Here is a 52525-nt window from a genome sequence, read left to right on the forward strand (position 1 = left end):
GACGCGCTGTTCCACGAGATCGACACGGCGTTCCGCGAGGACAAGGCCATCGTCGAAGCCCAGCAGGCCATGTTGATCGACCGCGGCGAACAGGGCCTGATCGACATCGTCTCGGACGCGGCCCGCATCCACATGCGGCGCGCGGTCAAGCGGATGATCGCGGCGGAAAACCAGGCCGAGGCCGGCCACACTCCAGGAGCATGACCATGCACGTATCGCGATCCCTCGTTCTGGCCGCGCTGTTCGCCTGTGGCGCCGCCGCAGCGGCACCGGTGAAGATCGGTTTCCTGTCGACCTTCTCGGGCCCGGGTGCGGCGCTGGGGGCCGACCAGTACGACGGTTTCATGCTGGCCGTGGACCGCGAGAACGGCCGGCTGGGCGGCGTCGAGGTCAAGATCCTGCGCGAGGACGACGAGATGAAGCCGGAAAAGGGCGTGCAGATCGCCCGCCAGTTGCTGGTGCGGGACCAGGTCCCCATCGTGACCGGCATCGTGTTCTCGAACGTCATGATGGCCGTGCACCGGCCCATCACATCGGGCAAGGTCTTCCTGATCGGGTCCAACGCAGGCCCGACGCCCATTACGGGGAAGGGCTGCTCGCCCTTCTTTTTCTCCACGTCGTGGAACAACGACCAGTTGCACGAAGCGGCTGGCGAACTGGTCAACCGGATGGGCTTCAAGCGAGTCTATCTGCTGGCGCCCAACTACCAGGCGGGCAAGGACGCCATGGAGGGCTTCAAGCGCACCTACAAGGGCGAGATCCTGGGCGAGGCGTTCAGCCGGGTGAACCAGCCGGACTATTCGGTGGAGATCTCCAACCTGGCCGCGGCCAGGCCGGATGCGATCTATACGTTCTACCCGGGCGGCATGGGAGTGAACTTCACCAAGCAGTACCAGCAGGCCGGCCTGATGACGAAGATCCCGATGATCTCGGTCTCGACCATCGATGGCTCCACGCTGCCGGCCCTGGGCGAGCTGGCGCTGGGCGCGGTCACGAGTTCGCCCTACGCGCCGGACCTGGACAATGCGGCGAATCGCGAGTTCGTGGATGCCTTTCGCAAGAAATACCGCCGCGAGCCGTCGCTGTATGCTGCCCAGTCCTACGATGCCGCGCGCCTGATCGCCTCGGCGCTGCGGCGCACGGGCGGCAATGTCGACGACAAGGCGGCGTTCCGCGCGGCGTTGAAGGCGGCGGACTTCCAGTCGGTGCGCGGGTACTTCGCGTTCAACACCAACCAGTTCCCGATCTCGCCGTTCTACCGGGTGGACGTGGTCAAGGGGGCGGATGGGAAGGCGGCGCTTTCCGGCAAGGGCGTCATCTTCGAACGCAGCCGCGACTCCTTCGCGCAGGAGTGCCGGATGGATTGAATCGCTCAGCCGGCTGACATTCGCATGTCGTTGACTATCGATCGAAACACTTGTTAACGTAGGCCCGCACGACCCTCGTGCGGCCTTCATCGCACCCCCGCTCTTTCCGCCTTGCCATTCCGCCCAGCCGGCCCACGGCCGTCGACGACGTCTGGAGGTACCGCGGTGAGTTACCTGATCGATCGCCTCAAGTATTTCAGCCGGGTCAAGCAATCGTTCTCCGGCGGCCACGGCGCCGTCGTCAAGGAGGACCGGTCCTGGGAGAACGCCTACCGGGACCGCTGGCAGCACGACAAGATCGTGCGCTCGACCCACGGAGTGAACTGCACCGGCTCCTGTTCGTGGAAGATCTACGTCAAGGGCGGCATCGTTACCTGGGAAACGCAGCAGACCGACTATCCGCGCACCCGGCCGGACATGCCCAACCATGAACCGCGCGGCTGTTCGCGCGGCGCGTCGTACTCCTGGTATCTGTACAGCGCCAACCGCCTGAAGTACCCCATGCTGCGCGGCCGCCTGGCCCGCATGTGGCGCGAGGCGCGCAAGACCATGGCGCCGATGCAGGCCTGGGAACACATCTGTACCACGCCTGAGCTGGCAGCGGAGTACAAGTCCATGCGCGGCATGGGCGGGTTCGTGCGCACGACCTGGGAAGAGGCCAACGAACTGGTGGCCGCCGCCAACGCGTATACCGTCAAGCGCTACGGCCCCGACCGGGTGGTCGGGTTCTCGCCCATCCCGGCGATGTCCATGGTGTCCTTCGCGGCCGGCAGCCGCTATCTTTCGCTGCTGGGCGGCACCATCCTGAGCTTCTACGACTGGTATTGCGACCTGCCGCCATCCAGTCCCCAGACCTGGGGCGAGCAGACCGACGTGGCCGAGTCCGCGGACTGGTTCAACTCCAGCTTCATCATGATGTGGGGCTCGAACGTACCGCAGACGCGCACGCCGGATGCCCACTTCATGGTCGAGGCACGCTACCGCGGCGCCAAGATCGTGTCCATCTTCCCGGACTACGCGGAAGGCTCGAAGTTCGGCGACATCTGGCTGCATCCCAAGCAGGGAACCGACGCCGCGCTGGCGCTGGCGATGGGGCACGTCATCCTCAAGGAATACCACCTGGGCGGCAAGAGCGAGTATTTCCGCGAGTACTGCCGCCGGTACTCCGATATGCCTTTCCTGGTCTGTCTGGAGCGCCACGGCGACCGCTACGTGGCCGGGCGCTTCCTGCGGGCGGCGGACCTGCCCGACGCGCTGGACCAAACCAATCATCCGGATTGGAAGACCGTCGCCATCGACGAACACTCGGGACGGCTGGTCGCGCCGCTGGGTTCGGTGGGCTTCCGCTGGGGCCAGCAAGAGGGCGGCGACCAGGGCAAGTGGAACCTGGAGTCCCGCGACGCCTCGGGCGGCGACGTCAGCCTGCGCCTGTCGCTGGTCGGCAGCCACGACGACGTGGTGCCGGTGGCCTTTCCCTATTTCGGCGGGGCCCGGCACGACTATTTCCAGGGCACCGACCACGACGAGGTCCTGGTGCGCAACATGGCGGCGCGGCGGGTGGCGACGCGCGAGGGCGAGACGCTGGTGGTCACGGTGTACGACCTGCTGATGGCCAACTACGGGCTGGACCGCGGCCTGGGCGGCGGCAACGTCGCGGCGTCCTACGATGACGACGTGCCCGGCACGCCGGCCTGGCAGGAGCGCGTCACCGGCGTGCGGCGCGACGACGTCGTCACGGTGGCGCGCCAGTTCGCCGACAATGCCGACAAGACGCAGGGCCGGTCCATGGTGATCCTGGGCGCGGGCCTGAATCACTGGTACCACATGGACATGGCCTATCGCGGCATCATCAACCTAGTGGTGATGTGCGGCTGCGTGGGCAAGTCGGGCGGGGGCTGGTGCCACTACGTCGGGCAGGAAAAGCTGCGGCCGCAGACGGGCTGGACCACCGTTGCGTTCGGGCTGGACTGGGCCCGCCCGCCGAGGCACATGAACGGCACCTCGTTCTTCTACGCGCACACCGACCAGTGGCGCTACGAGAAACTGAAGGTGCAGGATCTCCTGTCGCCGCTGGCCGACGCGGCGCAGTTCCAGGGCACCATGATCGACTTCAACGTGCGCGCCGAACGCATGGGCTGGCTGCCGTCCGCGCCGCAGTTGCAGACCAATCCGCTCGAGGTCGTCCGGGCCGCGCGCGCGGCCGGACAGGAGCCGGCGGCCTACGTGGTGCAGGCGCTGCGCGAGGGGCGCCTGAAGATGTCCTGCGAGGATCCAGACCATCCCGACAACTTCCCGCGCAACATGTTCGTCTGGCGTTCCAACCTGCTGGGGTCCTCGGGCAAGGGCCACGAGTATTTCCTCAAGCACCTGCTGGGCGCGCGCCACGGGGTGCAGGGCAAGGACCTGGGCGAGACCGGCCAGCAGAAGCCCGACGAAGTCGCCTGGCGCGACGAGGCGCCCCAGGGCAAGCTCGACCTGCTGGTCACGCTGGATTTCCGCATGTCCACCACCTGCATGTATTCCGACGTGGTGCTGCCCACCGCCACCTGGTACGAGAAGAACGATCTGAACACCTCCGACATGCACCCCTTCATCCACCCGCTGTCGGCGGCGGTGGATCCGGTCTGGGAGTCGCGCAGCGACTGGGAGATCTACAAGGGCATCGCCGCGGCCTTCTCGCGCATCGCGCGGGACGAGCTGCCGGCCGCGCAGGACCTGGTGCTGACGCCGCTGCAGCACGACACGCCGGGAGAACTGGGCGACCCCTATGGCGTGCGCGACTGGAAGCGCGGCGAGACCGAGCCCGTGCCGGGCAAGACCATGCCGTCGATGACCGTGGTCGAGCGCAACTATCCCGAGCTGTACCGCCAGTTCACCTCGCTCGGCCCGCTGACGCGCAAGCTGGGCGTGGGCGGCAAGGGCATCTCGTGGAACGCGGACAGCGAGTGCGACCTGCTCGCGCAACTGAACTACGAGGTGGACGAAAGCGGCCTCAGCCACGGGTTGCCGCGCCTCGACACGGACGTCGACGCGGCCGAGGCCATCCTGACCCTGGCCCCCGAAACCAATGGCCAGGTGGCGGTCAAGGCCTGGGAGGCGCTGTCCGCCGTCACGGGGCGCGATCACACCCACCTGGCGGCCCCGCGCGAGCACGAGAAGATCCGCTATCGCGACATTCAGGCGCAGCCGCGCAAGATCATCTCGTCGCCGACGTGGTCGGGTGTGGAGTCCGACCACGTGAGCTACAACGCCGGCTACACCAACGTGCACGAGCTGATTCCCTGGCGCACCCTGACAGGCCGGCAGCAGCTCTACCAGGACCATGCATGGATGCGCGCGTTCGGCGAAGCGATGTGCACCTACCGCCCGCCGGTGGACACCGGTTCCATCCGGCCCATGCTGGATGCCCCGCGCGACAACGGCAATCCGCAACTGGTGCTGAACTTCCTGACCCCGCACCAGAAGTGGGGCATCCATTCGACCTATACTGACAACCTGCTCATGCTGACGCTGTCGCGGGGCGGTCCCATCCTCTGGATGTCCGAGATCGACGCAGCCAAGGCCGGCATTGCCGACAACGACTGGATCGAGGCATACAACGTCAACGGCGCGCTGGTGGCGCGCGCGGTGGTCAGCCAGCGCGTGCCGCAGGGCATGACGATGATGTATCACGCCCAGGAGAAGATCGTGAACACGCCGGGGTCGGAAATCACCGGCACCCGCGGGGGCATCCACAACTCGGTGACGCGGATCGTGCTCAAGCCCACGCACATGATCGGCGGCTACGCCCACCTCTCGTACGGCCTGAACTACTACGGTACGGTGGGTTCGAACCGCGACGAGTTCGTGATCGTTCGCAAGATGGCCCAGGTCGATTGGCTCGACACGCCGGCCGCCGCCCAGGCAACTCGCTAGGCAACGGGAGACGACGATGAAGATCCGCGCGCAGATCGCGATGGTGCTGAACCTGGACAAGTGCATCGGCTGCCATACCTGTTCGGTCACCTGCAAGAACGTCTGGACCTCGCGCCAGGGGGTGGAATATGCCTGGTTCAACAATGTCGAGACCAAGCCCGGGGTCGGTTTTCCCAAGGACTGGGAGAACCAGAAGCGCTGGAACAGCGGCTGGCGCCGTCGCCCGGACGGCAGGATAGAGCCGCGCCAGGGCGGCAAGCTCAAGTTGCTGGCAAATATCTTCGCCAACCCCAATCTGCCCGAGATCGACGACTACTACGAGCCCTTCACCTTCGACTACGACCACCTGCAATCGGCGCCGGAACAGCAGGCCGCGCCCACCGCCCGGCCGCGCTCGCTCATCACCGGGCAGCGCATGGAGAAGATCGAGTGGGGGCCCAACTGGGAAGAGATCCTGGGCGGGGAGTTCTCCAAGCGATCCCAGGACTACAACTTCGAGGACGTCCAGAAAGAGATCTACGGACAGTTCGAGAATACCTTCATGATGTACCTGCCGCGCCTGTGCGAGCACTGCCTGAATCCCAGCTGCGTGGCGAGCTGCCCGTCGGGCTCGATCTACAAGCGCGAGGAGGACGGCGTGGTGCTGGTCGACCAGGACAAGTGCCGCGGCTGGCGCATGTGCGTGTCGGGCTGCCCCTACAAGAAGATCTACTACAACTGGCACAGCGGCAAGGCGGAGAAGTGCATCTTCTGCTATCCGCGCATCGAGGCGGGCCAGCCCACCGTCTGTTCGGAAACCTGCGTGGGGCGGATCCGCTATCTGGGGGTGCTGCTGTACGACGCCGACCGCATCGAGCAGGCGGCGGCGGTCGAGCACGAGAAGGACCTGTACCAGGCGCAGCTGGACGTGTTCCTGGATCCCCACGACCCGGCCGTCGCCGCCCAGGCGCTGGCCGACGGGGTCCCGCAGCCGTGGCTGGACGCGGCGCGCGTGTCCCCGACCTACAAGATGGCGGTGGAGTGGAAGATCGCGTTCCCGCTGCACCCGGAGTACCGCACGCTGCCCATGGTGTGGTACGTGCCGCCGTTGTCGCCCATCCAGTCCGCGGCGAACAGCGGGCAGATCGGCTCCTTCGGCGAGCTGCCTGACGTGAAATCGCTGCGCATCCCGTTGCGCTATCTGGCCAACATGCTGACGGCCGGCGACGAGGCGCCGGTGGCCCTGGCGCTGGAGCGCCTGCTGGCGATGCGGGCCTTCATGCGGGCGCGCACGGTGGACCGGCAGGAGCGGCGCGATATCCTGGACCAGGTCGGGCTGAGCCTGGCCCAGGTCGAGGACATGTACCGCTACCTCGCCATCGCCAACTACGAGGACCGCTTCGTCATTCCCACCGCTCATCGCGAGTACGCCGAGAACGCTTTCGACCTGAAGGGATCCTGCGGCTTTACCTTCGGCGACGGTTGTTCGAACGGCGTCTCGCAGACCTCGCTGTTCGGCGCGCCGCCGCGGGATCGCGCGGAGCAGCCGGTGACGTTCATGGAAGTGCAGCGCAGCCGATGACCTATCCCGTGCTTTCCGCCCTGCTGGCCTATCCCGATGCCGAGATGGTGGCGGCGCTGCCCGAGCTGTGGTCGGCGCTGGCGCCGGCCGATGCCGCCACGCTGGCGCCGCTGTTCGCGATGATGGAGGGCAAGCCCGACCTGATCGCGCTGCAGGAGGAGTACGTGGCGACCTTCGATCGGCGCCCGGCCCACTCGCTGCACCTGTTCGAGCATGTCCACGGCGAATCGCGCGACCGTGGACAGGCCATGGTGAACCTGCGCGAGGAATACCTGCGCCATGGCCTGGAGCCGCGGCCCGGGGAACTGCCGGACTACGTGCCGATGTTCCTGGAGTTCCTGGGCCAGTTGCCCGCGCCGCAGGCCGCGGCCCTGCTGGGCGATGCCATCCACGTGCTGGCCCGCATCGGCGAAAAGCTCGACGCGGCGGGCAGTCCGTATGCCCGTGTCTTCGACGTGCTGCGGCGCCTGACCGACGTCCAGCCCCAGGCTTTGCCCGAGCCGCCCGAGGGCGACCTGGAGGAGGGCATGGTCACGTTCGGGCCCGATGCCGGCCTGACCGAACCGGCCCTGCGCACGCGCGGCCAGCCGCAGCCGGTGCGCTTCCACGCATCCGATCCGCGGCGCGCGGCGAGCGGGCCCAGCAAGGGAGGAAACCATGGGTGACTACCTGCACCACTTCTTCTTCGCCATCTATCCCTACATCGCGCTGGCGATCTTCCTGCTGGGCAGCCTGGCCCGGTTCGAACGCGGGCAGTACACGTGGAAGAGCGATTCCAGCCAGTTGCTCAAGCGCGGTACGCTGCGCTGGGGCAGCAATCTTTTCCACATCGGCATCATCTCGCTCTTCTTCACGCACCTGGTCGGCCTGCTGACTCCGCCCGCCGTCTATCACGCGATGGGCGTTTCCACCGCGTTCAAGCAGACGATGGCGATCGTCGTGGGCGCCATCCTCGGGCTCGTCTGCCTGGCGGGGCTGCTGCTGCTGATCTGGCGGCGCTGGTCCGAGCCGCGCATCGCCGCGACCTCGCGTTTCTCGGACTGGCTGACTTTGGTCTGGATACTGATCGTCCTGGCGCTGGGGCTCCTGTCCATCCTGACCTCGATGCAGCACAAGGACGGCGCGGTCATGATCGCGCTGGGCGAGTGGGCGCAGCGCATCGTGACCTTCCGCGGCGGCGCCGCCGAGGCCATGGCGGGCACGCCCGTCATCTACCACGTGCACATGGTGCTGGGCATGACGCTGTTCGCGATCTTCCCGTTCACGCGGCTGGTGCACGTGTGGAGCGGATTCGGCTCGGTCGCTTACCTGGGGCGCGCCTGGCAGTTGGTGCGGCCGCGCGGATGAGGGGGGACGGCATGATATCGGTCAACGGCGTCGTCATCGACGAGGCGCGCCTGGCGTCGGAGGCCTGGCGTCACCAGGAGGCCGCCGATCCCATGGAAAGCGCCGCGCAGGAACTGGTGCTGCGGGAACTGTTGGTCCAACGGGCTCGCGCGCTGGGCGTCGGTACGGAAGGCGACGAGGCGGTACGGGCGGTACTGGCGGCGGAGGTGCGCACGCCCAGCGCCGACGAGGCCGCCTGCCGCCGTTACTACGACATGCACGGCGAGCGCTTCGTAGTCGACGCGTGGGTCGAGGTCGAACACATCCTGTTCCAGCTGACGCCCCGCATCCGCGCGCCCGCGCTGCGCCATCGGGCCGGCGAGATCCTGCAGGCCCTGGCGCAGGCAGGCCCGGCGGCCTTCGCCGACATGGCGCGGCAATATTCCAACTGCCCCTCGGCCACAGCTGGCGGCGGGCTGGGCACGATACGGCGCGGCGAAACGGTGCCGGAGTTCGAGGCCGAGGTGTTCGCCATGCCTGCGCATACGCTGCGCGAGCGGCTGGTCGAGACCCGGTACGGTTTCCACATCGTTCGTACCGGTGCCCGGGACCCGGGCCGCATGCTGGCTTTCGAGGACGCCCGCGCGCGCATCGCCGAATGGCTGCAGGCCGCCAGCGAGCGCCGCGCCACCCACCAGTACCTGCAATGGCTCGTGGGTCAGGCCGACATCAAGGGGTTGGACATGCAGGGGGCGGATTCGCCGCTGCTGCAATAGCGCGTGGTGCGAACGCAGGCGCCGGACGGGGCGGGCCGTCGATCGGGAGAATGCTCATGACGACTCCATTCAAGGCGTACTCGGTGCTGTATGCCAGCACCCAGGCCTTCATGGTGTGTTTCGTGGTGTGGATGATGTTCGGCGTGCTGGGCATACAGATACGCGAGGAGCTGGGCCTGGATGCCTTCCGTTTCGGCCTGCTCACCTCCACACCCGTGCTGACCGGCGCGGTGTTCCGCCTGCCGCTGGGAATATGGACCGACCGGTTCGGCGGGCGCGTCGTCATGACCGTGCTGCTGCTGGTCTGCGCGGTGCCGGTCTATCTCGTCAGCTATGCCCAGCAACTCTGGCAGTTCCTGGCGATTGGGCTGTTCCTGGGCCTCGTGGGCGCTTCGTTCGCGGTGGGCACGCCTTACGTCGCGCGCTTCTTTCCGCCCGAGCGGCGCGGCTTCGCGATGGGATTCTTCGGCGCCGGCACAGTGGGCGCCGCGGTGAACCTGTTCCTGACGCCGGTGCTGCTTGAGCTCTATGGCTGGCGCACGGTACCCCGGATCTATGCCGTCGCCCTGCTGGCAACCGCGGCAATCTTCTGGCTGGCCGCGGCGCCGGATCCGGGCGCGGGCAAGAAGGGCGCGGGTTTGCGCGAGTCGTTCGCCGTGCTTCGGAATCCCAAGGTCTGGAAGTACTGCCAGTATTACTCGATCACCTTCGGCGGCTTCACGGCCTTGTCGCTCTGGATCCCGCAGTACTTCAAGGCCGAGTACGGACTGTCGCTGGCCATGGCGGCAGGCCTGGCGGCCGGGTTCTCGTTGCCCGGCTCGGTGCTGCGCGCGGTGGGCGGCGTGCTGGCCGACCGCTTCGGCGCTCACAACACGACCTGGTGGTGTCTGTGGGTGGCCTGGATCTGCCTGTTCCTGCTGTCCTACCCTGACACCACGCTGGTGATCAAGACGATAGACGGTAGCGCGAATCTGCATATCTACCTGCCCATGTGGCTGTTCACCGCGTTGCTGTTCGTGCTGGGCATGGTGTTCGCCTTCGGCATGGCATCCACCTTCAAGTACGTGGCGGACGACTTCCCCGAGAACATGGGGCTGGTGTCCGGCGTCGTCGGGCTGGCGGGTGGATTGGGTGGCTTCCTGCTGCCGCTCATGTTCGGCTTCCTGGCCGACCTGGTGGGCGTGCGGTCGAGCTGCTTCATGCTGCTCTATGGCGTGGTCTGGGTATCACTGATCATCATGTACCTGTCCGAAGTCCGACGGGTGCAGATCTCGGGCGAGGTCGTGGGCGCGGCGCCGTCCCGGTAGGCGCCGCGCCTATCGCATCAGGAGGCGGCCGAACGCGGCTCGGGCGCCGTTTCGCGTTCCCGCTCCGCCATGCGCGCCAGCACCTGGCGGGTCAGCAGCGAGCCGGCGTCGAAGGGTACGCTGACGACACCATGGGCCACCGCGCCGTCCCGCAGGCGATCGTGCAGGGCTTGCTGCGCCTCCAGCGCGACCACGTCCTGGTCGGCCACTTCCCGTGCGCCGCGGTCCATGCGTTCGAGCGTGGCCGGATCCACGCCTTCCCATTCCAGGGACACCCACGACCAGTAGTGCGTGGCGCCGCAGCCGTCGGGCGTCATGAAATGGGTGGTCGAGAAGGGGTAGCGTCGCTCCGGGACCTTCGAGGCCCAGACAGCCTGGCGGATGCAGACGGCGGAAGGCGCGCGGAATTCGAAGCGCTGGTCATGGTCCATGGGCGCGCCCAGCGGCAGTCCCATCACGTCCGACCACAACGGCGGCGTGCTGGATTCGCGCATGATGCGCGTGCTGACCACCGTGTCGCCGTGTTCGCGCGCGCGGGGGATGACGCGGGCCAGTTCCGGATGCCCCTGCTGGTCGTGGTGGACGTAGGGCACGTGCGAGAAATCCAGCAGGTTCTCGATCAGCAGTTGATAGTGGGCGCGCAGGTGGGCGTAGTACGAGACCTTGGCCGAGCCGTCCAGCCACGGACAGTCGGGGATGCGAGAGGGATCGGCCAGCGCGGGTTCGCCCGGCCATATCCACAGCATGTCGTGGCGTTCGACCAGCGGGAAGCGCCGGACGTGCGCGTCGCGCGGGATGCGCGGCGACGAGGGGATGTGGATGCATTCGCCGCTGCTGGCGAACGTGAAGCCGTGGTAGCCGCAGCGGATGTCGTCGCCCACCAGCGCGCTGCGCGACAAGGGAAACTGCCGGTGCGCGCAGGCATCGAGCAGGGCGACGGGTTCGCCGGCCTCGGTCCGGTACAGCACGACGGGTGTTCCCAGCAGGTGGCGTCCCAGCAGGGTGCGGCCGACCTCGGCCGAGGTCGCGGCGGCATACCAGGCGTTGCGGATGAGAGGGGAAGTGGACGACGCGGACATGGCGGTGTTTCCGTGAACGGTGGAAAGCCATCACGCTACCGGCGCGCCGCCGCCGCGGCCAACGAATAGTGGAAATACCCCGGATTCCCGCTGCAAATGCCCGCGTTCAGGCCGGCGGCGCGCCGCCTTCCTGGAACAGTTCCGCGATGGTCCGGCGCAGCCAGGCGTGCCCCAGGTCGCGGTGGAAGCGTTCATGCCACTGCTGGGTGATGTCCACCAGCGGCGCCTCGAACGGCAGCGGCAGGAAGCGCACGCCGGGGCTGCCCGCGCAGGCCTGCGCCAGGCTGGCGGGAACGGCTACCAGCATGTCGGTGCCGGCGATGATCTCCGGCAGGCCCAGGCCATGGGTCACGCGCAGCACGACCTGGCGGCGCAGGTTGTGTTCGGAGAACAGCTTGTCGATGACGTCCTCGAAGAACGCGTGGCTACCCACGGCCGGGCGGTACACCACGTGCGGCGCATGCATGTACTGGGCCAGCGTCATCGGGCCCTGGATGGCGGGATGGTCGGCCGCCGCCATGCAGACATAGTGGTCGCTGAACAGCTTCTGCCGGTAGAAACCCGCCTGGAAATGCAGGAAGAAGCCCAGCGCGAGATCGATCTCGCCCGCTGCCATGAGCCGCGGCGCATCGCGTGGCGAGGCCTGCAGGGTAACGAGCTGTACGCCCGGGGCCTCGCGCCGCAGCCGCCCGAGCAGCCGGGGCAGGAAGACGCGCTGGCCGGTGTCGCTGGCGTACAGGACGTACTGGCGCTGCGACGCGGCGGGCACGAAGTCCTCTCGGTCCTCGATGGCCTGCCGGATCCTGTCCAGGCCTTCCTGCAGGGACGGCGCCAGGCGTTCGGCCATGGGCGTCGGGCTCATGCCCTGCGGCGTCTTGATGAACAAGGGGTCGTCGAAGGCGGCGCGCAGCCGGCGCAGCCCGTTGCTGACCGCCGACTGCGTCAGGCCCAGTTCTTCGCCGGCCAGGGTGGTGCTGCCGGTGCGCAGCACCGCGTCGAAGACGAGCAGCAGATTCAGGTCCAGGGTGTTCAGGTTCATGGCCCGGCGGCTGCCTTCAGGGCATGCCCGCCGTCAGCGCATGGTACATCCATCGTGGTAGGCGTCCTGGACTCCCTTCATCGGGGTTTCCACGGTCTTGAGGGCGACCTGGTTCTCGCCGTCGCGCACGACCTGGAACACATGCAGGTCCTGGATGGGGAAATGGTTGTTGCCGAACTTGAAGTTGCCGCGCACCGAGTCGAAGCGGGCCGCCTTGAGCGCCGCCATGAAAGCGGGCTTGTCCGCGACGTTGCCCTTGACCGCGCCGATCGCCGTGTCCAGCAGCCGCGCCGCGTCGTAGCTGGTGGCGGCATATTCCGACGGGGTGCGGCCATAGGCGGCCTCGAAGGCGGACACGAAGCGGCGGTTCGCCTCGGCCGGCAGGTCGGGGCCCCAGGTGCTGCCTAGCAGGACGCCCAGCGCCGCTTCGCGCAGCGCGGGCAGCGACACGCCGTCGACCACCGCGACGGACATCAGCGGGGTGCGCTCGGCCAGCCCCAGCTGGCGGTACTGGCGGACAAAGTTCACGCCGGGGCTGCCCGGGTAGAACGCGAAGACCGCGTCGGGCTTGTGGGCCGCGACGCGCGACAGCTCGGCCGAGAAATCGAACTGGTCGAGCGGCGTGTGGATCTCTTCCACGACCTCGTTCTTGAAATAGCGCCGGAATCCGGCCAGCACGTCCTTGCCCGCCTGGTAGTTGGGCGCCATCATGACCACGCGCCTGTAGCCGCGCTGCGTCGCGTACTTGCCCAGCACCTCTGCCTGCTGGTCGCCCTGGCGCGACACGATGAACTGGTAGGGCGAGCACTTGTCGCCGGCGATCGGCGAAGGCCCGGCGTTCGTGCCGATGACGAAGACCTCCCGCCGCGTGGCCAGCGGCTGCACCGACATCATGATGTTCGAGAATGTGATGCCGGCGATGATGGGCACCTTATCCTTCTCGATCAGCTTGCGCGCGACCTGGACCGCCACGTCGGGCTTGAGCTGCGTGTCTTCCCGCAGCACTTCCACGGGGACGCCGCCCAGCTTGCCGCCGGCCTGCCGGATGCCCAGCATGAAGCCGTCGTACATGTCCTGGCCGAGGCCGGCCTGGGGGCCGGAAAATTCGCCCAGGAAGCCGATCTTCACCGGGGCCTGGGCGAAGGCGGGCAGGGTACAGGCGACGGCCAGCAGCGCGGCGGCCGGAAGGGCTTTCAAGGGCATCATCGTCTCCATCATTCTGGGCGGCTCGCGGCCGTTCTTCCAGCGCCCGAGCGGGGGGCACCGGCCAGGAGACGGTATCACCGGCGTCCGGGCGGAATCTAACGAATAGCGTAAATACCCGGCATTTACCGGGGAAATGCGCGCGGCGCCGGCGAGCCTATCCGCGGGCCAGCAACGCCGCCAGTTGCTCGTGCAACTGCTGCAGCTTCGCCCGTTCGACCAGCAGGAGCCCGCGGGTCTCGATCTTGTCGCCAGCCTCCTGGCGCGGGGCCGCCGGCTGCCCCGACGCGGCTTCCTCCCGCGCCAGCATGGCCTGCGAATGCGCGGTCAATTGCGCGACGCATTCGAGGAACAGGCCGCGGCGGGGGGCGGGCAGTCCGTCCAGCCATTCGGCGTTGCGCTCGACCGCGTCGTCGTGGATGCGCGCGTGCATGTCCACGCCCTGGGGCGTCAGGAGCAGATAGAACGAACGCTTGTCGGCAGGATCGTCGCAGCGTTCGAGCAGCCCGCGTTCTTCCAGCCTGGCGACCAGGCGGCTGCCATGGCTCTTGTCCAGTCCGAGTTCGGCGCACAGCCGGCGCAGCGAGATGGGCGCCTGCGCGCCGACGATGCCCAGGACATGGCACTCGACGCTGCGCAGCCCGAAGCGGCGCTGGTGCCGCAGTTCGTTGCGGCTGGCCACGAGCGCGGCCAGCATCTCGAGCTGGAATGCCGGCAGGGTCTTGAAGGATGCGAGCTTCTTCTTGGCGACGGGCATGGTGAAGGCAGGAAGGCGAAACGCCAATGATAGGGGGTGGCCGCAGGTGGCGGACGGATTTCGCACATCGTTGACAATGCAATGATATGTAGTTAATTTTAATATCGTTGTTTTTGATATAAATAGGGCCGTGGCGGATCATCGCGCTCCAGGCCCGGAGGAGACGACCATGTCCTGTATCCGCCGTGGCTGGCAAGCCCGCGCCCGCGTCGCCGCGCGGGGGCTCGCCGCCGTCGCGCTCGCCTTGTTCTCGACCACCGCCGCCCAGGCCCAGCCATCTGGCGCGAGCGGCTTTCCCGCGCGCCCGGTGCGCATCATTCCCTACGGACCGGGCGGCAGCCCGATCGATCTGCTGGCCCGGGCCTATGCCGAACAGCTGCGGCAGGCCTGGGGCCAGCCGGTGGTGGTGGACCCCAAGCCCGGCGCCAGCGGCATCCTGGCCGCCGACGCGGTCGCCAAGGCGCCGCCGGACGGCTACACGCTGCTCATCACCCTGCAGACCACGCACATCAACAATCCCATTCTTCACGACAAGCTGCCCTATGACGCCGCCAGGGATTTCCAGCCGCTGTCCCAGCTCGCCATCGGCTCGGGTCCGGTGCTGGTGGCCGCCGCCTCGGCGCCGTACTCGAACCTGGCCGAGCTGGCGGCCTATGCCAAGAAGCACCCCAGCCTGACCTACGGCACCTGGGGCACCGGCACGATCGCCCATCTGTTCGGCGAACTGCTCAGGCACGAAGCCATCCCCGGGCTGATACACGTGCCCTACAAGACGGAATCCATCGCCCACCAGGACATGGAGGCGGGCCGGCTGGACCTGGCCTGGGCCAATCCGGGCACCGCCCGCAACATGTCGCAGGCGGGCAAGATGAAGGTCCTGGGCGTGCCGGGGCGGCAGCGCGCGCCCATTCTCGCGGCCGTTCCCACGTTTCTCGAACAGGGCTTCAAGGGTTTCGAACTCGAAGGGTGGATAGGCGCCTACGCGCCCGCGGGCATCCCGCCCGCCGTGCGCGACAGGCTCGTGGCCAGCCTGCAGGCGGCCACCCGCACGGACGACGTGCGCACGCGCATCGTCGACATCGGCTTCCAGCCGGTGGCCAACCGGCCCGACGAATTCACGGCCAATGCCCGCGCCGACTACGCCCGCTTCAAGCAGCTGGTGGATGCCGCCGGGGTGACGCTGAAGAACTGAACCCAGGACACGAGGACGAGGAACCATGACCACCACGACATTGCCGGATGCCGGCACGGCCTACGAGCGCAAGCCCGCCACCTACAACGCCACGCTGACGCAGGTCGGGCGCGGCACGCCCATGGGCGAACTGCTGCGCCGCTACTGGCACCCCATCGGCGTGTCGGCCGATGCCAGCGAAGTGCCGCGCAAGGTGCGCGTACTGGGCGAGGACCTGATCCTGTTCCGCGACGGCCAGGGGCGGCCCGGCCTGTTGTATCCGCACTGCGCCCACCGGGGGACTTCGCTGTACTACGGCCGGGTCGAGGGCGGCGGCATACGCTGCTGCTACCACGGCTGGCTGTTCGACGTGCAGGGCCATTGCACCGACCAGCCCTGCGAGCCGCAGGGCGGCCTGTCGCGCGACCGCATCCGCCAGCCGTGGTATCCCGTGGAGGAACGCTACGGCCTGATCTTCGCCTACATGGGCCCGCCCGACAGAAAGCCGGTCCTGCCGCGCTACGCCGCGCTGGAAGACCTGGCCGAAGGCGAGTTCATCGAGGCCAACGACCAGAGTATAGGCGGGGGCGGCCCGCAGATCATCCCGTGCAACTGGCTCCAGCACTTCGAGAACGTGGTCGATCCCTTCCACGTCGTGATCCTGCACTCGAGCTTCAGCGGCACGCAGTTCGTGCCGCAGATGGGCGTGATGCCCGAGGTCGCGTTCGACTATACGGACGCGGGCGTCAGCGCCACGGCGGTGCGCCGGCTGGACGACGGCAAGACGCTGCGCCGCGTGGGCGAGGCCGCGCTGCCTACCCTGCGGGTGATACCCAGCCCCAGGCTGGCCCACTACGGCACGGTGGAGTCGCTGGGCTGGGTCCTGCCCATCGACGACACCAGCTTCCGGATCTACACGGCGGGCCGGGTGCGCCGCGAAGGCGACATCGCGCGTTCGCGCTCGCGCATGAACGGCAAGCTCTGGGAGGAACTGACCGAGGCGGAGCACCAGCGCATGCCGGGCGACTACGAGGCCCAGGTCAGCCAGGGCCCGATCGCCTGGCATTCGGAAGAAAACCTGACCACCTCGGACCGCGGCCTGGTCCTGTTGCGGCGCATGTTCAAGCAGCAACTGGACGTCGTGGCGGCCGGCGGCGATCCCGTCGGCGTGAACTTCGACCGGGACGCGCCGCCTATCGTCTTCGCGGCGGGGAATTTCCTGGAATAGCCGCTCCCGTCTTTTCCTCCAGCACGCGCAGGATCTCGCTCCGCACCCAGGTATGCAGGGGCGAGGTGTGCTGCCGCTTGGACCACACCATGGAGAACTCGATGTCGCGCAGCGGCTCGGGCAGTTCGATCGTGGCCAGCGGAAAGTGCCGCCGGTGCACCTCGGCCACGCAGGCGGGCAGGGTGGTGGCGTAGTCGGTTTCCAGCAGCACGTAGGGCGTGATGCCGAAGCCCGACAAGTAGGCCGAGAACGCCAGGTCGCGATGGCGCGGCTTGAGCAGCCGGTCGAAGTTGGTGGGACGTCCGTACATCTGCGCGAACGCGAACCACTTGATCCGTTCCAGGTCGTCCAGCGACAGGCGCTTGCGCCGGGCCATGGGATGCGCGGCCGACAGCAGGCAGACCCGCCGGTCGGGGAACAGCCGCATGGAGTGGAAGCGCCGGGGAACTTCGCTGAACAGGCCGATGGCGATGTCCATGCGTTCGGCATCCAGGTCGTCCGGGATGAAGTCGCCGTGCACGGACTGGAAGCGCACGACCAGGCCCGGCGCCGCCGCGCGCAGGCGCTGCAGCAGCGGCGCGCCCAGCAGCAGTTCGATGTGGGCGCCGGTCCCGATGTTGACGGTACCGGTGGCGCCGGCGGGATCGAAGTCCTCGGGCGGGCTCAGTGCGTGCTCGATGCGGTCCAGCGCGTCGCGCACGACGGCATGCAGTTCCAGCGCGCGTTCGGTGGGCGTGAAGCGGCCCTTGGTCACCACCAGCAGCGGATCGTCCAGCGTGCGCCGCAGCCGGGCCAGTTCGCGGCTGATGGCCGGCTGGGTCTTGTGCAGCAGCGCGGCCGCCGCGGTGGCGCTGCGCGTCTTCATGAGCGCGTCGAAAGTCAGCAGCGCGTTCATGTCCATCCGCCGCAGATTGGGCAGCTTCGCGCGGTCGTTGGTGGTATGTCTGGTGGTCATGATTGAGGAAGACTATAGCAATATTGGTATGGATGCCTTGCATTCCCGGCATTGGCCCGGAGGACCAGGGGCTGGATATAGTGCGCGGCATCCGGCCGTCCACAGGCCCATACAGGAGACATCCATGCATTCCATTCCGCACGAGCGCGCCCGCCGCTGGACCGCGGCAGTGGCCGTCGGCCTTGCCGGCGTGGCCGCATGCGGCGGCGCCGCCGCGGCAGACTTCCCCGCCAGGCCCATCACCGTGGTCGTGCCCTATCCGCCGGGCGGCACGCCCGACATCCTGGCGCGGGTGCTGGGCGAGACCCTGGCCAAGACGCTGGGCCAGCCCCTGATCGTCGAGAACCGGGTCGGCGCCAGCGGCAACATCGGCGGCCAGGCCGTGGCGCGGGCCGAGCCGAACGGCTACACGCTGCTGATGTGCGCCTTCGGCTGCGCGGTCGCGCCTTCGCTCTATACGCCGGCCCCTTATGACGTCGTGAAGGACTTCGCGCCGGTGGCCATGATAGGCACCGTGCCCAGCGTCCTGGTCGTCAACCCCGGCGTGCCGGCCAGGTCGGTGGCTGAGCTGATCGCCTATGCCAAGGCCAACCCCGGCAAGCTCAACTCGGCGTCGTCCGGCATCGGCACCTCGGCCCACCTGGCGACGGAATTGCTCAACACCAAGGCCGGCATCCAGCTTACGCACATTCCCTACAAGGGCGCGGGCCAGGTCGCGGCCGACCTGCTGGGCGGCCAGGTCGACATGTATTTCGACAACCTGCCCGCCTCGCTGCCCAGCATCCGTTCCGGCAAGCTGCGCGCGCTGGCGGTGGCCAGCCAGAAGCGGTCGCCGTCCATTCCCGACGTGCCGACCTTCGCCGAGGCGGGCGTGCCGGATTTCCTGATCACTCCGTGGTTCGGCATCATGGCGCCGGCGCGCACGCCCGAGGCGGTGCTGGACCGCTTGAACCAGGCCTTCGTGGCGGCCTTGAAGGCGCCTGAGGTGCGGACGCGGATGCAGCAACTGGGCGTGGACGTCGCGCCCGGCTCGCGCCAGGACCTGGCCGGTTTCATCGCAGGCGAGAACGAGAAGTGGAAAGCCATCATCCAGGCCAACAAGATCCGCGTCGAATGAGCAGGAAACCAGCCGCCGGCGATGCCCGGCCCGGGCGCGCCGGCCCCTTGCGGCTGCGCGACATGGGCGCCTTCCACGTGGGCGGGCGCGAGATCGAACTGCGCGGCCTGCCGCCGCGCGAACTGCTGATGGCCGAAGGCGGGCAGCCCGTGCGGGTGGACCCCAACGGCCACTACCGGGTCGAGCAGATGTACGCGCAGTACTTCCTGGCCGACCCCGCGCCCGATCGTCCGCCCATCCTGTTCTGGCACGGCGGCGGCATGACGGGCGCGGCCTGGGAGACCACGCCGGACGGCCGGCCCGGCTGGCTGCACTACTTCGTGCGGCGCGGCTGGGACTGCTATCTGTGCGATGCGGTCGAGCGCGGCCGTTCGGGTTTCGCCCGCGTGCCCGAGGTCTGGCCCGAGGCGCCCGTCATCCAGACCGCCGAGGACATCTACGAGCGCTTCCGCATCGGCCAGCCCGGCGAAGCCGGACAGCGGTCGTCGCAGCCCTATGCGAATACCCGCTTTCCGGTCGAGGCCTTCGACAGCCTGGTGCGCCAGATGGTGCCCCGCTGGACCAGCACCGACGCGGCCGTGCTGGCGGGCTACCTGGCCCTGCTGGAGAAGACCGGCCCGGCCATCGTGGTCTGCCATTCGCAAGCGGGCGTGTTCGGCCTGCGCGCCGCCCACGCGCGTCCCGATCTGGTGAGGGCCGTGGTGGCGCTGGAGCCGGCCAGCATTCCCGTGCTGGAGTCACATCGCCCTTACCGCGTTCCCACGCTGGTCGTGATGGGCGACAACATGGATACCGATCCGCGCTGGCCGCGCATGCGCGCCCGCATCCGCGGCTTCGCGGACGCCCATGACCCGGTGCGGCTGCTGTCGTTGCCCGAAAGCGGCATTGCGGGCAATTCGCACATGTTGATGATGGACCGCAACAGCCTGGAGATCGCGGACATCGTGCACGAGTGGCTGGCCGGATAGCTACTTCAGTCCGTGCAGTTGTCAGAACGCGTGGCGCGACATGCCGCCGTCGACCGGAATGACGGTGCCGGTGACATAGGCGGCACGCGGCGAGCAGAGGAATATCGCGACGTTGGCCAGTTCCTCGGCTTCGCCGAAGCGACCGGCGGGTATCTCGTGCCGGGCGAACTCCAGCTCGCTTTCGATGGTGGGGTAGCGCAGCGTCATCTGTTCGCTGTGGATGCGCCCCGGCTGCAAGCAGTTGACCGTGACGTTGTCCGCTGCGACCAGGCGCGACAGGCCCTTGGCCCAGATGTGCACGGCGGCCTTGGCACTGAACGCGGCGTTCAGTATCTTGGGTTCGGACGTGCCGGTGATGTTGACCACGCGGCCCCACCGCCGCTCGCGCATGCCCGGGATCAGCGCCTGGGTCAGTTCGCGCAGGCGGAAGAAGTTGAGCGTCATCCCTTCCAGCCACAGGTCCGGGCCGGCGTCGAAGTCCAGCGGCCGGCTGCCCCCTCCTGCATTGACCACGATGTCGACGTGCCCGAAGGCCGTCCGCGCCGATTGCACGATGCGTTCCACCACGGTTTCCTGATAGAGATCGGCCTCGATGATGTGCGGCGCAGGGCCGCCGGCGGCCACGATTCCGGCGGCGATGTCTTCCAGCAGTGGCCGGCGGCGTGCCACCAGGGCAACCCGCACTCCCTGTGCGGCAAGACCGATGGCGGTGGCCTTGCCTATGCCCTGGCTGGCGCCGGTGACTATTGCGGTGCGATCGCGCAGCTGCAGATCCATGTGGGCTCCTTCAGTGTGGGCTCGATGCGTGCACGCATGAAGCGTTGTCGCGACGACGCCCCCGTTCTTGACGCCTGGGCGTCCTGAATCGGGGGCGTCCGGGGGCCCGCCTGGCGGCGTGCCGTTCGCGGCGGCTGCCGTCAGACGTCGAAGAACACCGTTTCCTTGCCGCCGTCGGGCGTGTCCTGGATACGGATGTCGAAGCGGTACACCACCTTGCCGTCGCGCTCCTCGCGCCTGGCGATCAGCGTGTCGCGGCGGATTTCCCATTCGATGCCGTTGATGATGGGATCCTTGGCGTTGGCTTCTTTCTCGTCTTCGAAGTAGACGCGGGTGTGCAGGCCGAGGTTGATGCCGCGCGCGAACAGGATCAGGCAGATGTGCGGGGCCTGCATCGTGCCGGCCCTGGCGCCGGGGACGGCGCCGGGCTTGATGGTCTCGAAGCTGTAGAAGCCGGTGTCGAAGTCGGCGCCGGTGCGGCCCCAGCCGCGGAAGGCGGGGTCGATGGGCTTGTCCTGCGTGTCGGCCGGGTGGGCGTATTTGCCGGCGGCGTTGGCCTGCCAGATCTCGACCAGCACGTCGCGCAGCACGGTGCCGCTGCCGTCGTACACCTGGCCTTCGAGGCGGATGCGTTCGCCCTTGGTCTCGGGCTTGACCAGTTTGTCGTCGAAGTTGTTCTCGAAGATGTCGAAGCCGGCCTGCTTGGGGGCGAGGCCGATGTGCACGTACGGGCCGCCCGTTTGCGAGGCGGTTTCAGGAAGGAAGGTGATTTGGGTGCTCATGGTCCTGCCCTCGATCAATTTTCAAACCAGGTGGCGGTGCGGCCGCGCACCGTGATGTCGAAGCGGTAGCAGCGGCTGTCCAGCGCGATGAAGTTGCCGATGTCCTGCATGGCGATCAGGCCGCGGACCTGCTCTTCGTTGTTGATGGTCTTGAGGATGGGGCAGTGCGGGATGAGCGTGTCGCCTTCGAAGTACTGCTGCGTGATCAGGCGCTGGGCCCAGCCGTCGGCCAGGATGGAGAAGTGGATGTGCGAGGGGCGCCAGTCGTTGATGCGGTTGCGCCAGGGGTAGGGGCCGGGCTTGATGGTACGGAACATGTAGTAGCCGTTCTCGTCCGTCAGCATGCGTCCACAGCCGCCGAAGTTGGGGTCCAGGCTGCCGATGTAGGTGTCGTTCTTGTGGCGGTAGCGGCCGCTGGCATTGGCCTGCCACACTTCGATCAGGGCGTTCTTGACGGGGCGGCCGAACTGGTCGCGCAGGAAGCCGTGGACGATGACGCGTTCGCCGATGGGCAGGCCATCCTTGGCGAAGTTGGTGATCAGGTCGTTGTCCTTGGGGCCCAATTCCTGGGGCTGGAAGACGGGCGAGGTGATCTCGGACAGCGTGCCGACGTTGGAGATCAGGGCCTTGCGCGGCGAGCGCAGCACGCTGGTCTTGTAGCCGGGAGTGTAGGCGGGCGGATGCGCGTCGCTGTCGCGCTGCACGAAGACGCCGGTCGTCGAGGGAGGCAGAAGGGGATTGCTCATGTCTCTGTACCGTTTGTGGGAATGTTCGCAGGGGCAACTGTAGTCACGCACCGGTCCAGGGGCAAGTGAAGAATCTGCCGCCGTGATATAACGAATGGGAATATCTTGCGGGTCGCCGCCCTTCAGGCGGGATCCCATCCCAGATCTTCGCACGCGGCCCGCCAGCGCACGGCCACGCCGCGCACGGTATCGGCCATGTCGCCGGCCAGCGGCCGGCTGGCGCCGGGTTGCGCCTGGGTAAAGAGTCCGACCGCCTCGGTCGCTGCCCCGGGCACGCGGCGCGCCACCAGCACGCCCTGTTCGAGGTCGGCCTTGACGGTGCTGAGCGAGGCGAACCACAGGGCGTCGCTGTTCAGGGCCAGATTGCGCGCCAGGGGGATGGCCAGGGTTTCCAGGCGGTCATGGCTGGCGCCGGACCGCAACTGGCCCAGGAAGCTGTCCGCCGCCTGGTAGATGCTGGTGCCGGGCAGGGGCAGGATCACCGGGTGGGCCGGCGCCTGCCAGGCCGGCCATTCGGTGCGCGCCAGCGGATGCTGCGGCCGCATGGCCACGACCAGGGGTTCGCTCCACAGCGGCTCGAAGCGCAGTTCCAGCATGTGGTCGGGCTCGGCCAGCCGGCCCACGACCACGTCGAGTTCGCCCTGCCGCAGCCGCGCCAGCAGCTCCGGATTCATGCCGGTCTCCAGGCGTACCGGGCCGTGGCGCCCACGCTTGCGCCAACTGCGCAGGATCTCGTGCGGCAGATCCACCGCCAGCGAGGGCAGCACGCCCAGCTTGACCGCATCGCCCTCCGGATCGCGGGCTTCGCCCAGCGCCATCTCCAATGCCATCACGCCCTGGCGGGCGTGCTGCACGAAAGCCATGCCCGCCGGCGTCAGGGCGACGCCGTGGCGCTGGCGGACCACCAGGGGCTTGCCGACGATCTCTTCCAGTTCCTTGATGATCTTGCTGACGGCGGGCTGGGTGATGGACAGGAACTCGGCCGCGGCGCGCATGTTGCCATGCTGCGCGGTGGCGAGCAGGCAGCGGATGTGTTGCAGGCGGATGCGGTTGAGTTGCGGCGAGGTCATGCGGGCGGCACCGTAAAGCCGTGATGGTACGGGCTTCCGGTGCCGCGGGCCAGCCGGCCCCCGTTCTATGGCCCTTTGGGCAGCGCGTACGCGATCACGTAATCCCCGCGGTCGGGCGACTGCCGCGCGCCGCCGGCCGAGACCACGACGAACTGCCGGCCGCTCTCGGGCGACATGTAGGTCATGGGCGTGGCCTGCGCCCCCACCGGCAGCCGGCCCTTCCACAGTTCCTTGCCGGTCAGGACGTCGATCGCGCGCAGGTAGTAGTCCTGCGTGCCGGCGTAGAACACCAGGCCCGACGCGGTCGTCATCGGGCCGCCCAGCGTCGGCATGCCGATGGGGATCTGCAGGCCGGTCTTCATGCCCAGCGGTCCGGTGTCCTGCAAGGTGCTCATCGGCGCCTGCCAGACGATCTTGCGGGTCTTCAGGTCGACGGCGGTCATGGTGCCGTAGGGCGGCGCATGGCAGGGCACGCCCAGCGGCGACATGAAGCCGTTCTTCGAGATGCCGTAGGGCGTGCCTTCCTGCGGTGCGTAGCCTTCGTGGACCGAGGCGGCCTTGGTGGGGTCCGGCGTTTCGTCGCGCGGGATCAAGCGGGCCCACTGCGGCATCCGGATGTCGTTGATCACCAGGTAGTCGAGCGCGGGCAGGACCGAGACGCCGCCCCAGTTCATGCCGCCGTAGTAGCCGGGGTAGATCAGCGTGCGGCGGTCGGTGCGCAGCGGGGTGAAGTCGCCTTCGTAGCGCATCTTGCGGAACTCGATGCGGCACCAGAGCTGGTCGAAGAAGGTGGCGCCCCACATGCTGGCTTCGGTGAAGGGCTTGGTGCCGATGCCGGGCATGCCTACCGAATAGGGCTGCGTGGGCGAGGTCCAGTCGCCTTCCTGCGCGCCCTGCGGCACGGGAACCTCCTTGACCTCGGCCAGCGGCGTGCCGTCGCGCCGGTCCAGCAGGAAGATCTGGCCGCGCTTGGTGGCCTGGATCAGCGCCGGCACCGTGCCGCCCTTGCCGTCGGGCAGGTCGTGCAGGGTGGGCGGCGTGCCGACGTCGTAGTCCCAGAGATCGTGGTGGGTGGTCTGGAATTTCCAGCGCTCGCGGCCGGTCTCGATGTCCAGGGCGACGATGGACGAGGCGTATTCCTCGGCCGCCTTGCTGCGGTGGGCGCCCCAGAAGTCGGGCGGCGAGTTGCCGGTGGGCAGGTACAGCAGGCCGAGCTTGTCGTCATAGGCCGGGGTGGACCAGACGTTGGGCGTGCCGCGCGTATACGAGCCGCCTGCGGGCGGCAGCCTGGTGATGGCGGGGTTGCCCAGGTCCCAGGCCCAGACGAGTTCGCCGTTTTTCGCGCTGAAGGCGCGCACCGCGCCCGAGGGTTCATCCACTGCGCGGTTGTCGTATACCCAGCCGCCGATGATGATGAGATCGCGCGCGACGGTGGGCGCGGAGGTCTGGAAGTAATAGCCGGGCTTGACCTCGCCCATGCCGGCCTTCAGGTCCACCGTGCCCTGGTTGCCGAAGGCCGCGCACGGCCTGCCGGTCCTGGCGTCGAGCTGGATCAGGCGGGCGTCGATGGTGCTGAGCACGATGCGCTGGCGGCAGGCGGCGTCGGCGGCGGCATCCGTCATCGAGGCGCCGGCGTCGTAGTAGCTCACGCCGCGGCAGCGCTGCCAGACCGGCGAGCTGGCCTTGGGATCGAACTTCCAGCGCTGCTCGCCGGTTTCCGCGTTCAGCGCGAAGACCTGGTTGTGCGGCGTGCACAGGTACACCGTGTCGCCCACCTGCAGCGGCGTGTTCTGGTCCTCGGCGCCGTTGATGGCCGGTTCGCCGGTGCGGAAGGTCCAGGCGACCTGCAGGTTGCCGACGTTGCTCTTGTCGATCTGGGTGAAGGGCGCGTAGCGGGTGCCCGCCGCGTCCCGCCCGTAATGGTCCCAGTCGCCGCCCGAGGCGGCTGCCGGCACGGCGGTGGGGGCGTCCCCCGCGGCGCTGACGGGGAAATGAGGCTGGAACATCTGCCAGCCGAAGCCGGCCAGCGCCAGCACGCACAGCACGGCCACCGCGTAGGCGCCTTTGTTGCCGCCCGGCGCGCCCAGGGGGCGCAGGAGCGGATGCAGCAACGCGGCCACGAGCGCCAGCACGATCACGCCGACCAGGCGCGGCACCAGTTGCCAGAAGTCCGGTCCGACTTCCCAGAAGGACCAGATCAGCGTGCCGACGAAAACCAGCGCGAACAGCCAGGCCCCGGCGCGCGAACCCCGGGCATAGCCCAGGCCGGACAGCACCAGTCCCACGCCGGCGATCAGGTAGTACCACGAGCCGCCCAACGAGACTAGGCGCACGCCGCCCACGCCGAGCACGAGGCCGATCAGGATGAGCACGATGCCGAAGATCAAGAGCGGAATGCGCCCGCGGCGGGGGGAAGGATGGATGGAAGGATCGGTCATGGATTTCTCCAAAAGTGGGCCTTCCGCGAGCGCAAAGCGAGGGCATGACACGGGCGCCAGCCTGGCTGGGCGGGGCCTTGCGCAGCCGCTCGGGGCCGGCTGCGTCGTTGTTCTGTAGTAAGAACATAACCCTTAGATGCGTAACGGTGTGTGACGTAAAGTTGCCGTGATGCTTGGGGGTTAAGGGTTAACCCGTAAACCATCCGCGCGAAACGAGTAGAATAGGCGGCCATTCCGATAGGTCCCCCATGCCCAAACATGCCCTGACCATCGTGCTGGCGCTGCTGACCATGGTCGGGCCGCTGGGCATCGATGCCTATTTGCCGTCGTTCCACGCGATCGGCGCCACCTTCGACGCGTCGCCGCTGGCGGTGCAGCAGACCCTGAGCCTGTACATCGCGGGCATGAGCGTCATGACCCTGTTCTACGGCACCCTGTCGGACTCGTTCGGCCGGCGGCCGGTCATGCTGGTGTCGCTGGTGCTGTTCACGCTGACCTCGATCCTGGCTGCGCTGTCCACCAGCATAGGCATGCTGGTGGCGGTCCGGGTGCTGCAGGGGTTGTGCGCCGGCGCCGGCATGGTCATCGCGCGCGCCATGGTGCAGGACAAGTTCCAGGGCGGCGAGGCGCAGCGGATGATGGCCATGATCACCATGGTGTTCGGCGTGGCGCCCGCGCTGGCGCCGGTCCTGGGCGGCTGGCTGCAGGCCACGCTCGGCTGGCGGTCGGTGTTCTGGGCGCTGGCCCTGTTCGGCGCCGGCCTGTGGGCGGTCAGCCGGCAGGTCCTGCGCGAGACGCTGCCGCCGGCCGCGCGCACGCCGTTCGACCTGCGCAGCATCGCCGCCAACTATCGGCGTTCGGTAACCAGCCCGCGGTTCGTGCTGATGTCCGTGGGGATAGGCCTGGCGTTCTGTGGACTGCCCCTGTACGTGGGCTCGGCCGCGGCCTACGTCATGGACATCCTGCACCTGCCCGAGACCGCGTTCGGCTGGCTGTTCGTGCCCATGGTCAGCGGCCTGATGCTGGGCTCGGCCATGGCGAGCCGCTACGCGCACCGCGTCCCGGCCGAACGCATGGTCCGGCTGGGGTTCCTGGTCATGGGGTTCGGCGTCGTGTTGTCCGTGGCCTATACGAGCCTGTTCACGGCAGCCGTGCCGTATGCCGTGCTGCCCTTCCTGTTCTATACCTTCGGCCTGTCGCTGGCCTCGCCCAGCATGACGGTGATCGCGCTCAGCATCTTCCCCGAGATGCGGGGGCTCGCGGCCTCGATGCAGGGCTTCATCCAGATGGCGCTGTTCGCGCTGGTCTCGGGTCTGGTCGCGCCCCTGGTGTTCGGCAGCGCGGCGGGCCTGGCCTGGACGCATGCCTTGCTGCTGGCGGCGGGCCTGGGCTTCTGGGAGGCGGGCAGCCGGGCGCGGGCCAGACCCGCCACGCCGGCCGCCGGGACCTGATCCGGATTCAGACCTGCCGGCGCAGCACGTCCAGGAAACTGGCCGCGGCAGCCGGCAGCGATCGGCCGCCGCGCGTCAGGATGCCCATCTCGCGCGAGACACCGGGTCCGGCCAGCGGGATGGCGGCCAGCGCCGACATGTCGATCAGCCGAAGCGCCAGCCGGGGAATGGCGGCGATGCCCAGGCCGGCCGACACCATCGCACCCACGACCGAGATGTTGGCGCATTCGTAGCGCGCCTGGATGGCCAGGCCGCATTGCGCCATGACCCGGTCGGCGATCTGGCGGATGCTGCTGGCCGGCCCGCTGGCGACCAGCGGCCGTTCCGCCAGCACCGACCACGACACCCGCCGGCGCGAGGCCAGGGGATCGCCGCGGCTGCACACGCAGACGAATTCGTCGCTGATCAGCGGCTCGAACGCCAGTCCGTCCTGCCGCGGCGGCGCCACCGAGATGGCGAAGTCCGCGCTGCCGTCCAGGACCCGCGTCCGCACGAATTCCGCCGATACCGGTTCGAGCGCGATGGTGACGCGCGGATGGGTGTCCTGGAACACCGACATGGCCCGGGGCAGCAGCGCCGCGGCGGCCGATGGCAGGCAGGCGATGGCGATGCGGCCGCGGCGGCCGGCCACGAATTCGGACAGGTCGCTGAGCGAGTCGTGGAATTCGCCCACGATGCGACGGGCGATGGGCAGCAGTTCCTCGCCCTCGCGCGTCAGTTCCACGCGCCGCGTGTTGCGGTCGAACAGACGGGCATCGAGCTTGTGCTCGGCGGACTGCACGGACCGGCTCAGTGCCGGTTGCGAGACGTGGACGCGTTCGGCGGCCAGGCGGAAATTGCGCAGCTCGGCCACGGCCAGGAAGGCTTCCAGTTCATGCACGGTCAGGGTCGATCGCATGCGGCGCCATCAATGATGAAAATGCATTAAATCAATATGATAAATGCACTTCTCATATCACGGCCGTCTCCCTACACTGGCCCGAAAACCCCGGAGACGCCATGAAAACCCGCCTGATCCCGTTTGCCGTGCTCGCATGCTCGCTGGCCGGTCCCGCCTCTGCCCAGTCCTATCCCTCGCAACCGATACGCATGGTGGTGCCGTTCGCCGCCGGCAGCGGCACCGACCAGGTGGCCCGCGTGCTGGGCCAGGCCATGACGGCGGCGGCCAACGTCACGGTGGTGATCGAGAACAAGCCCGGCGCCAACGGCTTCATCGCCGCCCAGGCGGTGGCATCGGCCCCGCCCGACGGCTATACGATGCTGCTGACGACCAACACCACGCACGCGGCCAACCAGCATCTGTTCAAGCATCTGCCCTACGACCCGGTCAAGGACTACACCCCGGTCGCGCTGCTGCGCAAGGGCTACCAGATCATGGTGGTGCGCGCCGATTTTCCGACGCGCAGCGTGGCCGATTTCATCGAGCTCGCGCGCAAGCAGCCGGGCAAGCTCAATTTCGGCAGCGGCAGTTCGTCCAGCCAGGTGGCGGGCGAGCTGTTCAAGCAGATGGCCAACGTCGAGCTGACCCACGTGCCCTACAAGAGCAACCCGCAGGCGCTGAACGATCTCATGGGCGGCCAGATCGACGTGGTGTTCGTCGACACCACGTCGGCGATCACGCTGGTCAAGAGCGGCAAGCTGCGCGCCCTGGCCGCGACCAGCCCCGTGCGCCTGTCCATGCTGCCCGAGGTGCCGACGCTGGACCAGGCCGGGCTCAAGGGCTACGAAATGTCTTACTGGACCGCCGCCTACCTGCCGCGCGGCACGTCCAGGGAAGTTACGGCCACGCTCAACAAGCTGTTGATCGACGCCGTGCGTTCGCCCGAGATGGCGCAGTTGATGGCCAAGACCGGAACCGAGGTCTCCACCAGTTCGCCGGCGGAACTGGCAACCTTCCAGGCGGCGGAATCCGATAAATGGGCCCGCATCATCCGCGCGGCCAACATCCAGCCGGAGTGAACCCATGACCAAGACGCGCGTGCGCATAGGCGCCGGTGCGGGATTTTCCGACGACCGGTTCGAGCCGGCACTCGAACTGGCCGAGCGCGGCGAGCTGGACTACCTGGTCTTCGAGTGCCTGGCCGAACGGACCATCGCGCGCGAGACGTTGTCCCGGATCAAGGATCCCGAGACGGGCTATACGCCCTACATGCGGGACCGCCTGCGCATGGTGCTGCCCGCGTGCATGCAGGCGGGCATACGCATCGTGACCAACATGGGCGCGGCCAACCCGCTGGGCGCGGCGCGTGTCATCCGGCGCGACGCGCTGTCGCTGGGACTGCCGCCGCCGGTGGTGGCGGCGGTGGTGGGCGACGACGTGACCGAGATCGTGCGCGCGCATCCCGAGCTGCGGCTGCTGGATACCGGCGAGCCCGTGGAGTCGCTGCTGCCGCGCATGGCCGCCGCCAATGCCTATCTGGGCGCGGACATCGTGCGCGAGGCGCTGGCCCGCGACGCGCAGATCGTGGTGACGGGGCGCGTGGCCGATCCGTCGATGTTCGTGGGCTGCATGCTGCACGGACTGGGGTGGTCCTATGACGACTATCCCCGCCTGGCCGCCGGCACCTTCACCGGCCATCTGCTGGAGTGCGCGGCGCAGGTCACCGGCGGCTGTTTCGCCGACCCCGGCAAGAAGGACGTGCCGGACATGGCCCGCATCGGTTTTCCGTACGCCGACGTCGATGCCGACGGTTCGGTCCGGCTGGGCAAGGTCGAGGGCTCGGGCGGCCGCCTGGACGTGGCGACCTGCACCGAGCAGGCGCTGTACGAGATCCACGATCCGGCGCGCTACATCACGCCCGACTGCGTGCTGGACATCACCGAGGCCGAGTTCGAGCAACTGGGGCCAGACCGCGTCGGCTTCCGGGGCACGCGCGCGGCGCCGCGCACCGATACCTACAAGGTCGTGGTGGGCTACCACGACGGCTGGATAGGCGAGGGCGAGGTCGGCTATGCCGGCCCCAACGCGCTGGCCCGGGCGCGCCTGTCCGAGCAGATCGTGCGCGAGCGCCTGAAGCTGCGCGGTTTCTCGTATCCGGAAATCCGGGCGGACTACATAGGCATGAGCAGCCTGCACGGCATGGGCGCCGGGCGCCCCGAGCCCTACGAGGTGCGGCTGCGCGTGGCGGCCCGCAGTCCGGACAAGAAGGCCGCGCAGGCGGTGGGGTTCGAGATGCGGACGCTCAACGTCAACGGTCCGGCGGGCGGCGGCGGGACGCTGGAGGCGCTGCGCGAGGTGATCGGCGTGCGCTCGCTGCTGCTGCCGCGCCACCTGGTCCACCCCGAGGTCGTCATCGAGGAGCGGCCGTGAACGAACAGAACTGGAGGAGCGTCCCGTGAGCACCAAGGTCCATGAACTGGCCCACTCGCGCGCCGGCGACAAGGGCAATACCTCGAACGTCTCGGTCATCGCGTACGACCAGTCGGCCTGGGACATCCTGCGCCGCGAGCTGACCGAGGAGCGCGTCATGCGCGCCTACGCGCACCTGGCCAGCGGGCCGGTCACGCGCTATGAGTTGCCACGCCTGCGCGCGCTGAACTTCGTCATCGAAGGGGCGCTGGGTGGCGGTGTAACGATCTCGCTGGCGCGCGATGCGCACGGCAAGACGCTGTCCTATCTGATGCTGGACATCGACCTGCCGGTGTAAGGGGGGGAACGGCCTTCAGTGATTGATGGCCGTGATCTTCACGTCGTTGCGCTTGCCCACGCCGCCGAACCAGATCTCGCCCGAACCGATGGAGATGCCCTGCCAGTTGGCGAACAGCTCGGGGTAGGACTGGCGCGAGACGGCATCCTTGACCTTGGGTGTGATGATCCGGTCGTAGTCCGCGATGAAGTGGCCGGCATCGCGTATCGTCGCCGCCTTGCCTTCCAGGCGAGTCCGGAACGGATAGTCGACCATCGCCGCCACCGCCGCCTTGTCCCCGGCTGCCACGGCCTGCTTGAGCCTGTCGAAGAAACCGCGATAGGACGCGTGTTCGCCGAACAGCGTATCGAGCCGCGCATCCATGTCGGCGGCGGTCTGCGCCTGCGCGGCGCCGGCGCCAAGGGTGACCAAAACCGCCAGGCATGCGCCCAGCAGTTGCCGCGTCGCCGTCTTTCTTTTTCCGTCTTGCATGGCAGCGTCCAAGGGGGAAGGGGGGCTCAGGCCGCGCGGGCCTGGGCCGCGGGCTGGGCCAGGGCCCGGTGTACACGGGCCAGGACTTCGGGGTCGTCCAGCAGCCGCATGCGCTTGGGATCCGGCAGGCGCTCGGGATGTGTTTCCAGTACCTCGTCGACCAGTTGCGTGCGCGCCGTCTCGATCAGCGGATGGCCGGGCAGGTGGCGGCCGGTGGCGAAGGCCCGGGCCAGCGCGTTGACGGCGGGGTCGGTCAGCGCATCCATGAAGCCGGGAGCGGAGCGGGCCTGGTTTTCCTCGTTGTAGCGCGCGGTGTCGTGCAGTTCGCGCGGCGGGGACGTTTCCTCGGGGATGCAGAACAGCCCATCGTCGAAGGCGCCGCGTCCCAGGCTGACGCGGCTGGACATCACCGACAGCGGGATGGCCAGCAGCAGCGACGCCAGGATGGGAATCATCCACCACAGGAAGTTCGGATTCAGCCAGGCGACCAGCAGGCCCCAGCACACGCCCAGCAGCGTCTGCAGGCCATGGCGCCGGAAGGCTTCGCGCCAGGGCGTCTCGTTGTTGGCGCGGGCCGGCGATTTCCATTGCACCTTCCAGCCCAGGAACGCCGCCACGACGAAGCGGGTGTGGAACAGCATGCGGATCGGCGCCAGCAGCATGGAGAACAAGACCTCCAGCAGCATGGACCACAAAAGCTTGCCCGAGCCCGCGTAGCCCCGCGCGCCTTTCACCCATACCAGCAGCACGCTCAGTATCTTGGGCAGGAACAGCAGCACCGCCGTGGTCGAGAACAGCGCGATGGCTTCCTCGGGATGCCATTGCGGCCAGATCGGGAACAACTGGTGCGGCGTCACGAAATACTGCGGCTCGGTCAGCGTGTGGACCGCCAGCAGCGCGGTGGACAGCGCCAGGAACAGGAACCACAGCGGCGCCGACAGGTAGGACATCACGCCGGTCAGGAACACGGCGCGGTGCACGGGGTGCAGGCCCTTGATCAGGAACAGCCGGAAGTTCATGAGGTTGCCCTGGCACCAGCGCTGGTCGCGCTGCAATTCGTCCAGCAGGTTGGGCGGCAGTTCCTCGTAGCTGCCGGGCAGGTCGTAGGCGATCCAGACGCCCCAGCCCGCGCGCCGCATCAACGCGGCCTCGACGAAGTCGTGCGACAGGATGGCCCCGGCGAAGCTGCCCTTGCCGGGCAGGGGCGCCAGCGCGCAATGCTGGATGAAGGGCTCCAGGCGGATGATGGCGTTGTGGCCCCAGTAGTGGGACTCGCCCAGTTGCCAGAAATGCAGGCCGGCCGTGAAAAGCGGGCCGTAGACCCGGGTGGCGAACTGCTGCACGCGCGCGTACAGGCTGTCCATGCCCGAGGCACGCGGCGCGCTCTGGATGATGCCGGCCTCGGGGTTGGCGTTCATCAGCACCACCAGGCGCTTGAGGCATTCGCCGCTCATCACGCTGTCGGCGTCCAGCACGACCATGTAGTCGTATTCGCCGCCCCAGCGCCGGCAGAAATCGTCGATGTTGCCGCTCTTGCGCTTGACGCGCCGCCGGCGCCGCCGGTAGTGGATGCGGCCGAAGCCTTCGACGGTCTTGCACAGTTCGACCCAGGCGCGCTGTTCCTGCACGCAGTTGTCCGGCTTGTAGCTGTCGCTTAGGATGAAGAAGTCGAACTTGTCCAGGACGCCTGCCCGCGCGACCGACTCGTAGGTCGCGCGCAGTCCGGCGAACACCCGGCCCACGTCCTCGTTACAGATGGGCATGACGAGCGCGGTGCGGGTGCCGGCGGAGATGGGCACGCCTTCGGCCACGGTGGCCGAGATGCTGTAGCGGTCGCGTCCCATCAGCAATTGCAGGAAGCCCATCAGCGCGGTCCAGAAACCGGCCGAGACCCAACAGAACAGTAGCGCGAACAGCAGCAGGATCGCGATTTCCAGGATCTGGCCGCCCTGGTAGGGCAGGACGGCCTTCATGTACCAGGTAGCGACGGCGGTCTGCGCCACCACGGCCACCAGCAGGGTCAGCCGGCGCAGCCGGCCGGCGATCTTCCAGCGCGGTTCGGGCGGGCGCGCGAGCCGTTCGGCGCGGCTCTTGTGCATCTGCCCCTGCACGCGGCGCCAGCCGCGCACGAAGGGATTGGTGACCCAGGGTTCGGGCACCATGGACGAGCGCTTGATGGCCGGCGCGGTCTGTATGCACACGCGTCCGGCTTCGTCGCGATGGACGACGCCGTATTCGTCCAGTTCGGGGCCGTAGGCCTCCAGCAGGGTCCGTTCCTGGGTCTCGGCCTCGCCCGCGCGCGGGGCATTTTCTTCGATCGCTGCGGACATGGGGTCACTCACCCGTCTCATAGCCGGGAAGCTGGTAGCTCCAGGTCTCGGAAACGGGGTTCTGGCCGTTGACCAGGCCGGCCCGCATCTCGACCGGCTTGGCCGGATCCTTGACCTTGATCCGCAGCGTGACGCGCCAGCCGCCGGTGACCGGATTGCGGCGCAGGCTGTTCTCGAGCACGTCGGCGTTGCCGCCGGTGGAGAAGTTCAGCGAGACCGGCAGCGGCGGGTCCTTGGGCTTGGCCGGCGCCGGCGCGGAGAAGTCGATCAGGAACGCGGTGCTGCCGTCGGGGCGGCGGATCAGGTCCGTGCCGCGCGTCTCGCCCACCGAGCGCCGGGTCTGCAATACGCGGGCCAGCTTGGGGTCCTGCAGCCCGGCTTCGTTGCGGGTCCAGCGCAGCGTGTAGTTCATTTCCAGGGCCGTTCCGGGCTTGGGCGGGTTCTCGGGTACCCAGAACGCCACGATGTTGTCGTTGGTCTCGTCCGCGGTCGGGATCTCGACCAGTTCCACCCGGCCCTTGCCCCAGTTGCCCGCGGGCTCGACCCAGAGCGTGGGACGCAGGTCGTAGCGGTCGTCCAGGTCCTCGTACTGGCGGAAGTCGCGGGCCCGCTGCTGCAGGCCGAAGCCGCGCGGATTCTCGACCATGAACGAACTGTTGGCCAGGCGGCGCGGGTTGTTCAGCGGCCGCCAGAGCCATTCGCCGTTGCCGGCGTGGAAGGCCAGGCCGTCGGAGTCGTGCAGTTCGGGCCGGTAGTTGGCGGTGCCGGAGGGCTGCGTCGCGCCGTAGAGATACATGCTGGCCATGCTGGCGATGCCGAGCTTGGCGACCGGCGCGCGCAGGTAGACGCGCGACCGGACATCGACCAGGGTGTCCTCGCCCGGGGTGATGGTGAAGCGGTAGGCGCCGGTGGCGCGGGGCGAGTCCAGCAGGGCGTAGATCACGACGTGCTTGTCGCTGTTGGCCGGGCGGGCGATCCAGAACTCGCGGAAGCGGGGAAATTCCTCGCCCGAGGGCACGGCGGTGTCGATGGCCAGGCCTCGGGCCGAGACGCCGTAGACCTGGCCCTTGCCGACCACGCGGAAGTAGCTGGCGCCCAGGAAGGAGGCGAGTTCGTCGTCGCGCTTGGCCGGGTCGTTCAACGGATAGAGGATGCGGAAGCCGGCGAAGCCCAGGCCGCGCAGCAGCTTGGGATCGACCTGGCGGGGGCCGAAGTCGAAGTCGGCGGGATCGTATTTGATCTCGCGGACGCCTTCGGCATCGATCTCGTTGATCTTCACCGGCAGGTCGAAGGCCATGCCCGGGTGATGGAAGGCGATCTGGAACGCGGTACGGCCGTCGGCCCACAGATACTTGTCGCGCTTGGGCTGGATCTGCTGGTATTCGGCGTACTTCAGGTCGCGCAGCTCCTTGGGGAGCTGGCTGGTGGGCGCCTTGTATTTCTCGCCGGCGAGTTCCCTGGCGCGGCGGGCGACATCGAAGAAGTCGAAGGCACTGGCGGGAGCGGCGGCCAGGAGGCCGGCCGACAAGGCCAGGGCCGAGAAAAGCATGCGGGCGGCAAGCGAGCGCACCCTTGCGGAAGAAAGGGAGTTGTCAGTCACGGATCTTGGACGTCCGGCGTGGCCTGGAATGCTGAAACGGAGATTCTAGAGGGTATGGCCGCCCCCGGGGGGCTCCGGCGGCACGCATGTACTACTGGATGTAGCCATGCGGCGCCAACCGGACCAGAATGGACGCCAATTTCACCAAATTGGTTCCCCGGAGCCCGGATTTGGGGCGCGGTGCTAGCGCCCCGACGCGATGCCTTCGCGCCGAGGATCGGCGCCGGCGCGCAGCAGTCCGTTGCTCAGGACTTCGATGCCGTGCAGGCCGCTGGGCATGGCGGAGACGGCCACGGGGTGCCCCATGGCGCGCAGGGCGGGAGCCAGGCCTTCCAGCCGGGTATCGCTTTCCAGTTCCGTGGCGTGGTTGCGGCTGCCGTAGTGCGGCAGGTCGATGGCGGTCTGGATGTCCAGGCCCCAGGCCAGGTTGGCCAGCAGCGTCCGGGCCACGTAGTTGGCGATGGCGCTGCCGCCCGGCGAGCCCGCCACCAGCCGCAGCCGCGGGGTTTCTCCGCCGGCGCGCAGCACGATGGTGGGCGCCATGGTGCTGCGCGGACGCTTGCCCGGCTCGACCCGGTTGGCCACCGGCACGCCACGGTCGTCGCGCGGCGACAGCGCGAAGTCGGTCAATTCATTGTTCAGCAGGAAGCCGCCCACGAGGATCTTGCTGCCGAAGGCCTGCTCGATCGTGGACGTCATGGCCACCGCGTTCCCCTGGGCGTCGACGATGGACAAATGGGTGGTCGAGGGCAGCGCGGGCGTGTCGTCGACGCCGTGGCGGGCCAGCGCGCCGCGCACGGGTTCGCCCGGCTCGGCCCGGCCCATCGAGCGGTCGGCCGAGATCAACGCCGCGCGCCGGGCCAGGTAGGCCGGGTCCAGCAGGGCGGCCACGGGCACGTCCACGAAATCGGGATCGGCCACGTAGCGGTCGCGATCGGCATAGGCCAGCCGTCCCGCCTCGGAAAAGTAATGCACCGCAGCCAGCGATTCGGGCGCCGCCCGGGCGATGGGCGTGGCCTCCAGCAGGGCCAGCATCTGCAGCACGGCCAGCCCGCCGGAGCCGGGCGGCGGCGCGCCGCACACCACATAGGTCCGGTAGGCGCCGCACAGCGCGGCGCGTTCGCGCGCCTGGTAGCGCGCCAGGTCCTCGGTGGACAGGTCGCCCGGCCGCGCGTGCGCGCGTACCGCCTCGACCATGGCGCGGGCCAGCGGCCCGCGGTAGAAGGCGTCGGCGCCCTCGCGGGCGATGCTCGCCATCGTGCGGGCGAGTTCGGGATTGCGCAGCCGCTCGCCCTCGCGCAGGGCCGAGCCGTCGGCGTGGAAGAAATAGGCGCGGGCGGCGGGCTGGGCGGCCAGCCGCTCGTTGTCGCGCAGCAGCGCGGCCAGGCGCTGCGAGACCGGGAAGCCGCGCCGCGCGCGGTCGATGGCGTCGTCGAACAGCGCGGACCAGGGCAGCTTGCCGTGCTGGCGGTGTGCCAGTTCCAGCGCCCGCAGCAGGCCCGGGACGCCGACCGATTTGCCGCTGTCGACCGCAAGGGCGAAGCGCATCGGCCGGCCGCCGCGCATGAAGCGCTCATCGTTCGCGGCGGCCGGCGCCGTTTCGCGGCCATCGAAAACCGTGACGCGGTCCCGGCTGGCGTCGTAGTGGACCAGGAAGGCTCCGCCCCCGAGCCCCGAGGACTGCGGCTCGACCAGGCCCAGCATCATCTGCGCGGCGATGGCCGCGTCGACCGCGCTACCGCCGCGCTCGAGCACGCGATAGGCGGCCCGGGTGGCGAGCGGGTGGGCGGTGGCCGCCATGAAGTGGCGGCCCATGACGGCCTGCTTGGGCTGATAGGCGGTCTGCGCCTCGGGGTTGGCGTCTATGCCCGGGTCGGGCGCGGCGGCCCGGACCGCCGTGGCGAGCGCGGCGCAGGCCAGCCAGAGCAGGCGCGATGCGCGGACGAGCGATGTCATGGATGAAGCTTCCTTGCGATGGCCTTGGGCTGGCCAGACCGGGACCTTACCATCGGCCGGGGCAAAGCGGCTTACACTTGGAAACCCGTTCTTCCCACGGTTCCATGACGACGCCCCATCCCCGCGTGCTCATCGTCGAAGACGACATGACGATCTCGGCCAACCTGTGCGCCTACTTCGAGGCCAAGGGCTACGTCGTCGACGTCGCCTACGACGGTCCGTCGGCGCTGTACCGGCTCGGGGCCGACGCGTTCGATGCCATCCTGCTCGACATCGGCCTGCCCGGGCTGGATGGCGTGACGGTGCTGCATCGCCTGCGCGCGGAACTGCACCAGGCCACGCCCGTGCTGCTGCTGACGGCACGCGACGAATTGCAGCAGAAGCTCGACGCTTTCTCGCACGGCGCCGACGACTACGTCACCAAGCCCTATGCGCTGGCCGAAGTCGAGGCGCGCGTGCGCGCCTTGCTCAACCGCGCCTCGGGGCAGGTCGCCAATCCGGTGCGCCGCTACGGCGCACTGTCCTACGACGCCCGTACCCGCGAAGTGCGCGTGGCGGAGCGGCCGGTGCGGTTGACGCCCAAGGCCGGCCGCATCGTCGAGGTGCTGATCCGCGATCCCGGCCGGGTGGTGTCGCGCGCCGACCTGGAAAGCGCGCTGTGGGGCACCGACGTGCCGGAAAAGGATGCCCTGCGCAGCCAGATCCATCTGCTGCGCAAGGCCTTGTCCGAAGCAGGCTTCGACGGGCTGGAGACGGTGCACGGCGTGGGCTACCGCCTGGCCGGCGGCCCGGGGCACGATTGATGGCCGGTCCCGCCACGCTCAAGCAGCGGGTCATCTGGGCGCTGACGCTCGCCATTTCCCTGTTCGTGGCGGCGCAGGCCATCGTTGCCTACCTGGTGCTGGACCAGCAGGAAGACCGCATCGTCGACCAGATCGTGCTGACCGAGGCCGAGCGCCTCGTGCACCGCCTGGAGGCCGGCGAGATGGTCTGGACCGGCGGCGACATCCTGCTCGGCCCCAGCCTGCACGCGTGGGTGGGAACGAGCGGGGACGTGCCGCGTGTGCTGGCCGGGCTGGGGCCGGGGCAATATCAGCTCAACACCGAAGGCGAGGTCTGGCACGTGGCGGTGGCCGACTCGGCGAAAGGGCGGGTGTACCTGCGCTACGACGCGACCGACAACGAGCACCGGGTCTACGAGTTCGGCGCCATCCTGCTGGGACTATGGCTGGCCTGCACGCTGCTGGGATACTGGACCGCCCGCGCGCTGGCCGGCCGCGTGGTCGGTTCGATGGTGGAAGTGACCGATCGCATCGAGTCATGGGCGCCCGGCAGCCCCGGCATGAAGGTCGTGCGCAGCGACGAGGCGGGCCGCCTGATCGAGGCCTTCAACCGCATGCAGGACAAGGTGGACCAGTCCATTGCCCAGGAGCGCGAGTTCTCGGCCAACCTCAGCCACGAGATCAGGACGCCGCTGACCAGCATCCGCACCGACGCGGAACTGATCGCGCTGGAGTCCGAGCCGACTCCCCAGGCGGGGTTGCGCCTGACGCGCATCGTGAACGCGGTGGACGAGATCGCCTCCACGCTCGAGACGGCACGCGCCATCAGCAGCGCGCAGGCGGGGCCGCGCAGCGAGGTCGCGCTCCGGGCCAGCCTGGACGATGCCTGGAGCGGCCTGGCCGAGCGCGCGCACCGCGCGGGCCTGGTCCTGGACAACGAGGTGCCCGAGACGGCCGTGGCCGGGCTGGACCGCTATGGCCTCCTGATCGTGCTGCGCAACCTGGTGCGCAATGCCATCGACCACGCGGCGCCCGCCACGCTGACCGCGAGCTGGACCGGCGAATGCCTGGTCCTGGCGGACAATGGCCCCGGCATTCCCGCCGCCGATCTGCCGTTCGTGTTCGAGCGCTACTACAGTGGCCGCCTGCGCGACAGCCAGACGGCCGGGGCCGAGGATGCGGGCGTCCACCAGCGGGGGCTCGGACTGGCGATCGCCAAGCGGGTGTGCGACATCCAGGGCTGGCGCCTGACCGTCACGTCCAGCACCGACGAACTGCGCCGGGGCACCCGCTTCCTGCTGTGCTTCGGGGAAGGGGCGACCCCGGTGGCGTCCTGAGGCTCAGGCGCCCAGCGCCTGGGCGTGGAAGGCCAGATGGTCTTCCATGAACGTCGAGATGAAGTAGTAGCCGTGGTCGTAGCCCGCGTGGCGGCGCAGCTCCAGCGGCTGGCCGGCGTCGCGGCAGGCGGCCTCGAAGGCCTCGGGCCGCAGTTGCTGTTCCAGGAACTGATCGGCCAGCCCCTGATCGACCAGGATGCCACCGGGGAAGGGCTGGCGCGCGGTCCGCATCAACTCGGTCGCGTCGTACTGTTTCCAGGTTTCGCGGTCGGGGCCGAGATAGTTGCCGAAGGCCTTGTGGCCCCAGGGGCAATCGACCGGATGGGCGATGGGAGCGAAGGCCGACACCGAGCGGAACTTGTCCGGATTGCGCAGGGCCAGCACCAGCGCGCCATGGCCACCCATGGAGTGGCCGAAGATGCCGGCGCGCGCAGGATCGCCCGGCAGTTCGGAGGTGACCAGCCCGAACAGTTCGTCGACGATGTAGCTGTACATGCGGTAGTGGCGGCTCCAGGGCTCCTGGGTCGCGTCCAGGTAGAAGCCGGCGCCCGCGCCGAAATCCCAGCTGTCGGTCTCGCCCGGCAGGCCGGCGCCGCGCGGGCTGGTGTCCGGCGTCACCAGCATGAGACCGTGCTGCTGCGCGAACCGCTGTGCGCCGGCCTTGATCATGAAGGTTTCCTCGGTGCAGGTCAGGCCGGCCAGGTAGAACAGCACCGGGACGGGGCCCGCCTCGGCGTGCGTGGGCAGGAAGACCGAGAAGCGCATCGGCAGGCCGATGGCGGAGGAGTCGTGGCGGTAGAAGCGCTGCTGGCCGCCGAAGCACTGGTGCAGGCTGATCAGTTCGGGCATGTGGAATCCTTGCGGCCGTCCGGCGCGGCGGCCGGCGGCGGGGCGATGAAACTTTCGGGATTGCTCGGGGCCGAGGCCTGCGGAAGCCAGCCGCCGGCCTGCACCCCGGCCCGCGAGGCTAACAGGAATCTTCGCCCATCGACAAGCCAGCCATCGGCGTGGCCTCGTTTCTTCCGTCCAGGCGGCCCGTCAGTCCGTTTCCCAGCCGTAGAGCCTGGCCGGCGTGGTGGCCAGGATCTGCCGCTGCAGCGCGGCATCGGGGATCCAGGACGTGAACAGCCTGAACAGGTCGGCCGAGCTGTTTTCCTGGAACGACAGGTGGGGATAGTCGCTGCCCCAGATCAGGTGGTCCGGCGCGGCCTCCAGCAGCGCATGGACCATGGGGGCGATGTCGCCGAAGCCGGGGGTCTTGGAGATGCGATAGCTGCCCGTGAGCTTGACGAAGCAAAGGCCGTCGCCATGGCGCAGGAAATCAAGCAGGGCCTGGAAGCCCGGCGCCTGGACCCCGTCGGCGGCCAGGTTCATGCCCAGGTGAGCGACGGTGAAGGGCAGCCGGAGCGAGGCCATGGTGGGCAGCAGTTCCCGCGTCAGCCAGCCGGGGCCGAGGAAGTCGAGCTGCCAGCCGGTGGCCGCGCAGCGGGCCTCCCAGCGCCGGATGCGCGGGATGAGGGTGTCGGCCAGGCCGGCGGCCGGCTGCGCGATGGGGTTCACGTTGATTCGTATGCCTCGCACGCCCAACTGGTGGAGGTCGGCCAGTTGTTCGTCGGGGACGTCGTCCGGCAGGTCCACGATGCCGCGGCAGTCGGGGCCCATGCGGCGCATGGCTTCCAGCATGCAGCGGTTGTCCTGGCCGTAGGCGCTGGGCTGTACGAAGACGTAGCGGGAGAAGCCCAGTGCCCGGGCTTCGGCAAGATAGTCCTCCAGGTCCGCCTGCGGCGGGTCGTAGCGCAGCTTGCCGGCGTACGGATAGCGGTCCGCGGGGCCGAAGACATGGAAATGGGTATCGCAGGCGTAAGGAATGGTCATGAGTCAGGATGGGTCCGAAGAGGAGGGCGGATGCGCCAGGGCCTGGCGGATGTCCGCCGCGTCCTTGCGCGCGGCCGCCATGAGATAAGTCACGTCGCTGCCTGCGATGAGGAAGCGGGCGCCCAGCGCCACCAATCGCTTCTGCAGCGCGAGGTCGCTTCGTATGCCGCCTATGCCCAGGGTCTTGCCGTGCCGGTGGCAAGCCGCGGCGACAGTCTCGTATGCCTTGAACAGGTCGGGATGGTGCAGTTGTCCCGGAATGCCCATGGCGGTGCAGAGATCGTTGGAGCCGATCAGCAGCATGTCCACGCCGTCCACGGCGGCGATCTCGTCGGCGCGGGAAATCGCTCCGGGCGATTCCAGCATCATGATCATCAGCGTTTCGGCGTTGGTGCGCGCGGTCAGGCTGGCGGCGTCCTGCGGCCGGTAGAGCGTCCCGAGCGTGGGGCCCATGACCGAGCGGGTGCCGGCCGGGGGATAGCGGCCCGCCTGCGCGGCCGTCCGGGCCTGGTCCGCCGATTCGATACCGGGCAGCAGCACGCCCTGGGCGCCGCCGTCCAGCACGCGCTGCATGAGGTCCATGTCCAGGCCCGGCAGGCGGACCAGCGGCGCGATGCCGGCCGCCAGCGCGCCGGTGCACAGGGCCGAGACGGCATCGAGTCCTATCGTGCTGTGCTGCATGTCGACGTAGATGGCGTCGAAGCCGCAGGCGGCCGCCATCATGGAGATGTCGGCCGTCCTGGCCTGCCGAAGTGCCATGCACAGCGCGAGTTTCTGGCGCTGCATCCTATCCTTCAGCGGGGAGGTCTGGGTATTCGTCATCATTGGGCCTCGATGTGCGCGCGGGCGATGACATCCTTCCAAGTGGTGATTTCCTCCGCCACGCGTTGCTTGAATGCCGCGGCCGGTGCCACGACAGTCGTCACGCCGGCGGCCGCGAAGGTCTTGGCCACCCGGTCGGTCTTGACTGCCTTGCCGACTTCCTGGTTCATGCGCTCGACGATGGCGGCGGGCACGGCGGCGGGTGCCATCACGCCGAACCAATACATCATGCCGTACTCCGGATAGCCGGCTTCGGCGAAGGTGGGGACGTCCGGCAGCATGGGGTTGCGCTGCTTGCCGCTGACGGCCAGTGCGAACAGGCGCTTGCCGTTGATGTGCTGGACCGTGGAGCCCACGCTGCCGATGCCGACGTCGATGCGGTCGGCGGCGATTTCGGTCATGGCTTCGGCGACTCCCTTGAAGGGTACGTGAACCATCTTCAGTCCATTCTGCAGAAGAAAGGCTTCCATGGCCAGATGCGCCGACGACCCCTGGCCGCCCGAGCCGAAGTTCAAGGTACCGGGGTTCTTGCGCGCGAATTCGACCGTGTCGCGCAGCGTGCGCGTCTTCAAGCCGTTGCGCGCAGCCAGGACGGCGGGCGCGTCGGCGACCAGGGCTACCTGGGTAATGTCGGAGGAAGGATGGTAGGGCAGCGACTTGTACAGGGCCGCCGAGACCGCGAACGAGTTATCGGTGAGAAGGAAGGTATAGCCGTCGGGCGCGGCTTTCGCGACCGCGTCGGTGCCGATGGTGCTGCCTGCGCCACCGCGGTTCTCGATGACGAACGGCTGTCCCAACTGGTTGCCCAGCTCCACGGCGACGGCCCGGGCCGCGGTGTCGGTAAACGATCCGGGGGCGAAGGGAACGATGATCTTCACCGGCCTGGCGGGCCAAGGCGCCTGGGCCCATGAAAGATTACCGAACTGTAGAATGAATAGAAGAAATGCGACGGCCGCTTTGTTCATGGAATGGGGTCTCCGTGAGTCGTTCTGGGTGTCGTGCGATGCGCGCCGTGCCGGCTGGCAGGCCAGGGTGTGTGCCCTTTCGGTACGGCCGGTGAAGAGGGAGGGCGGCCTGTCGTATTCTTCGCCGGATTCTTGCATGGAATCGTTAATTTGTACATCAATATGAGAAACTTTCGTTTTTTTGCGGTCCCGCGGAAGGCAGACGGGTCATGAGCAGTCTGGACAAGATGTTGAGCCTGCTGGATGTGTTCACGCCCGCGGCGCCGGTATGGACGACGGAGGACCTGATCCGCTATTCCGGGGCGCCGGCCTCGACCTGCTACCGCTATCTCAAGACGCTGCATTCGGTGGGCTTGCTGGCTCGGGTGGCCAACGGTTCCTATGTGCTGGGCCCGCGCATTCCGGAAATGGACCGGACGATGAGGCTGTGCGATCCGGTCTACATCGCCGGCTCGCCCGTGATCCAGCAACTGACTGAAGAGACGGGGCACAGCTCGCTGCTGTGCATCCTGTTCAGCGAGTCCATCATGTGCGTGCAGCAGGCGCTGGGCAAGCATGCGCCGCCCGAGCTGTTCAGCCGGGGGCAGCGCCGTCCGCTGGTGGCGGGAGCGTCAGCCAAGATCATCCTGGCCTATCTGCCGCTGCACCAGTTGCGGGTGATCTTCACCAAGCATCGCAAGAGCATCGCCGCCGTGGGACTGGGCGCGGACTGGGAGCGCTTCAAACAGGCGCTCAAGCAGATACGCCAGGCCGAATACGCGATGACCACGGGCGAGTACAACGCGGGCATCGTGTCCATCGCCGCGCCTCTGTTCAATGGCGCGGGCGACGTGCTGGGCAGCCTGGCGGTCGCCGCGTCCACGTCGCATGTGGACCCGGTGGCGTTCGGCGCCATCGCCGACCGGGTGATCGAGGCCGGACGGGAGGTGTCGCGGCGGATCGCCAGCGCGCCCAACGTCGTCGCGCTGCCGGCCAGGGCCGTGGGGTGAACGGAACCTAGGGCCGGCGCTTCGGCGGAAGCGGTGCGGGCGTGCCGTCGGGCAGCGGAATGCGCGCGGTGTTCAGGACCATGGCCAGGAGGCCGTAGTAGCCGCAAAGGGCCAGCAGGTCCAGGACGCCCCGTCTGCCGTAGCGGTGCAGGATGGCGTCGTAGGCGCGCTGGCCAGGTTCGCCGGCGCGCAGCAACTCGGTGCAGAAGTCGCAGGCGGCTCGTTGTTCGTCCGGCATGCCGGGCAGCGGCTTCCCATGGGCGATGGCGTCGATGACGGCGGGGTCCAGCGCCGTCGTGTTCAACGCGATGCGCTGGTGGGCGAACCACTCGTACTGGCAGTCCCAATGCCGGGCGGTGATGAGCACCGCCAGCTCGATCAACTCGGGCGGCAGCCCCGTGCCGAACCGCAGGTGTTCGCCCAGTTGCTGGAGGTGGTCGGCCAGGTCCGGATGATGCAGCAGCGCCAGGAACGGGCCCTTGACTTCGCCGCGGGGGCCGGAGGCGATGCTGGCCGCCACCTCCTGCTGGCGCGGATCCATCTGTTCGGAGGGGATACGGGGAAAGCGCGGTTCTTGCATGGCTCAATTCCTGACGGTGATGGAGTGGGCCGGGCGGTCGGGGGGAATGTCCGCCACGCGCCAGTGCAGCGCGCGGATCTCGCCGAATTCGTGCGGCAGGCGCTCCCACCGTTCGCCGCCGTCGACGCTGCGGAACAACTGGCCGAGGTTGGTGCAGGCGAACAGCAGCATCGGATCGGACGGATGTGTCGCGACGCACCACAGGGTGCTGTTGAACCGGCCCGGCAGCGGTACCGCGTGCCAGGTGTCGCCATGGTCCGTGCTGCGCATTAGGCAGGCATCGCTGCCCGGGGGGCCGTTGCCGTTGGTCAGGAACACGATGCGATCGGTGTCTGCGCGGGGCACCACGGCGCGGGTGTATTGCCACGGGGAATCGAGCTGCTGGTACGTCCAGTGTCCGCCGTCGTCATCGCTGCGGTGCAGCCCGCGATTGGTGGTGGCCAGGATCGTGCGCGTTCCGCCGGGCTTTCTCAGCACCGCGATGCCGTGGACGTCCAGCGATACCAGTCCCTCGTTCCTGGCTACCCAGGTGCGGCCGCGGTCGCCGCTGCGATAGATGCCGCCGATCTCGATCGTGGCCCAAAGCACGTCGGGCTGGACGGGGTCAACCAGGATCTGGGTGACGCGTGTCGGGCCCTGGTTGATGGGGGAGAAGGTGGCCGCGCCCGGCAGCTCGAACGCCCGCCACGATGCGCCGCCGTCTTCCGAGCAATAGACCGCGGCGGGTCGCCCGCCGGCGTAGATGACGGCGGGATCGGCGGGCGACTGGGCCAGCGCCCAGACGTCGTCCAGCGGTGACGGCACGGCGGTCCAGCGGGTCGTCGATTCGTCCCAGCGATAGATGCCCATGTCGGTCCCCGCATGAAGGATGTCCGGCCTGGCGGGGTGGCTGCTGAACGTCCAGACGCGGGCTTCGAGATACATGCCCGAATGGCTGTTGGGGTGAAGCCAGGTTTCGCCCCGGTCTTCGCTGAACCAGGCGGAGTGGCCGGCCGTGCCCGCATAGATTTCGATACGCCTCGACATCCCCGTTTGCCTCCTCGATGAACCAGATTCGCAGTATATCTTTTCCGTAAAAATATACTACTATGTAAGAAATTTTTATTATTCGGAGACGGCGATGAAACGGATTCTGGCAGTCATGGCGCTCATCGTGGTAGCCGGCGCGCCCGCGCTGGCGGCCTACCCCGAGCGTCCGGTGCGCATCATCATCGGCTTTCCTCCCGGTGGGGCGATCGATACCATCGCCCGGCTGATGGGGCCGCCGCTGGCCGAGAGGCTGGGCCAGCCTGTGGTGATCGAGAACAAGCCCGGGGCCGGCGGCGTGGTGGCCGCGCAGGGGGGGGCCAGGGCCGACGCCGACGGCTATACCGTGCTGATGGGAACGATGGGCAACCTGAGCATTACGCCGGTGCTGACGAAAGACCTCAGCTACGACATGGAGAAAGACTTCGCCCCGGTCACCGTGGTCGCCTCCTCGGGTTTCGTGCTGTATGTGAACCCCGCGTTCCCGGCCCGGACCGTGGGCGAACTGATCGCCTATGCCAAGGCAAACCCCGGCAAAGTCAATTTCTCGTCCAGCGGCAACGGCGGGCTGCCGCACATGGCGGGGGAGCTGTTCAATTCCGCCACCGGTTTGAAGCTGACGCACGTTCCGTACAAGGGCAGCACGCCCAGCGTCAACGATGTGATCGCCGGGCAGGTGCAGATGACCTTCGAGGCGACGGCCATCGGCCTGCCGTTCGTCCAGGCCGGGCGCCTGCGCGTGCTGGCCACCACCGGCGACCAGCGGCTGGCCGTCTTTCCCGACGCGCCGACCGTGGCCGAGACCCTGCCGGGCTTCAGCGTCACCAACTGGTTCGGCATGGTGGTGCCGGCCCGGACGCCGCAGGACAGGATCGACCGCTTGCAAAAGGAAATCGCCGTCGTGCTGGCTCGCCCGGAAATCAAGGAGCGCCTGGATGCGTTGGGGGTCGCCGTGGTGGCCAATCCGCCGGCGGCGGCTGGGCGCTTCATGCAGGAGGAGCGCGCGCGCTGGGCGAAAGTGATCCGGGATGCGAACATCACGGCGAACTGACTGGAATCCGGAGGAGCGCCGCGCAGCCACCCTCGAAAGGGCGGGCGCGGTGCGATCATGAACGTTTTGTTTCCATGGGGTAGTGCCGCATGATGAATGGCGCCGAGTCGCTTGTCAGAACCCTTCTCGCGTCCAACGTGGACGTCTGTTTCGCCAATCCCGGGACGTCGGAGATGCATTTCGTCGCGGCGCTCGACAGGGTGCCCGGCATGCGCTGCGTGCTGGGCCTGTTCGAGGGCGTGGTAACGGGCGCGGCCGACGGCTATGCGCGCATGGCGGGGCGGCCCGCCTCGACCCTGCTGCACCTGGGCCCTGGCCTGACCAATGGCATGGCCAACCTGCACAATGCGCGCAAGGCCCGGTCGTCCATCGTCAATATCGTGGGCGAACACGCGAGCGATCACCTGCAATACGAAAGCCCGCTGCGCAGCGACGTTCCCGGCGCGGCGGCCCTGGCTTCCGACTGGTGGCGGGTGGGCGGCGCGGGCCACGGCATCGCCCGGGACGCCGCCGATGCCGTGACCGCCGCGCGCAGCCAGGATGGGCAGATCGCGACGCTCATCCTGCCCGCCGATACCGCCTGGAGTCCCGGCGGCGAACCGGTGGCGGCCGCCGAGCCGCCTGCTCTGGCGCGGGCACCGGCCGAAGGGATGCGCCGGGCCGTCGAGGCCCTGCGTTCCGGTCGGCGCTGTGCCCTGCTGGTGACCGGCCTTGCGCTGGAGGAGGCCGGCCTGCCCGTGGTGGCCAGGTTGGCTGGCGCCGGCATCCGTGTCATGGCCTCGCAGTCGAACCGGCGGGTCGCGCGAGGCCGCGGCCGGCTGGTGGTTCCGCGGGTGCCGTTCGCCGTGGACCAGGGCGTGGCGTGGCTGGCGGGGCTGGAAGTATTGATACTGGCGGGCAGCCATCCGCCCGCGGCGTTCTTTGGCTACCCGGGCAAGCCACGCATGCTGACGCCCGCGGGCTGCGAGATCCAAGCCTTGGTCGAGCCGGGCGGTGACGTCCTGCATGCGCTGGCGTGGCTGGCCGACGAGCTGGGCCTGCCGGGCATGGCCCGGCCTGTCCCGGCGGCCGAGGCGCCCACGCTTCCCGCCGATGGCCGGCTCGATGCCGACAACGTCATGCAGACGATGGCGGCGATGCTGCCCGAGCACGCCATCCTGTGCGACGAGTCCGTGTCGTCGGGCCGTTCGCTGTTCCGCTTCACCGACGGCGCGGCACCGCACGACTACCTGCAGATCACCGGCGGCGCCATCGGTTCGGGGCTGCCGATGGCGACGGGAGCGAGCGTGGCCTGCCCGGACCGCAAGGTGGTCTGCTTCGAGGGCGACGGCAGCGGCATGTACACGCTCCAGGCGCTGTGGACACAGGCACGCGAGCGGCTGGACGTGGTGACCATCATCCTGGCCAATCGCAGCTACCGGATCCTGCAGGGCGAATTGAAGGGCGTGGGCATCGACCAGCCCGGGGAGCAGGCGCACAGGATGCTGGACCTCGTCGGTCCCGAGCTGGACTGGGTGGCGCTGGCGCGCGGGCAAGGCGTCGATGCGGTAGCGGTGGACACCGTCGCGGGCCTGGCGGATGCCTTCCGCGGCGCGTGCGCCCGGCGCGGTCCGTTCCTGATCGAGGCGCGCATACCCTGATGTCCGGCAGCCGTCCCCGCCGCGCCGTCAGCGCAACGGGGAGTGAGGGGCGGCCAGCATCAGGCTCGATTCGATGCGATCGACCAGATCGCCATGCCGCGCAAGGAAGGCACGCCATCGGTCTTGGGCCAGCGACGAGGCCAGGCGTGCGCCGACGTCGCGGTAGGCCAGGATCTGCACGACTTCGTTCAGCCGCCCGGCCAGCGTGGTCCAGATGCCCACGGAAACGACCGTCTCGGCATCGGGGTGCGTGTCGCGCAGCAGGGCCGCGAATTCGGCGGCCTTGCCCACCTTGGTACGGATGAGCCGCGTCTCGTAGACGTTGTGGTCCGTGCCCGCCGGCCGCGCCATCGGCGTCACGGCCTCCATCAGCCGGATCTCTTGCTCCTGCATCAGCGGATGCACCTTGGCCACGTAGTCGTCGCGCCATGCCGGCAGGGCGGCGAGCCGCGCGCGCACGGCTTGCCGTGCCTGCAGATCGTCGTGTTGCCAGAGATTGAAGACACGATGGGCCGAGCCGATTTCGCCGAACCAGAAACCGAGCAGTCTGCCGTAGGCGTCGCCGCGTACGGGGACGGCGACTTCCCCGGCCAGCCGCAGGTACTCGGCCAGGCCGCCGGGGGCGACGGTGTAGATGCGCAGTTCGTCGATGGTCATGGCAGCGTCGCCCCCGTCATTTATTGACAAAATTTCCCAAATTATAAGATAATTTTTTAAACCAGAGACAAGCTGACTCATGACCGCACTCTTTTCTCCGCTCGCGCTGGGTGGCATGGAGCTTCCCAACCGGATCGCCGTGTCGCCCATGGCCCAGTACAGCAGCGCGCCGGACGGCTGCGCCGGCGACTGGCATCTGGTTCATCTGGGACAACTGTCGTACTCGGGCGCGGGGCTGGTCATGACCGAAGCCACCGCGGTCGAGCCCGACGGCCGAGGGTCCCTGCAATGCCTGGGCCTGTATGGCGACGCGCAGGAACAGGCTCTCGGCCGCGTGGTCGACTTCTGCCGGCAGTGGGGCGGGGCCCGCCTGGGCGTCCAGTTGTCGCACACCGGGCGCAAGGGCTCCGTGCGCCTGCCCTGGGCGGGGCGTGGGCCATTGCCGGTCCAGGAGGGCGGTTGGCATGTAGAGGCGCCGTCCGCGCTGGCCGCCGATGACGGCGGGCCGGTTCCCGCCGAACTCGACGAAGGCGGACTGCGGCGTATCGGGCAGGCATTCGTGTCGGCCGCCCGGCGCGCGGTGCGTGTCGGCTTCGACGTGGTCGAGCTGCATGCCGCGCATGGCTACCTGTTGCATCAGTTCCTGTCTCCCCTGTCGAACCGGCGTGACGACGGCTACGGCGGCGACGCCGAGCGCCGCATGCGCTTTCCGCTCGAAGTCGCGCAGGCCGTCAGGGACGCCGTCCCGTCCGACCGGGCGATGGGTGTGCGGATCAGCGCCAGCGACTGGGCCGAAGGCGGCTTCGGGCTGGACGACGCGGTGGCCTTCGCCGGCGCCCTGAAGTCCATCGGATGCGACTACGTCTGCGTGTCCAGCGGCGGCCTGGTCGGGCACCAGCAGATCCGGGTCGTGCCGGAGTACCAGGTGCCGTTCGCCAGCGAGGTCCGCCGGCGGACGGGCATGGCGACCCGTGCGGTAGGCATGATCGCGCTGGCGCAGCAGGCCGACGCCATCGTACGGTCCGGCCGTGCCGACTTCGTCGCCCTGGGACGGGCGATGCTCGATGACCCTCGCTGGGGGTGGCACGCGGCCGAAGTCCTGGGCGCCGCGGTCGCCTACCCCCAACCTTATGCGCGCGCCGCCAGCGCTGCCTGGCCCGGCGCCAGGCTGGTCAGACCGGGCGCCGCTTGAAAGCCGCAATGCGGCAGCGCACATCGGGCGCGGGCCGCGAACATGGAGATTCCGCCTATGGATGCGCATGCCTCGTCCGCGCCGTTGAAAGTCGGGTTGATGGTCCCGGCGAACAACACCACGATGGAAAAGGAACTGACCGCCTGGCTGCCGGACGGGTCGCGCTGCGTGACCTTGCGCATCCCGCGCGGCGCGGGTCTGCTGACCCGGGAAACCCTGCCGCCCTACAAGGCCAGTGCGCTGGAGCTGGCGGCAACTTTTCCCGGGGACATCGACGTGGTGGCGTATGGCTGCACGGCGGCAGGCTTCATCGCCGGACCCCAGGGCGAGGCGCAGTTGGCCGGAGAATTGGCCGCGATCACAGGCAAGCCGGTGGTCACCACCGCGCGGTCGATGGTGGCGGCGCTGCAAGCGGCCGGCGCTCGTCATATCGCGCTGGTCACACCCTATAGCGACGAGGTCAACCGCAACCTGGGCCTTTTCCTGGCCGAGGGCGGCATCGAGGCGCGCCGCGTCAGCAGTCTGGCCGCGGCCGACGTGGAAGCGTTGGGGCGCATCACCGCGTCGGAGGTGGCGGCACTGGCACGAAGCACCGTGGATGACGGTTGCGACGCGCTATTCATCGCCTGCTCGCAACTGCCCACCTACGAGATCCTGGATTCCCTGCAGGCGGAGCTTGGCCGGCCCGCCTGGTCGTCGATCAAGGCTACCGCATGGCGGGCCTTGCAGGCCGTGGCGCAGGCGGCACGCCGGTAGAAAACCGGCGGTACAGAACAGAAGATTCATCGAGACAGCCGCGATCGCGACCGGCGCCGACGCGGACCACAAGGAGGACATCATGAAAAGAGGCATCAGGCAGTCGGCCGCGACCGTCTTCGCGGGCATGCTGGCATTCGCGGCGGGCGGGGCCGGCGCGCAGAGCTATCCCACCCAGCCGATCCGGCTCATCGTTCCCTACAGCACCGGCGGCGTCACCGACATCACCGCACGATTGGTCGCGCCGTATGTTTCCGAGGCGCTGGGCCAGCAACTGGTGATCGAGAACCGCAGCGGCGGTGCATCGATTCCGGGGTCCGAGGCGGTCGCGCGGGCGGAGCCGGACGGCTACACGCTGCTGCTGACTTCGACCGCGCTGGCGGCCAATCCCGTGCTGTTCAAGAAGCTGCCGTTCGATGCGCGCAAGGATCTCGCGCCAATCAGCCTGCTGGCCACCGTGCCCACGGTGCTGGTCGTGCCGACCGCGCTGCCGGCCAGGAACCTGAAAGAATTCATCGCGCTGGCGAAGTCCCGCCCGGGAGGCCTGGACTACGGGTCGGCCGGCTATGGCAGCGGCAACCACCTGACGACCGAAGTGTTCAAGAGCGCGGCCGGCATCGACGCGCAGCACATTCCCTACAAAGGCGGCGGCGCGGTCATGGCGGACCTGGTCGGCGGCCAGGTGTCGTTCGTATTCGCGGTGTTGCCCACCGCGTACCCCTTCATCACGAGCGGCAAGCTGCGCGCGTTGGCCGTCAGCGGCGCCACGCGCAATCCGGCGCTGCCGGACGTGCCCACGGTGGCGGAGGCCGCAGGGCTGCCCGGCTTCAGCATCCAGGAATGGATAGGCATCTTCGCGCCTGCCGGCACGCCGCGCGCGATCGTCGACCGGGTCAATGCCGCGACCGTCAAGGCGCTGCGGAACCCTGAGCTCATCGGCAAGCTGAACGGCCTGGGGCTCGAAGCGCGGGGCGGTCCGCCCGAGGCGCTCAGGGATTACTTCACCGAAGAGAGCGATCGATGGGTGACGCTGGCCAAGAAGGTAAAACTGGACAAGGTCGAATGAGCGCCGGATCTTCTCCGGCGCAGGCGTCTGCCGCCGAAGCCCGCGTCCGCGAACTGGCGGAGTTCCTGTGGGAGCAGTCGCCCGGCCATTTCGGCGGCGCGTTGTCCAAGATCCTGGTCAGCGCGCAGACGCCGGGGGCCCGCTACCTGGACCTGCGGCTGTCGAGCTACGAACCCATGGCCTATGTGCAAAGCCACGTGCACGACGAGAAGGAGCAGGTTTATTACTTCGTCGATGGCGAGGGGCTGCTCGAGCTGGGGCGGGAGCGGCAGGTCGTGCGCGCGGGCAGCTTCGTCCTCATCCCGCCCGGTGTGCCGCACGCGCTGCACAATACCGGGCTGGGGAACCTCGTCTTCCTGGTCATCACGACCCCTACCGGGGCGCGCTGACTCAGTACAGCACGACCGAGCGTATCGACTGTCCGCTCTTCATGAGGTCGAATCCCTCGTTGATGCGTTCGAGGGGCAGGGTGTGGGTGATGAGTTCGTCGATCTTGATCTTGCCGTCCATGTACCAGTCGACGATGGTGGGGACGTCGGTGCGGCCGCGGGCGCCGCCGAAGGCCGAGCCCTTCCACTCGCGGCCGGTGACCAGCTGGAAGGGACGGGTGGCGATCTCGGCGCCGGCGGCGGCCACGCCGATGATGAAGGACTGGCCCCAGCCCTTGTGGCAGCACTCGAGGGCCTGGCGCATGGTGGTGGTGTTGCCGATGCACTCGAAGCTGTAGTCGGCCCCGCCGTCGGTAAGCTG

The 52525-nt window shown here is 68.5% G+C and carries 48 protein-coding genes (1 of these 48 cut by a window edge); 25 read left to right on the plus strand and 23 right to left on the minus strand.

From position 1 onward, the window contains the following. The 8 genes from EV675_RS29385 to EV675_RS29420 all read left to right on the plus strand — a co-directional run. Positions 1-204 carry the final stretch of an aromatic ring-hydroxylating oxygenase subunit alpha gene (locus EV675_RS29385; protein WP_130362206.1) on the plus strand. The gene continues 852 nt to the left of window position 1, outside the view, so only the last 204 of its 1056 coding nucleotides appear in the window; its start codon lies off the left edge, out of view; the stop codon is at positions 202-204. Further along, entirely contained in the window at positions 201-1367 is a 1167-nt protein-coding gene (locus tag EV675_RS29390) for an ABC transporter substrate-binding protein (protein WP_130362207.1), read from the plus strand. Before EV675_RS29385 ends, EV675_RS29390 begins: the two co-directional genes overlap by 4 nt. Before the next feature lie 165 nt (positions 1368-1532). Further along, complete coding sequence (locus EV675_RS29395; RefSeq protein ID WP_130362208.1) at positions 1533-5282, plus strand: nitrate reductase subunit alpha; 3750 nt, start codon at positions 1533-1535, stop codon at positions 5280-5282. A 16-nt stretch (positions 5283-5298) separates the two neighbouring features. Then, the gene (gene narH / locus EV675_RS29400; protein ID WP_130362209.1) at positions 5299-6843 is read left to right on the plus strand and encodes a nitrate reductase subunit beta; all 1545 of its coding nucleotides are present in this window, start codon (positions 5299-5301) and stop codon (positions 6841-6843) included. After that, on the plus strand, positions 6840-7508 hold the full coding sequence (gene narJ / locus EV675_RS29405) for a nitrate reductase molybdenum cofactor assembly chaperone (RefSeq protein WP_130362210.1): 669 nt from the start codon (positions 6840-6842) through the stop codon (positions 7506-7508). The genes narH and narJ overlap by 4 nt, the downstream gene beginning before the upstream one ends. Continuing rightward, positions 7501-8190: a respiratory nitrate reductase subunit gamma gene (narI, locus tag EV675_RS29410; RefSeq protein ID WP_130362211.1), complete on the plus strand. Its 690-nt coding sequence runs from the start codon at positions 7501-7503 to the stop codon at positions 8188-8190. Before narJ ends, narI begins: the two co-directional genes overlap by 8 nt. An 11-nt stretch (positions 8191-8201) precedes the next feature. Next, on the plus strand, positions 8202-8945 hold the full coding sequence (locus tag EV675_RS29415; protein ID WP_130362212.1) for a peptidylprolyl isomerase: 744 nt from the start codon (positions 8202-8204) through the stop codon (positions 8943-8945). 50 nt (positions 8946-8995) lie between these two features. Then, positions 8996-10252, plus strand: coding sequence for an MFS transporter (locus tag EV675_RS29420; RefSeq protein ID WP_423213254.1), 1257 nt, complete (start codon positions 8996-8998; stop codon positions 10250-10252). A 17-nt stretch (positions 10253-10269) separates the two neighbouring features. Here the strand turns inward: EV675_RS29420 and EV675_RS29425 are convergent, their stop codons facing one another. The 4 genes from EV675_RS29425 to EV675_RS29440 all read right to left on the minus strand — a co-directional run bounded on the left by EV675_RS29425 (position 10270) and on the right by EV675_RS29440 (position 14330). After that, positions 10270-11331, minus strand: a complete 1062-nt coding sequence (locus EV675_RS29425) for an aromatic ring-hydroxylating oxygenase subunit alpha (protein ID WP_130362214.1) — start codon at positions 11329-11331, stop codon at positions 10270-10272. 106 nt (positions 11332-11437) lie between these two features. After that, positions 11438-12370 (minus strand): LysR family transcriptional regulator, encoded by a 933-nt coding sequence (locus EV675_RS29430; protein ID WP_130362215.1) that lies wholly within the window; start codon positions 12368-12370, stop codon positions 11438-11440. A 33-nt stretch (positions 12371-12403) separates the two neighbouring features. Beyond that, positions 12404-13573: an ABC transporter substrate-binding protein gene (locus EV675_RS29435; protein ID WP_242621659.1), complete on the minus strand. Its 1170-nt coding sequence runs from the start codon at positions 13571-13573 to the stop codon at positions 12404-12406. A gap of 157 nt (positions 13574-13730) precedes the next feature. After that, a complete protein-coding gene (locus EV675_RS29440) occupies positions 13731-14330 on the minus strand; it encodes a MarR family winged helix-turn-helix transcriptional regulator (RefSeq protein ID WP_130362216.1) in 600 nt (199 codons plus the stop codon). 169 nt (positions 14331-14499) lie between these two features. Between EV675_RS29440 and EV675_RS29445 the strand changes: the two genes are divergently transcribed. Both EV675_RS29445 and EV675_RS29450 read left to right on the plus strand, forming a co-directional pair. After that, complete coding sequence (locus tag EV675_RS29445) at positions 14500-15522, plus strand: Bug family tripartite tricarboxylate transporter substrate binding protein (RefSeq protein WP_130362217.1); 1023 nt, start codon at positions 14500-14502, stop codon at positions 15520-15522. A gap of 25 nt (positions 15523-15547) precedes the next feature. Further along, positions 15548-16729, plus strand: coding sequence for an aromatic ring-hydroxylating dioxygenase subunit alpha (locus EV675_RS29450; RefSeq protein WP_130362218.1), 1182 nt, complete (start codon positions 15548-15550; stop codon positions 16727-16729). Here EV675_RS29450 and EV675_RS29455 read toward each other — a convergent pair. Beyond that, on the minus strand, positions 16695-17684 hold the full coding sequence (locus tag EV675_RS29455; RefSeq protein WP_130362219.1) for a LysR family transcriptional regulator: 990 nt from the start codon (positions 17682-17684) through the stop codon (positions 16695-16697). The two genes, EV675_RS29450 and EV675_RS29455, sit on opposite strands and share 35 nt — an antisense overlap. Positions 17685-17808: 124 nt before the next feature. Here EV675_RS29455 and EV675_RS29460 point away from each other — a divergent pair, with 124 nt between their 5' ends. Together EV675_RS29460 and EV675_RS29465 are read left to right on the plus strand one after the other, a co-directional pair. After that, positions 17809-18801, plus strand: a complete 993-nt coding sequence (locus tag EV675_RS29460; protein ID WP_130362220.1) for a tripartite tricarboxylate transporter substrate binding protein — start codon at positions 17809-17811, stop codon at positions 18799-18801. Continuing rightward, positions 18798-19769, plus strand: coding sequence for an alpha/beta hydrolase (locus tag EV675_RS29465; protein WP_130362221.1), 972 nt, complete (start codon positions 18798-18800; stop codon positions 19767-19769). Before EV675_RS29460 ends, EV675_RS29465 begins: the two co-directional genes overlap by 4 nt. A 21-nt stretch (positions 19770-19790) precedes the next feature. On the opposite strand, the gene EV675_RS29470 is transcribed toward EV675_RS29465, so the two are convergent. From EV675_RS29470 to EV675_RS29490, 5 genes are all read right to left on the minus strand, one after another. Then, positions 19791-20546 carry an SDR family oxidoreductase gene (locus EV675_RS29470; RefSeq protein WP_130362222.1) on the minus strand — a complete coding sequence of 252 codons (756 nt, stop codon included), beginning with the start codon at positions 20544-20546 and terminating at the stop codon, positions 19791-19793. Between the two features lie 140 nt (positions 20547-20686). Next, entirely contained in the window at positions 20687-21328 is a 642-nt protein-coding gene (pcaG, locus tag EV675_RS29475; RefSeq protein WP_130362223.1) for a protocatechuate 3,4-dioxygenase subunit alpha, read from the minus strand. 14 nt (positions 21329-21342) lie between these two features. Then, positions 21343-22074, minus strand: a complete 732-nt coding sequence (gene pcaH / locus EV675_RS29480; RefSeq protein ID WP_130362224.1) for a protocatechuate 3,4-dioxygenase subunit beta — start codon at positions 22072-22074, stop codon at positions 21343-21345. Between the two features lie 122 nt (positions 22075-22196). Continuing rightward, positions 22197-23144, minus strand: a complete 948-nt coding sequence (locus EV675_RS29485) for a LysR substrate-binding domain-containing protein (protein ID WP_130362225.1) — start codon at positions 23142-23144, stop codon at positions 22197-22199. A 65-nt stretch (positions 23145-23209) separates the two neighbouring features. Then, positions 23210-25582: a membrane-bound PQQ-dependent dehydrogenase, glucose/quinate/shikimate family gene (locus EV675_RS29490; RefSeq protein ID WP_130362226.1), complete on the minus strand. Its 2373-nt coding sequence runs from the start codon at positions 25580-25582 to the stop codon at positions 23210-23212. Positions 25583-25830: 248 nt separating this feature from the next. On the opposite strand from EV675_RS29490, the gene EV675_RS29495 reads away from it, so the two are divergent. Then, positions 25831-27033: a multidrug effflux MFS transporter gene (locus tag EV675_RS29495; protein WP_130362227.1), complete on the plus strand. Its 1203-nt coding sequence runs from the start codon at positions 25831-25833 to the stop codon at positions 27031-27033. A 7-nt stretch (positions 27034-27040) separates the two neighbouring features. Here the strand turns inward: EV675_RS29495 and EV675_RS29500 are convergent, their stop codons facing one another. Continuing rightward, positions 27041-27931 carry a LysR family transcriptional regulator gene (locus tag EV675_RS29500; RefSeq protein ID WP_130362228.1) on the minus strand — a complete coding sequence of 297 codons (891 nt, stop codon included), beginning with the start codon at positions 27929-27931 and terminating at the stop codon, positions 27041-27043. Between the two features lie 101 nt (positions 27932-28032). Here EV675_RS29500 and EV675_RS29505 point away from each other — a divergent pair, with 101 nt between their 5' ends. The 3 genes from EV675_RS29505 to EV675_RS29515 are packed head-to-tail and all read left to right on the plus strand — an operon-like array spanning position 28033 to position 30680. Then, on the plus strand, positions 28033-28992 hold the full coding sequence (locus EV675_RS29505; RefSeq protein ID WP_130362229.1) for a Bug family tripartite tricarboxylate transporter substrate binding protein: 960 nt from the start codon (positions 28033-28035) through the stop codon (positions 28990-28992). 4 nt (positions 28993-28996) lie between these two features. Beyond that, positions 28997-30343 (plus strand): acyclic terpene utilization AtuA family protein, encoded by a 1347-nt coding sequence (locus EV675_RS29510; protein ID WP_130362230.1) that lies wholly within the window; start codon positions 28997-28999, stop codon positions 30341-30343. Between the two features lie 25 nt (positions 30344-30368). Next, the gene (locus tag EV675_RS29515; protein ID WP_130362231.1) at positions 30369-30680 is read left to right on the plus strand and encodes an AtuA-related protein; all 312 of its coding nucleotides are present in this window, start codon (positions 30369-30371) and stop codon (positions 30678-30680) included. 15 nt (positions 30681-30695) lie between these two features. On the opposite strand, the gene EV675_RS29520 is transcribed toward EV675_RS29515, so the two are convergent. The 4 genes from EV675_RS29520 to ggt form a co-directional block, all read right to left on the minus strand. Continuing rightward, the gene (locus EV675_RS29520) at positions 30696-31151 is read right to left on the minus strand and encodes a hypothetical protein (RefSeq protein WP_130362232.1); all 456 of its coding nucleotides are present in this window, start codon (positions 31149-31151) and stop codon (positions 30696-30698) included. Positions 31152-31177: 26 nt separating this feature from the next. Then, positions 31178-33481 carry a glucans biosynthesis glucosyltransferase MdoH gene (gene mdoH, locus EV675_RS29525; protein WP_242621660.1) on the minus strand — a complete coding sequence of 768 codons (2304 nt, stop codon included), beginning with the start codon at positions 33479-33481 and terminating at the stop codon, positions 31178-31180. A 4-nt stretch (positions 33482-33485) separates the two neighbouring features. Further along, complete coding sequence (locus EV675_RS29530) at positions 33486-35081, minus strand: glucan biosynthesis protein G (protein WP_423213255.1); 1596 nt, start codon at positions 35079-35081, stop codon at positions 33486-33488. Between the two features lie 183 nt (positions 35082-35264). Then, positions 35265-37037 carry a gamma-glutamyltransferase gene (gene ggt, locus EV675_RS29535; RefSeq protein ID WP_130362234.1) on the minus strand — a complete coding sequence of 591 codons (1773 nt, stop codon included), beginning with the start codon at positions 37035-37037 and terminating at the stop codon, positions 35265-35267. A gap of 104 nt (positions 37038-37141) precedes the next feature. Here ggt and EV675_RS29540 point away from each other — a divergent pair, with 104 nt between their 5' ends. Then, positions 37142-37840, plus strand: coding sequence for a response regulator transcription factor (locus EV675_RS29540; protein ID WP_130362235.1), 699 nt, complete (start codon positions 37142-37144; stop codon positions 37838-37840). Further along, positions 37840-39156 (plus strand): sensor histidine kinase, encoded by a 1317-nt coding sequence (locus EV675_RS29545; protein ID WP_130362236.1) that lies wholly within the window; start codon positions 37840-37842, stop codon positions 39154-39156. The genes EV675_RS29540 and EV675_RS29545 overlap by 1 nt, the downstream gene beginning before the upstream one ends. Before the next feature lie 3 nt (positions 39157-39159). Here EV675_RS29545 and fghA read toward each other — a convergent pair whose 3' ends face one another. The 4 genes from fghA to EV675_RS29565 all read right to left on the minus strand — a co-directional run bounded on the left by fghA (position 39160) and on the right by EV675_RS29565 (position 42818). Further along, a complete protein-coding gene (gene fghA / locus EV675_RS29550) occupies positions 39160-40005 on the minus strand; it encodes an S-formylglutathione hydrolase (RefSeq protein ID WP_130362237.1) in 846 nt (281 codons plus the stop codon). A 189-nt stretch (positions 40006-40194) separates the two neighbouring features. Continuing rightward, entirely contained in the window at positions 40195-41031 is an 837-nt protein-coding gene (locus EV675_RS29555) for an amidohydrolase family protein (RefSeq protein ID WP_130362238.1), read from the minus strand. A gap of 3 nt (positions 41032-41034) precedes the next feature. Continuing rightward, positions 41035-41856 (minus strand): HpcH/HpaI aldolase family protein, encoded by an 822-nt coding sequence (locus EV675_RS29560; protein WP_130362239.1) that lies wholly within the window; start codon positions 41854-41856, stop codon positions 41035-41037. After that, on the minus strand, positions 41853-42818 hold the full coding sequence (locus EV675_RS29565; RefSeq protein ID WP_165404833.1) for a tripartite tricarboxylate transporter substrate binding protein: 966 nt from the start codon (positions 42816-42818) through the stop codon (positions 41853-41855). Before EV675_RS29565 ends, EV675_RS29560 begins: the two co-directional genes overlap by 4 nt. 209 nt (positions 42819-43027) lie before the next feature. On the opposite strand from EV675_RS29565, the gene EV675_RS29570 reads away from it, so the two are divergent. Continuing rightward, on the plus strand, positions 43028-43807 hold the full coding sequence (locus EV675_RS29570) for an IclR family transcriptional regulator (RefSeq protein ID WP_130362241.1): 780 nt from the start codon (positions 43028-43030) through the stop codon (positions 43805-43807). 7 nt (positions 43808-43814) lie between these two features. Here EV675_RS29570 and EV675_RS29575 read toward each other — a convergent pair whose 3' ends face one another. Together EV675_RS29575 and EV675_RS29580 are read right to left on the minus strand one after the other, a co-directional pair. After that, the gene (locus EV675_RS29575; RefSeq protein WP_130362242.1) at positions 43815-44387 is read right to left on the minus strand and encodes a carboxymuconolactone decarboxylase family protein; all 573 of its coding nucleotides are present in this window, start codon (positions 44385-44387) and stop codon (positions 43815-43817) included. 3 nt (positions 44388-44390) lie between these two features. Next, positions 44391-45413, minus strand: coding sequence for a WD40/YVTN/BNR-like repeat-containing protein (locus tag EV675_RS29580; RefSeq protein WP_130362243.1), 1023 nt, complete (start codon positions 45411-45413; stop codon positions 44391-44393). Positions 45414-45507: 94 nt separating this feature from the next. Here EV675_RS29580 and EV675_RS29585 point away from each other — a divergent pair, with 94 nt between their 5' ends. Together EV675_RS29585 and EV675_RS29590 are read left to right on the plus strand one after the other, a co-directional pair. Continuing rightward, entirely contained in the window at positions 45508-46464 is a 957-nt protein-coding gene (locus tag EV675_RS29585; RefSeq protein WP_130362244.1) for a Bug family tripartite tricarboxylate transporter substrate binding protein, read from the plus strand. A gap of 92 nt (positions 46465-46556) precedes the next feature. Beyond that, positions 46557-48104, plus strand: coding sequence for an acetolactate synthase large subunit (locus tag EV675_RS29590; RefSeq protein WP_130362270.1), 1548 nt, complete (start codon positions 46557-46559; stop codon positions 48102-48104). 27 nt (positions 48105-48131) lie between these two features. Here EV675_RS29590 and EV675_RS29595 read toward each other — a convergent pair whose 3' ends face one another. Further along, positions 48132-48761 carry an NIPSNAP family protein gene (locus EV675_RS29595; protein ID WP_165404834.1) on the minus strand — a complete coding sequence of 210 codons (630 nt, stop codon included), beginning with the start codon at positions 48759-48761 and terminating at the stop codon, positions 48132-48134. A 79-nt stretch (positions 48762-48840) separates the two neighbouring features. Between EV675_RS29595 and EV675_RS29600 the strand changes: the two genes are divergently transcribed. From EV675_RS29600 to EV675_RS29615, 4 genes are all read left to right on the plus strand, one after another. Continuing rightward, the gene (locus EV675_RS29600; protein WP_130362246.1) at positions 48841-49953 is read left to right on the plus strand and encodes an NADH:flavin oxidoreductase/NADH oxidase; all 1113 of its coding nucleotides are present in this window, start codon (positions 48841-48843) and stop codon (positions 49951-49953) included. A gap of 57 nt (positions 49954-50010) precedes the next feature. Continuing rightward, a complete protein-coding gene (locus EV675_RS29605) occupies positions 50011-50709 on the plus strand; it encodes a maleate cis-trans isomerase family protein (protein ID WP_242621661.1) in 699 nt (232 codons plus the stop codon). An 82-nt stretch (positions 50710-50791) separates the two neighbouring features. Next, entirely contained in the window at positions 50792-51775 is a 984-nt protein-coding gene (locus tag EV675_RS29610) for a tripartite tricarboxylate transporter substrate binding protein (protein ID WP_130362248.1), read from the plus strand. Then, the gene (locus tag EV675_RS29615) at positions 51772-52164 is read left to right on the plus strand and encodes a cupin domain-containing protein (protein ID WP_130362249.1); all 393 of its coding nucleotides are present in this window, start codon (positions 51772-51774) and stop codon (positions 52162-52164) included. The genes EV675_RS29610 and EV675_RS29615 overlap by 4 nt, the downstream gene beginning before the upstream one ends. 1 nt (position 52165) lies before the next feature. On the opposite strand, the gene EV675_RS29620 is transcribed toward EV675_RS29615, so the two are convergent. After that, positions 52166-52525: zinc-binding dehydrogenase (locus tag EV675_RS29620; protein ID WP_165404809.1), on the minus strand; the 360-nt coding region annotated here is incomplete at its 5' end.

Source organism: Pigmentiphaga kullae (genome assembly GCF_004216695.1).
Taxonomy (GTDB): Bacteria; Pseudomonadota; Gammaproteobacteria; order Burkholderiales; family Burkholderiaceae_B; genus Pigmentiphaga; species Pigmentiphaga kullae.

What these genes read in the sequence shown, in the direction of transcription:
- EV675_RS29415 (WP_130362212.1), top strand. Translation starts at nt 8,202, where the DNA reads ATGATATCGGTCAACGGCGTCGTCATCGACGAGGCGCGCCTGGCGTCG.
- narI (WP_130362211.1), top strand. Translation starts at nt 7,501, where the DNA reads ATGGGTGACTACCTGCACCACTTCTTCTTCGCCATCTATCCCTACATC.
- EV675_RS29465 (WP_130362221.1), top strand. Translation starts at nt 18,798, where the DNA reads ATGAGCAGGAAACCAGCCGCCGGCGATGCCCGGCCCGGGCGCGCCGGC.
- EV675_RS29435 (WP_242621659.1), bottom strand. Translation starts at nt 13,573, where the DNA reads ATGCCCTTGAAAGCCCTTCCGGCCGCCGCGCTGCTGGCCGTCGCCTGT.
- EV675_RS29545 (WP_130362236.1), top strand. Translation starts at nt 37,840, where the DNA reads ATGGCCGGTCCCGCCACGCTCAAGCAGCGGGTCATCTGGGCGCTGACG.
- EV675_RS29560 (WP_130362239.1), bottom strand. Translation starts at nt 41,856, where the DNA reads ATGATGACGAATACCCAGACCTCCCCGCTGAAGGATAGGATGCAGCGC.
- EV675_RS29595 (WP_165404834.1), bottom strand. Translation starts at nt 48,761, where the DNA reads ATGACCATCGACGAACTGCGCATCTACACCGTCGCCCCCGGCGGCCTG.
- EV675_RS29510 (WP_130362230.1), top strand. Translation starts at nt 28,997, where the DNA reads ATGACCAAGACGCGCGTGCGCATAGGCGCCGGTGCGGGATTTTCCGAC.
- EV675_RS29470 (WP_130362222.1), bottom strand. Translation starts at nt 20,546, where the DNA reads ATGGATCTGCAGCTGCGCGATCGCACCGCAATAGTCACCGGCGCCAGC.
- EV675_RS29520 (WP_130362232.1), bottom strand. Translation starts at nt 31,151, where the DNA reads ATGCAAGACGGAAAAAGAAAGACGGCGACGCGGCAACTGCTGGGCGCA.
- mdoH (WP_242621660.1), bottom strand. Translation starts at nt 33,481, where the DNA reads ATGTCCGCAGCGATCGAAGAAAATGCCCCGCGCGCGGGCGAGGCCGAG.
- EV675_RS29490 (WP_130362226.1), bottom strand. Translation starts at nt 25,582, where the DNA reads ATGACCGATCCTTCCATCCATCCTTCCCCCCGCCGCGGGCGCATTCCG.
- EV675_RS29615 (WP_130362249.1), top strand. Translation starts at nt 51,772, where the DNA reads ATGAGCGCCGGATCTTCTCCGGCGCAGGCGTCTGCCGCCGAAGCCCGC.
- EV675_RS29500 (WP_130362228.1), bottom strand. Translation starts at nt 27,931, where the DNA reads ATGCGATCGACCCTGACCGTGCATGAACTGGAAGCCTTCCTGGCCGTG.
- pcaH (WP_130362224.1), bottom strand. Translation starts at nt 22,074, where the DNA reads ATGAGCAATCCCCTTCTGCCTCCCTCGACGACCGGCGTCTTCGTGCAG.
- ggt (WP_130362234.1), bottom strand. Translation starts at nt 37,037, where the DNA reads ATGACATCGCTCGTCCGCGCATCGCGCCTGCTCTGGCTGGCCTGCGCC.
- EV675_RS29600 (WP_130362246.1), top strand. Translation starts at nt 48,841, where the DNA reads ATGACCGCACTCTTTTCTCCGCTCGCGCTGGGTGGCATGGAGCTTCCC.
- EV675_RS29425 (WP_130362214.1), bottom strand. Translation starts at nt 11,331, where the DNA reads ATGTCCGCGTCGTCCACTTCCCCTCTCATCCGCAACGCCTGGTATGCC.
- EV675_RS29440 (WP_130362216.1), bottom strand. Translation starts at nt 14,330, where the DNA reads ATGCCCGTCGCCAAGAAGAAGCTCGCATCCTTCAAGACCCTGCCGGCA.
- EV675_RS29485 (WP_130362225.1), bottom strand. Translation starts at nt 23,144, where the DNA reads ATGACCTCGCCGCAACTCAACCGCATCCGCCTGCAACACATCCGCTGC.
- EV675_RS29430 (WP_130362215.1), bottom strand. Translation starts at nt 12,370, where the DNA reads ATGAACCTGAACACCCTGGACCTGAATCTGCTGCTCGTCTTCGACGCG.
- EV675_RS29575 (WP_130362242.1), bottom strand. Translation starts at nt 44,387, where the DNA reads ATGCAAGAACCGCGCTTTCCCCGTATCCCCTCCGAACAGATGGATCCG.
- EV675_RS29495 (WP_130362227.1), top strand. Translation starts at nt 25,831, where the DNA reads ATGCCCAAACATGCCCTGACCATCGTGCTGGCGCTGCTGACCATGGTC.
- EV675_RS29610 (WP_130362248.1), top strand. Translation starts at nt 50,792, where the DNA reads ATGAAAAGAGGCATCAGGCAGTCGGCCGCGACCGTCTTCGCGGGCATG.
- EV675_RS29580 (WP_130362243.1), bottom strand. Translation starts at nt 45,413, where the DNA reads ATGTCGAGGCGTATCGAAATCTATGCGGGCACGGCCGGCCACTCCGCC.
- narJ (WP_130362210.1), top strand. Translation starts at nt 6,840, where the DNA reads ATGACCTATCCCGTGCTTTCCGCCCTGCTGGCCTATCCCGATGCCGAG.
- EV675_RS29540 (WP_130362235.1), top strand. Translation starts at nt 37,142, where the DNA reads ATGACGACGCCCCATCCCCGCGTGCTCATCGTCGAAGACGACATGACG.
- EV675_RS29505 (WP_130362229.1), top strand. Translation starts at nt 28,033, where the DNA reads ATGAAAACCCGCCTGATCCCGTTTGCCGTGCTCGCATGCTCGCTGGCC.
- EV675_RS29455 (WP_130362219.1), bottom strand. Translation starts at nt 17,684, where the DNA reads ATGACCACCAGACATACCACCAACGACCGCGCGAAGCTGCCCAATCTG.
- EV675_RS29420 (WP_423213254.1), top strand. Translation starts at nt 8,996, where the DNA reads ATGCTCATGACGACTCCATTCAAGGCGTACTCGGTGCTGTATGCCAGC.
- EV675_RS29565 (WP_165404833.1), bottom strand. Translation starts at nt 42,818, where the DNA reads ATGAACAAAGCGGCCGTCGCATTTCTTCTATTCATTCTACAGTTCGGT.
- EV675_RS29590 (WP_130362270.1), top strand. Translation starts at nt 46,557, where the DNA reads ATGAATGGCGCCGAGTCGCTTGTCAGAACCCTTCTCGCGTCCAACGTG.
- EV675_RS29445 (WP_130362217.1), top strand. Translation starts at nt 14,500, where the DNA reads ATGTCCTGTATCCGCCGTGGCTGGCAAGCCCGCGCCCGCGTCGCCGCG.
- EV675_RS29570 (WP_130362241.1), top strand. Translation starts at nt 43,028, where the DNA reads ATGAGCAGTCTGGACAAGATGTTGAGCCTGCTGGATGTGTTCACGCCC.
- EV675_RS29390 (WP_130362207.1), top strand. Translation starts at nt 201, where the DNA reads ATGACCATGCACGTATCGCGATCCCTCGTTCTGGCCGCGCTGTTCGCC.
- pcaG (WP_130362223.1), bottom strand. Translation starts at nt 21,328, where the DNA reads ATGAGCACCCAAATCACCTTCCTTCCTGAAACCGCCTCGCAAACGGGC.
- EV675_RS29555 (WP_130362238.1), bottom strand. Translation starts at nt 41,031, where the DNA reads ATGACCATTCCTTACGCCTGCGATACCCATTTCCATGTCTTCGGCCCC.
- EV675_RS29450 (WP_130362218.1), top strand. Translation starts at nt 15,548, where the DNA reads ATGACCACCACGACATTGCCGGATGCCGGCACGGCCTACGAGCGCAAG.
- narH (WP_130362209.1), top strand. Translation starts at nt 5,299, where the DNA reads ATGAAGATCCGCGCGCAGATCGCGATGGTGCTGAACCTGGACAAGTGC.
- fghA (WP_130362237.1), bottom strand. Translation starts at nt 40,005, where the DNA reads ATGCCCGAACTGATCAGCCTGCACCAGTGCTTCGGCGGCCAGCAGCGC.
- EV675_RS29605 (WP_242621661.1), top strand. Translation starts at nt 50,011, where the DNA reads ATGGATGCGCATGCCTCGTCCGCGCCGTTGAAAGTCGGGTTGATGGTC.
- EV675_RS29585 (WP_130362244.1), top strand. Translation starts at nt 45,508, where the DNA reads ATGAAACGGATTCTGGCAGTCATGGCGCTCATCGTGGTAGCCGGCGCG.
- EV675_RS29460 (WP_130362220.1), top strand. Translation starts at nt 17,809, where the DNA reads ATGCATTCCATTCCGCACGAGCGCGCCCGCCGCTGGACCGCGGCAGTG.